The 55,670-nt window shown below is 60.9% G+C and carries 59 protein-coding genes (2 of these 59 only partly in view); 39 read left to right on the top strand and 20 right to left on the bottom strand.

Annotated features, from left to right (window positions below; translation table 11 throughout):
* A protein-coding gene (locus tag AB6803_RS20920; protein WP_371110689.1) for a monovalent cation:proton antiporter-2 (CPA2) family protein crosses the window boundary here: on the bottom strand, window positions 1-380 show its 5' portion. 1,441 nt of this gene lie to the left of the window's left edge; 380 of the gene's 1,821 nt are visible here — the first part of the coding sequence; its start codon is at window positions 378-380; its stop codon lies beyond the left edge, outside the window.
* 149 nt (window positions 381-529) lie between these two features.
* On the opposite strand from AB6803_RS20920, the gene AB6803_RS20915 reads away from it, so the two are divergent.
* From AB6803_RS20915 to lpxK, 6 genes are all read left to right on the top strand, one after another.
* Window positions 530-1,879 carry a TldD/PmbA family protein gene (locus AB6803_RS20915; RefSeq protein ID WP_371110688.1) on the top strand — a complete coding sequence of 450 codons (1,350 nt, stop codon included), beginning with the start codon at window positions 530-532 and terminating at the stop codon, window positions 1,877-1,879.
* 80 nt (window positions 1,880-1,959) lie between these two features.
* The gene (locus tag AB6803_RS20910) at window positions 1,960-2,760 is read left to right on the top strand and encodes a 3'(2'),5'-bisphosphate nucleotidase CysQ (protein WP_371110687.1); all 801 of its coding nucleotides are present in this window, start codon (window positions 1,960-1,962) and stop codon (window positions 2,758-2,760) included.
* Window positions 2,761-2,830: 70 nt separating this feature from the next.
* On the top strand, window positions 2,831-3,070 hold the full coding sequence (locus AB6803_RS20905; RefSeq protein WP_007699772.1) for a DUF4170 domain-containing protein: 240 nt from the start codon (window positions 2,831-2,833) through the stop codon (window positions 3,068-3,070).
* Window positions 3,071-3,249: 179 nt separating this feature from the next.
* Window positions 3,250-4,569: a lipid IV(A) 3-deoxy-D-manno-octulosonic acid transferase gene (gene waaA, locus AB6803_RS20900; protein WP_371110686.1), complete on the top strand. Its 1,320-nt coding sequence runs from the start codon at window positions 3,250-3,252 to the stop codon at window positions 4,567-4,569.
* Window positions 4,570-4,583: 14 nt separating this feature from the next.
* Window positions 4,584-5,312 carry an HAD family hydrolase gene (locus AB6803_RS20895; RefSeq protein ID WP_371110685.1) on the top strand — a complete coding sequence of 243 codons (729 nt, stop codon included), beginning with the start codon at window positions 4,584-4,586 and terminating at the stop codon, window positions 5,310-5,312.
* 95 nt (window positions 5,313-5,407) lie between these two features.
* Window positions 5,408-6,475 carry a tetraacyldisaccharide 4'-kinase gene (gene lpxK / locus AB6803_RS20890; protein ID WP_371110684.1) on the top strand — a complete coding sequence of 356 codons (1,068 nt, stop codon included), beginning with the start codon at window positions 5,408-5,410 and terminating at the stop codon, window positions 6,473-6,475.
* Between the two features lie 4 nt (window positions 6,476-6,479).
* Here the strand turns inward: lpxK and AB6803_RS20885 are convergent, their stop codons facing one another.
* Together AB6803_RS20885 and mutL are read right to left on the bottom strand one after the other, a co-directional pair.
* Window positions 6,480-6,710 (bottom strand): DUF2093 domain-containing protein, encoded by a 231-nt coding sequence (locus AB6803_RS20885; protein ID WP_047463639.1) that lies wholly within the window; start codon window positions 6,708-6,710, stop codon window positions 6,480-6,482.
* Between the two features lie 83 nt (window positions 6,711-6,793).
* Window positions 6,794-8,614: a DNA mismatch repair endonuclease MutL gene (gene mutL / locus AB6803_RS20880; protein ID WP_371110683.1), complete on the bottom strand. Its 1,821-nt coding sequence runs from the start codon at window positions 8,612-8,614 to the stop codon at window positions 6,794-6,796.
* Between the two features lie 343 nt (window positions 8,615-8,957).
* Here mutL and AB6803_RS20875 point away from each other — a divergent pair, with 343 nt between their 5' ends.
* The gene (locus tag AB6803_RS20875; protein ID WP_371110682.1) at window positions 8,958-10,700 is read left to right on the top strand and encodes a response regulator; all 1,743 of its coding nucleotides are present in this window, start codon (window positions 8,958-8,960) and stop codon (window positions 10,698-10,700) included.
* Between the two features lie 113 nt (window positions 10,701-10,813).
* Complete coding sequence (locus AB6803_RS20870; protein WP_371110847.1) at window positions 10,814-12,142, top strand: putative bifunctional diguanylate cyclase/phosphodiesterase; 1,329 nt, start codon at window positions 10,814-10,816, stop codon at window positions 12,140-12,142.
* Window positions 12,143-12,183: 41 nt separating this feature from the next.
* On the opposite strand, the gene AB6803_RS20865 is transcribed toward AB6803_RS20870, so the two are convergent.
* Window positions 12,184-12,651 carry an Lrp/AsnC family transcriptional regulator gene (locus AB6803_RS20865; RefSeq protein ID WP_371110681.1) on the bottom strand — a complete coding sequence of 156 codons (468 nt, stop codon included), beginning with the start codon at window positions 12,649-12,651 and terminating at the stop codon, window positions 12,184-12,186.
* A gap of 133 nt (window positions 12,652-12,784) precedes the next feature.
* Between AB6803_RS20865 and AB6803_RS20860 the strand changes: the two genes are divergently transcribed.
* The gene (locus AB6803_RS20860) at window positions 12,785-14,008 is read left to right on the top strand and encodes an argininosuccinate synthase (RefSeq protein WP_371110680.1); all 1,224 of its coding nucleotides are present in this window, start codon (window positions 12,785-12,787) and stop codon (window positions 14,006-14,008) included.
* 57 nt (window positions 14,009-14,065) lie between these two features.
* Here the strand turns inward: AB6803_RS20860 and AB6803_RS20855 are convergent, their stop codons facing one another.
* Entirely contained in the window at window positions 14,066-14,686 is a 621-nt protein-coding gene (locus AB6803_RS20855) for a PRC-barrel domain-containing protein (RefSeq protein ID WP_371110679.1), read from the bottom strand.
* Here AB6803_RS20855 and AB6803_RS20850 point away from each other — a divergent pair.
* Window positions 14,676-14,906 (top strand): hypothetical protein, encoded by a 231-nt coding sequence (locus AB6803_RS20850; RefSeq protein WP_371110678.1) that lies wholly within the window; start codon window positions 14,676-14,678, stop codon window positions 14,904-14,906. The genes AB6803_RS20855 and AB6803_RS20850 overlap by 11 nt on opposite strands.
* A gap of 132 nt (window positions 14,907-15,038) precedes the next feature.
* Here the strand turns inward: AB6803_RS20850 and AB6803_RS20845 are convergent, their stop codons facing one another.
* Genes AB6803_RS20845 through AB6803_RS20830 form a run of 4 tightly spaced genes read right to left on the bottom strand, consistent with a single transcriptional unit; the run spans window position 15,039 to window position 18,268 of the window.
* Window positions 15,039-15,926 carry an SMP-30/gluconolactonase/LRE family protein gene (locus AB6803_RS20845; RefSeq protein WP_371110677.1) on the bottom strand — a complete coding sequence of 296 codons (888 nt, stop codon included), beginning with the start codon at window positions 15,924-15,926 and terminating at the stop codon, window positions 15,039-15,041.
* Between the two features lie 4 nt (window positions 15,927-15,930).
* On the bottom strand, window positions 15,931-16,566 hold the full coding sequence (locus AB6803_RS20840; RefSeq protein WP_371110676.1) for a 2-dehydro-3-deoxy-6-phosphogalactonate aldolase: 636 nt from the start codon (window positions 16,564-16,566) through the stop codon (window positions 15,931-15,933).
* Window positions 16,566-17,498, bottom strand: a complete 933-nt coding sequence (locus AB6803_RS20835) for a 2-dehydro-3-deoxygalactonokinase (protein ID WP_371110675.1) — start codon at window positions 17,496-17,498, stop codon at window positions 16,566-16,568. Before AB6803_RS20835 ends, AB6803_RS20840 begins: the two co-directional genes overlap by 1 nt.
* Window positions 17,498-18,268: an SDR family NAD(P)-dependent oxidoreductase gene (locus AB6803_RS20830; protein ID WP_371110674.1), complete on the bottom strand. Its 771-nt coding sequence runs from the start codon at window positions 18,266-18,268 to the stop codon at window positions 17,498-17,500. Before AB6803_RS20830 ends, AB6803_RS20835 begins: the two co-directional genes overlap by 1 nt.
* Before the next feature lie 177 nt (window positions 18,269-18,445).
* Between AB6803_RS20830 and AB6803_RS20825 the strand changes: the two genes are divergently transcribed.
* The 13 genes from AB6803_RS20825 (at window position 18,446) to AB6803_RS20765 (ending at window position 31,427) form a co-directional block, all read left to right on the top strand.
* Window positions 18,446-19,231, top strand: coding sequence for an IclR family transcriptional regulator (locus AB6803_RS20825; protein ID WP_371110846.1), 786 nt, complete (start codon window positions 18,446-18,448; stop codon window positions 19,229-19,231).
* 318 nt (window positions 19,232-19,549) lie between these two features.
* Window positions 19,550-20,290 (top strand): autoinducer binding domain-containing protein, encoded by a 741-nt coding sequence (locus AB6803_RS20820; protein WP_371110673.1) that lies wholly within the window; start codon window positions 19,550-19,552, stop codon window positions 20,288-20,290.
* 617 nt (window positions 20,291-20,907) lie between these two features.
* Window positions 20,908-22,065, top strand: coding sequence for an Mrp/NBP35 family ATP-binding protein (locus tag AB6803_RS20815; protein ID WP_371110672.1), 1,158 nt, complete (start codon window positions 20,908-20,910; stop codon window positions 22,063-22,065).
* Window positions 22,066-22,475: 410 nt separating this feature from the next.
* Complete coding sequence (locus AB6803_RS20810) at window positions 22,476-23,453, top strand: magnesium transporter CorA family protein (RefSeq protein WP_371110671.1); 978 nt, start codon at window positions 22,476-22,478, stop codon at window positions 23,451-23,453.
* 53 nt (window positions 23,454-23,506) lie between these two features.
* Window positions 23,507-25,372, top strand: a complete 1,866-nt coding sequence (locus AB6803_RS20805) for a potassium transporter Kup (RefSeq protein WP_371110670.1) — start codon at window positions 23,507-23,509, stop codon at window positions 25,370-25,372.
* Window positions 25,373-25,508: 136 nt separating this feature from the next.
* On the top strand, window positions 25,509-26,240 hold the full coding sequence (locus tag AB6803_RS20800) for a hypothetical protein (RefSeq protein WP_371110669.1): 732 nt from the start codon (window positions 25,509-25,511) through the stop codon (window positions 26,238-26,240).
* Between the two features lie 144 nt (window positions 26,241-26,384).
* A complete protein-coding gene (locus tag AB6803_RS20795) occupies window positions 26,385-27,563 on the top strand; it encodes a cell wall hydrolase (RefSeq protein ID WP_371110668.1) in 1,179 nt (392 codons plus the stop codon).
* 311 nt (window positions 27,564-27,874) lie between these two features.
* Window positions 27,875-28,219 (top strand): AtpZ/AtpI family protein, encoded by a 345-nt coding sequence (locus AB6803_RS20790; RefSeq protein ID WP_371110667.1) that lies wholly within the window; start codon window positions 27,875-27,877, stop codon window positions 28,217-28,219.
* 79 nt (window positions 28,220-28,298) lie between these two features.
* A complete protein-coding gene (locus AB6803_RS20785; RefSeq protein ID WP_353619677.1) occupies window positions 28,299-29,051 on the top strand; it encodes a F0F1 ATP synthase subunit A in 753 nt (250 codons plus the stop codon).
* 68 nt (window positions 29,052-29,119) lie between these two features.
* Window positions 29,120-29,347, top strand: a complete 228-nt coding sequence (locus AB6803_RS20780) for a F0F1 ATP synthase subunit C (RefSeq protein WP_004109844.1) — start codon at window positions 29,120-29,122, stop codon at window positions 29,345-29,347.
* 79 nt (window positions 29,348-29,426) lie between these two features.
* A complete protein-coding gene (locus AB6803_RS20775; RefSeq protein ID WP_371110666.1) occupies window positions 29,427-30,020 on the top strand; it encodes a F0F1 ATP synthase subunit B in 594 nt (197 codons plus the stop codon).
* Between the two features lie 2 nt (window positions 30,021-30,022).
* The gene (locus AB6803_RS20770) at window positions 30,023-30,514 is read left to right on the top strand and encodes a F0F1 ATP synthase subunit B (RefSeq protein ID WP_371110665.1); all 492 of its coding nucleotides are present in this window, start codon (window positions 30,023-30,025) and stop codon (window positions 30,512-30,514) included.
* Window positions 30,515-30,644: 130 nt separating this feature from the next.
* Entirely contained in the window at window positions 30,645-31,427 is a 783-nt protein-coding gene (locus tag AB6803_RS20765) for a phosphotransferase (protein ID WP_371110664.1), read from the top strand.
* A gap of 6 nt (window positions 31,428-31,433) precedes the next feature.
* On the opposite strand, the gene AB6803_RS20760 is transcribed toward AB6803_RS20765, so the two are convergent.
* Window positions 31,434-32,093: a ribonuclease HII gene (locus AB6803_RS20760; RefSeq protein ID WP_371110845.1), complete on the bottom strand. Its 660-nt coding sequence runs from the start codon at window positions 32,091-32,093 to the stop codon at window positions 31,434-31,436.
* Between the two features lie 104 nt (window positions 32,094-32,197).
* Window positions 32,198-33,355 carry a PA0069 family radical SAM protein gene (locus AB6803_RS20755; RefSeq protein ID WP_371110663.1) on the bottom strand — a complete coding sequence of 386 codons (1,158 nt, stop codon included), beginning with the start codon at window positions 33,353-33,355 and terminating at the stop codon, window positions 32,198-32,200.
* Between the two features lie 230 nt (window positions 33,356-33,585).
* Between AB6803_RS20755 and AB6803_RS20750 the strand changes: the two genes are divergently transcribed.
* Window positions 33,586-34,104, top strand: coding sequence for a glycosyltransferase family 2 protein (locus tag AB6803_RS20750; protein ID WP_371110662.1), 519 nt, complete (start codon window positions 33,586-33,588; stop codon window positions 34,102-34,104).
* A gap of 182 nt (window positions 34,105-34,286) precedes the next feature.
* A complete protein-coding gene (locus AB6803_RS20745) occupies window positions 34,287-34,601 on the top strand; it encodes a hypothetical protein (RefSeq protein ID WP_371110661.1) in 315 nt (104 codons plus the stop codon).
* A gap of 43 nt (window positions 34,602-34,644) precedes the next feature.
* Here AB6803_RS20745 and moaB read toward each other — a convergent pair whose 3' ends face one another.
* The 4 genes from moaB to AB6803_RS20725 form a co-directional block, all read right to left on the bottom strand.
* Window positions 34,645-35,199, bottom strand: coding sequence for a molybdenum cofactor biosynthesis protein B (gene moaB / locus AB6803_RS20740; protein ID WP_371110660.1), 555 nt, complete (start codon window positions 35,197-35,199; stop codon window positions 34,645-34,647).
* Entirely contained in the window at window positions 35,199-36,113 is a 915-nt protein-coding gene (locus AB6803_RS20735) for a 4-(cytidine 5'-diphospho)-2-C-methyl-D-erythritol kinase (protein ID WP_371110659.1), read from the bottom strand. Before AB6803_RS20735 ends, moaB begins: the two co-directional genes overlap by 1 nt.
* A gap of 8 nt (window positions 36,114-36,121) precedes the next feature.
* On the bottom strand, window positions 36,122-37,978 hold the full coding sequence (locus AB6803_RS20730; RefSeq protein ID WP_371110658.1) for a tetratricopeptide repeat protein: 1,857 nt from the start codon (window positions 37,976-37,978) through the stop codon (window positions 36,122-36,124).
* A gap of 124 nt (window positions 37,979-38,102) precedes the next feature.
* Window positions 38,103-39,119 (bottom strand): polyprenyl synthetase family protein, encoded by a 1,017-nt coding sequence (locus tag AB6803_RS20725; RefSeq protein WP_371110657.1) that lies wholly within the window; start codon window positions 39,117-39,119, stop codon window positions 38,103-38,105.
* A gap of 108 nt (window positions 39,120-39,227) precedes the next feature.
* Here AB6803_RS20725 and AB6803_RS20720 point away from each other — a divergent pair, with 108 nt between their 5' ends.
* The 3 genes from AB6803_RS20720 (at window position 39,228) to AB6803_RS20710 (ending at window position 40,877) form a co-directional block, all read left to right on the top strand.
* Window positions 39,228-39,458, top strand: coding sequence for a DUF2007 domain-containing protein (locus tag AB6803_RS20720; RefSeq protein WP_007695186.1), 231 nt, complete (start codon window positions 39,228-39,230; stop codon window positions 39,456-39,458).
* Between the two features lie 10 nt (window positions 39,459-39,468).
* Window positions 39,469-40,245: a tRNA1(Val) (adenine(37)-N6)-methyltransferase gene (locus AB6803_RS20715; RefSeq protein ID WP_371110656.1), complete on the top strand. Its 777-nt coding sequence runs from the start codon at window positions 39,469-39,471 to the stop codon at window positions 40,243-40,245.
* 275 nt (window positions 40,246-40,520) lie between these two features.
* Window positions 40,521-40,877, top strand: coding sequence for a hypothetical protein (locus tag AB6803_RS20710; RefSeq protein WP_371110655.1), 357 nt, complete (start codon window positions 40,521-40,523; stop codon window positions 40,875-40,877).
* Between the two features lie 98 nt (window positions 40,878-40,975).
* Here the strand turns inward: AB6803_RS20710 and AB6803_RS20705 are convergent, their stop codons facing one another.
* Together AB6803_RS20705 and AB6803_RS20700 are read right to left on the bottom strand one after the other, a co-directional pair.
* Window positions 40,976-41,599 (bottom strand): helix-turn-helix domain-containing protein, encoded by a 624-nt coding sequence (locus tag AB6803_RS20705; protein WP_371110654.1) that lies wholly within the window; start codon window positions 41,597-41,599, stop codon window positions 40,976-40,978.
* Complete coding sequence (locus tag AB6803_RS20700) at window positions 41,589-41,768, bottom strand: hypothetical protein (RefSeq protein ID WP_371110653.1); 180 nt, start codon at window positions 41,766-41,768, stop codon at window positions 41,589-41,591. The genes AB6803_RS20705 and AB6803_RS20700 overlap by 11 nt, the downstream gene beginning before the upstream one ends.
* Before the next feature lie 260 nt (window positions 41,769-42,028).
* Between AB6803_RS20700 and AB6803_RS20695 the strand changes: the two genes are divergently transcribed.
* The 11 genes from AB6803_RS20695 to AB6803_RS20645 all read left to right on the top strand — a co-directional run bounded on the left by AB6803_RS20695 (window position 42,029) and on the right by AB6803_RS20645 (window position 52,290).
* Window positions 42,029-42,889 (top strand): S49 family peptidase, encoded by an 861-nt coding sequence (locus tag AB6803_RS20695; protein WP_371110652.1) that lies wholly within the window; start codon window positions 42,029-42,031, stop codon window positions 42,887-42,889.
* Between the two features lie 16 nt (window positions 42,890-42,905).
* Window positions 42,906-43,097 (top strand): NfeD family protein, encoded by a 192-nt coding sequence (locus AB6803_RS20690; RefSeq protein WP_007695172.1) that lies wholly within the window; start codon window positions 42,906-42,908, stop codon window positions 43,095-43,097.
* Between the two features lie 63 nt (window positions 43,098-43,160).
* Window positions 43,161-43,391: an AbrB/MazE/SpoVT family DNA-binding domain-containing protein gene (locus AB6803_RS20685; protein ID WP_371110651.1), complete on the top strand. Its 231-nt coding sequence runs from the start codon at window positions 43,161-43,163 to the stop codon at window positions 43,389-43,391.
* Entirely contained in the window at window positions 43,391-43,801 is a 411-nt protein-coding gene (locus tag AB6803_RS20680; protein ID WP_371110650.1) for a PIN domain-containing protein, read from the top strand. Before AB6803_RS20685 ends, AB6803_RS20680 begins: the two co-directional genes overlap by 1 nt.
* Window positions 43,802-43,941: 140 nt before the next feature.
* Window positions 43,942-44,901, top strand: a complete 960-nt coding sequence (locus AB6803_RS20675) for a glycine--tRNA ligase subunit alpha (protein ID WP_371110649.1) — start codon at window positions 43,942-43,944, stop codon at window positions 44,899-44,901.
* A gap of 87 nt (window positions 44,902-44,988) precedes the next feature.
* Window positions 44,989-45,540, top strand: coding sequence for a LemA family protein (locus tag AB6803_RS20670; RefSeq protein WP_371110648.1), 552 nt, complete (start codon window positions 44,989-44,991; stop codon window positions 45,538-45,540).
* Between the two features lie 87 nt (window positions 45,541-45,627).
* Window positions 45,628-46,884, top strand: coding sequence for a 3-phosphoshikimate 1-carboxyvinyltransferase (locus AB6803_RS20665; protein ID WP_371110844.1), 1,257 nt, complete (start codon window positions 45,628-45,630; stop codon window positions 46,882-46,884).
* Window positions 46,885-46,968: 84 nt separating this feature from the next.
* Complete coding sequence (locus AB6803_RS20660; RefSeq protein ID WP_371110647.1) at window positions 46,969-48,942, top strand: DUF2207 domain-containing protein; 1,974 nt, start codon at window positions 46,969-46,971, stop codon at window positions 48,940-48,942.
* Between the two features lie 279 nt (window positions 48,943-49,221).
* Complete coding sequence (locus AB6803_RS20655; protein ID WP_371110646.1) at window positions 49,222-49,578, top strand: endonuclease domain-containing protein; 357 nt, start codon at window positions 49,222-49,224, stop codon at window positions 49,576-49,578.
* 1 nt (window position 49,579) lies between these two features.
* On the top strand, window positions 49,580-51,781 hold the full coding sequence (gene glyS, locus AB6803_RS20650; protein WP_371110645.1) for a glycine--tRNA ligase subunit beta: 2,202 nt from the start codon (window positions 49,580-49,582) through the stop codon (window positions 51,779-51,781).
* A 14-nt stretch (window positions 51,782-51,795) separates the two neighbouring features.
* Window positions 51,796-52,290 carry a DUF523 domain-containing protein gene (locus AB6803_RS20645; protein ID WP_012651039.1) on the top strand — a complete coding sequence of 165 codons (495 nt, stop codon included), beginning with the start codon at window positions 51,796-51,798 and terminating at the stop codon, window positions 52,288-52,290.
* Window positions 52,291-52,363: 73 nt separating this feature from the next.
* Here AB6803_RS20645 and AB6803_RS20640 read toward each other — a convergent pair whose 3' ends face one another.
* From AB6803_RS20640 to purD, 3 genes are all read right to left on the bottom strand, one after another.
* Entirely contained in the window at window positions 52,364-54,178 is a 1,815-nt protein-coding gene (locus tag AB6803_RS20640) for a methyl-accepting chemotaxis protein (protein WP_371110644.1), read from the bottom strand.
* A gap of 390 nt (window positions 54,179-54,568) precedes the next feature.
* Window positions 54,569-54,997 carry a plant virulence effector HPE1-like domain-containing protein gene (locus AB6803_RS20635; RefSeq protein ID WP_007703769.1) on the bottom strand — a complete coding sequence of 143 codons (429 nt, stop codon included), beginning with the start codon at window positions 54,995-54,997 and terminating at the stop codon, window positions 54,569-54,571.
* 120 nt (window positions 54,998-55,117) lie between these two features.
* On the bottom strand, window positions 55,118-55,670 hold the end of the coding sequence (purD, locus tag AB6803_RS20630) for a phosphoribosylamine--glycine ligase (RefSeq protein WP_371110643.1). The gene runs 719 nt beyond the window's last position; 553 of the gene's 1,272 nt are visible here — the last part of the coding sequence; its start codon lies off the right edge, out of view; its stop codon occupies window positions 55,118-55,120.

The following is a 55,670-nucleotide window of genomic DNA, read 5'->3' as shown; positions in this document are numbered from 1 at the left end:
GACAGCGCCAGGCCGAAGCCGACGATGATACTGCCACGCCAGCCGGTGATATTGGCGAGATAGGCGGCGAGCGTTAGCGCCAGTCCGCTGATCACCACCTGCGCCGTGCCGAGCCCGAAAATGTCGCGCCGCATCTGCCATAGGCGCGACGGTTTCAATTCCAGGCCGATGATGAACAGCAGGAAGACGACGCCGAGCTCTGCCACCGCGAGCACGGCCTCACTGTCGCCGATGCCGTGCAGCACCGGGCCGATGACGACGCCGGCAGCGAGATAGCCGAGCACGGTGCCGAGCCCCAATTTCTTGAAGATCGGTGCCGTGACCACGGCGCCTCCGAGCAGCATCAGGGTTTCGGTGAAGAGGGCATTGGGCGCGGACATCGTCTGTTTCTCTCTGTGGGCAGGCGGTGTTGCAGCACATGATCGTCAGAAACAACCATGCGTGACGACATTCGGACAAGAATCGGCTTGGCCGCCCTTGTAGCTTTATGTAGTGCACAATAAATGGAACGCGAAGGAAAGGCCAAATCATGTCCTCAGAAATCGATTCCGCCACTCTGCTCTCCCGCGCCAGCCAGTTGATCGACCTCGCCCGGAAAGCCGGGGCGGATGCGGCCGATGCGGTGGTCGTGCGCTCGCGTTCGCAATCCGTCAGCGTTCGTCTCGGCAAGGTCGAGGGTACCGAATCCTCCGAAAGCGATGATTTTTCGCTGAGAGTGTTCGTCGGCAATCGTGTCGCCAGCGTTTCGGCCAATCCCGGCTTTGATCTGCAGGCGCTTGCCGAGCGCGCTGTCACCATGGCCAAGGTCTCGCCGGAAGATCCCTTCGCGTGCCTTGCCGACGAAGCCGATCTCGCCAAAAGCTACCCCGATCTCGACCTCTTCGATCCGACCGAGGTTTCGTCCGTGCAATTGCGGGAGACGGCGCTTGCGATGGAAGAAGCGGCGCTTGCCGTTCCCGGCGTCAGCAATTCGTCCGGTTCGGGCGCATCGGCCGGCATGGGCGGCATGGTGCTTGTCACCTCGCATGGTTTTGCCGGCCACTACATGGGCTCGCGCTTCAGCCGCTCTGTCAGCGTCATTGCCGGTGAAGGCACCGGCATGGAGCGGGATTATGATTTCGACAGCCGCCTCTATTTCACCGATCTGGATGCGTCCGAGGATATCGGCCGCCGCGCCGGCGAGCGGGTGATCAAGCGCATCAATCCCCGCCAGGTACCGACCGGCAAGGACGTGACCGTCGTTTTCGATCCGCGCGTGGCGCGTGGTTTCGTCGGCCATATCGCCGGCGCGATCAACGGCGCATCCGTCGCCCGCAAAAGCAGCTTCCTGCGCGACAAGATGGGCCAGCAGGTACTGAAAGCCGGCCTGTCGATCACCGACGATCCGCTGATCGTGCGCGGCTCCGCGTCGCGTCCCTTCGATGGCGAAGGTGTTACCGGCAAGCGGCTGGTGATGATCGAGGACGGCGTGCTGAAGCAATGGTTCCTGTCGACCTCGACGGCGCGCGAGATCGGTGGTCTCAAGACGAACGGCCGTGGCGCGCGTGGCGGCACCTCGGTGTCTCCGTCTTCCACCAATCTGGCGCTGGAACCCGGCGATATCTCGCCGGAAGAGCTGATCCGCAATGTCGGCAATGGTTTCTACGTCACCGAGCTGATCGGGCAGGGCGTCAACATGCTCACCGGCGAGTACAGCCGCGGCGCCACCGGTTTCTGGATCGAGAACGGTGAATTGACTTTCGCGGTTTCGGAGGTGACGATCGCCTCCAACCTCAAGGACATGTTCATGCGCGTGACGCAGGCCAACGATATCGACCGCGATTTCAGCGTTGCCGCTCCGACGCTCGCCATTGAGGGCATGACGCTGGCCGGACGTTGACGATGATCCCGAAAAGCGCGCAGCGGTTTTCGGACAGGATCATGGTCAGCATATAGCCAGCCGGAGATTGGAATCTGGGAATGAACGATAGCCGAAAGGGTGACGCTCTTGATGACCTGGACCTGATCGTCGAGGCGGCGCGTCAGGCTGGGGAAATCGCCCTTGGCTTCTTTCGACAGTCGCCCGAGGTCTGGTGGAAGAACGAGGGGCGGTCGCCCGTCAGCGCCGCCGATTTTGCCGCCAATGAGACACTGGCTTCCATCCTGCGCCCGGCACGGCCTGGCTACGGCTGGCTTTCCGAAGAGACCGACGACGATGCCGAACGGCTGTCGCATGAGACCGTTTTCGTCGTCGATCCGATCGACGGCACGCGCGGCTTCCTGTCGGGGCTCGATCTGTGGTGCGTCAGCGTCGCCGTGGTCACCAATGGACGACCGACCGCGGGCGTGCTCTACGCACCGGCACTGAACGAATTGTTCGTGGCAACCACGGACGGTCCGGCGCTGAAGAATGGCGAGCCGATCGCCGTTTCTGACCGGACGGGGGAGGCTGTCCATAGGCTGGCCACCACCGAAGACGCGCTTCACGGCGTAAGCCCGGATTTTCGCAAGACGATCGAGCGGGCGAAGCATGTGCCCTCACTTGCCTATCGCCTTGCCATGGTCGCCGACGGCCGGCTTGAAGGGACGATCGTCAAGCGCAACTCCCACGATTGGGATTTGGCCGCCGCCGATCTTATCCTGGAACGGGCGGGCGGCGCTCTGGTCGACCTCTCAGGGCTGCCGCTCAATTACAATCGCGCCGATGTCACCCACGGCGAACTCTGCGGCGCAGCGGCTATCCACTTGCCGGAGCTCCTGCGCCAGCTTGCCCACAGATGAGACGGTTGACGTTTGGGTCAAAATCCCGCAGAGGAAGTGCGGAGGGGGACGACAGCAGAAAGAGACGAAAATGACTGTTACCAGCGACAAAAAACAGCTCCTGCACCTCGTATTCGGCGGGGAATTGGAGAATCTCGAGGAAGTACAATTCCGCAATCTGAACGAGCTCGACATTGTCGGCATGTATCCCGACTATGCGACCGCGCTGACGGCCTGGAAGTCGAAGGCGCAGCAGACCGTCGACAACGCTCACATGCGTTATTTCATCGTCCATCTGCATCGTTTGCTTGATCCGGACAAGGCATCCTAAAGCCGCGTTTCGCTCCATTTATATTTGATATTGCCGTCCGGAGGGGCATTGTTGCTTTCAAGCCGGTTATCACACGGTATTTTTGACGCAATCAGAACCAAGAATCGGCCGAACTTTCGGCCGTTGAACAATTGGGATTTGGCATCGATGACGATCAGCTTGGATCGGAGGCAGTCGAGATGAGCAGCCTCAGGGCGCGCCTCGCTTTGGGTGCCTACCGCTTTGGCGGTATTGCGATCTATCCTCTGATCGGACCTTATCTCGCGTTCCGCGCCGCCAAGGGCAAGGAAGACAGCTCTCGCCGGCTGGAACGATCCGGCTATGCCAGCGCCAATCGCCCGCAGGGGCCGCTGGTCTGGTTCCATGCCGCAAGCGTCGGCGAGACCTCGGCTGTTGTTCCCTTGATCCGCGAAATCCGCCGCCGCGACATTCACGTCATTTTGACGACGGGAACGATGACGTCGGCCAAGGTGACGCAGGAGCGTCTCGGAGACGAGGTCATCCACCAATATGTGCCGCTGGATCTGAAGCCGGCCGTCAGCCGCTTCCTCGAATACTGGCAGCCCGATTGCGCCATCTTCGCCGAATCCGAAATCTGGCCGGCAACCGTGCTGGAACTCGAGCGTCGGCGCATTCCGCAGATCCTGGTCAATGCCCGCATGTCGGATCGCTCCTTCGCTCGCTGGAGCGGACATCCTTCGCTCTCCGAGGCGCTGTTCGAAAAGTTGGCGCTGGTCGTTGCCCAATCCGATCTCGACGCCGAACGCTTCCGCGATCTCGGTGCACTGCAGGTCATCAAGTCCGGCAATCTCAAGGTGGATACCGACGCGCCGCCCTATGATGCGTCGACGCTTGCCCGCTACATGAAGCAGATCGGCAGCCGCAAGACCTGGGCCGCCGTCTCGACCTTCGAGGGCGAGGAGAATGCCGCCGCCGTCGTCCACAAGACGCTGACGGAGCATGACGGCCAGCTCACCATCATCGTGCCGCGCCATCCCGAGCGCTGCGATGCGATCGAGGCGATGCTGGTCGAGCAAGGGCTGAAGGTCGCCCGCCGCACCCGCAACGATGTGCTATCGCCGGATGTCGATGTCTTCCTCGGCGACACGATCGGCGAGATGGGCCTCTATCTGCGCCTGACCGACGTTGCCTTCATGGGCAAGTCGCTCATGAATGAGGGCGGGCAGAACCCGCTGGAGCCGGCCATGCTCGGCTGCGCCATCCTGACGGGCGGCCATGTCCAGAATTTCCGCGACGCCTATCAATTGCTCGCCCGCCGTGGCAGCGCTCGCATGGTGCGCGACACCGAGATGCTGGCGCGGGGCGTGCACTATCTTTTGACCAACGACGCGGCGCGGCGCGGCATGATCGATGCCGGCTTCATCGCGGTGCATGAGATGCGCGGGGCGCTGGCCGCGACCATCAAGGGGCTGGAGCCCTACATCAATCCGCTGACCGTGAAGGCGCGGCTGATGCCGAAGACAATGGCGCAGGGGTAAGAGGGGAGCATTCCATGGGAGCGGTGAAGCTGGAGGCGATAGCGGGCATTCTGTTCGACAAGGACGGCACGCTGCTCGATTATGATGCGAGCTGGTTGCCGGTCAATCGCGAGCTTGCCAGCATCGCGGCTCAAGGCGACGCAGCACTGGCCGATCATCTGCTTTCAGCCTGCGGCATGGATCCGGTCACCGGCCATATCGTGCCCGACAGCCTGCTTGCCGCCGGCAATACCCGCCAGATTTCCGAGGGTCTCGTTGCAGCCGGGTCCAAGGTGGACGTGGCGGAGCTGACGGAAAAGCTCGATGCGCTCTTTTCCCATGCTGCCGATTTCTCCGCGCCGGTCACCGATCTCGCCGCGTTCTTCCGTCGGCTGCACGAGCGGGGCTACAAGCTCGGCGTCGCCTCCAGCGATAATGAGCGCTCGATCCGCCAGACAGCCCGCCGCTTCGGCTTCCTGGATTACGTCGATTATATCGCCGGCTACGATAGCGGTTTCGGCACCAAGCCGGAGCCGGGCATGGTGCTCGGTTTTGCTGAGGCGACCGGTCTTGCCCCCGCGCAGATCGCCGTCGTCGGCGATAACAATCATGATCTGCATATGGGATACAATGCCGGGGTGGGCCTGAAGGTTGGCGTGCTGACGGGCACCGGTTCGCGTGAATCGCTTGCCGCCGCCTCGGATTATTGCCTGAATGACATCACCGAGCTGGAAAGCTTGTTGCCGGCCGCCCAGCCCGCTTGATGTCCGCGAGGCTTGCTTTTTCGTCTGATCTGCCCTTTCTTGCCGCCTTGCTGAGAGCGTATGGGGCAACAGCCTGCGCGAGACGGGATTAGAGCATGGTATCGGAAGCACCGCCGTTCTGGTGGCGGAAGCCGGATTGGCGGGCCTGGGGGCTTTCGCCCTTTTCCTTCCTGTACGGCCGCGTGGCCGGCCATCGCATGGTGCATGGCCGCCGCGCCTCCGTCCCAGTGCCGGTTATCTGTGTCGGTAATTTCACGGTCGGAGGCGCCGGCAAGACGCCGACGGCGCTCGCGCTTGCCCGTGCCGCCAAGGCCAAGGGGCTGAAGCCCGGCTTCCTCAGCCGCGGCTATGGCGGCTCGCTCGATGTGACGACCGTAGTCGATCCCCATGATCATCACGCGACCGCCGTCGGCGACGAGCCGCTGCTGCTTGCCCGCGAGGCGCTGACGGTGATCGCGCGCCGCCGTGCCGATGGCGCGGAGCGGCTGGTGCGCGAAGGCGCCGATCTGATCATCATGGATGATGGTTTCCAGAGTGCGCAGCTCGCCATCGATTATGCCTTGGTCGTCATCGACGCCACGCGCGGTATCGGCAACGGGCATCTCGTTCCCGGTGGTCCGGTGCGCGCGCCGCTGCGGACGCAGTTGGGCTACACTTCGGGGCTGCTGAAAGTTGGTGGCGGCAACGCCGCCGACCGGATCGTGCGCCTGGCGGCAAGAGCCGGCAAGCCATTCTTCTCCGCCTCGATCAAAGTACTGGGGCAGGAGGATCTGCGCGGGCGCAAGGTGCTCGCCTTCGCCGGCATCGCCGATCCCACCAAATTCTTCCGCACGGTCGAGACGCTGGGCGCCAGTATCGTGGTGCGCCGCGCTTTCGGCGATCACGAGCATCTGGAAGAGGATGAGATCGCCGATATTCTCGATATTGCAGCCCGGGATGGTCTCGAGATCGTCACCACCTCCAAGGACTATGTCCGCCTGATCGGCCACCACGGTCGCGCCGACGAACTCCTGGCACGCTGCCGCGTCATCGAAATCGACATGGTCTTCGATGATCCGCACGCACCGGAGCTGATCATCGATCGGGCGATCGCCGCGGCACGGGAACGTCGCCTGCGGCAAGGTTGGACTGGGAAAACCCTTCTCCCCAGAGGGGAGAAGTAGAGACCTACCGCTTCTGGTTCGGAAGCACGCCGGCGCGTTTATCGGCCTCCAGCGACGACATGACATCGGCATAGGGCTCCTGCCGGGCGACGCTCCAATAGCGCAGCTCATCAAGCGCGATATGACGGCCGGTCATGGCGCAAACGACATAGGAGCCCGGCATCAGGATCTGGAAATCGCCGTCGAGATAGCGAACCTTCGCCTCGCGGTTTCCATGTCCCTCAAAAAGATTCATCTGCTGCCGTCCTCAATATTAGCCACTTGTTTGCCATAACGCGCCAGGCCGGACTTTTCCAGCTCTTTTGACGATATCGACGCTCAGCTTCGTCCGAACAGCCGTTCTATGTCCGAGAGTTTCAGCTCAATATAGGTGGGCCGGCCGTGATTGCACTGGCCCGAGCCCGGCGTCGCCTCCATCTGGCGCAGGAGCGCGTTCATCTCCTCCGGCCGCAGCCGCCGGCCGGAACGCACCGAGCCGTGGCAGGCCATGGTGGCGGCGACATATTCGAGCTTGGCGGCAAGACCCGAGGCGGTGTCCCACTCGGCGATCTCGTCGGCCAGCTGCCGGATCAGTCCTTGCGCATCCACTTCGCCGAGCATGGCCGGCGTCTCGCGCACCGCGATCGCGCCGGGGCCGAAGCGCTCGACGGCAAGGCCGAGCTCGCCGAGCTCATCGGCAAACACCATCAGCCGGTCGCAATCCTCTTCCGGCAGATCGACGATCTCGGGAATGAGCAGGACCTGCGAAGACAGGCGCTTGGAATGCAGCGCCTTGCGCATCTCCTCGAACACCAGCCGCTCATGCGCCGCGTGCTGATCGACGATGACGAGGCCGTCATCGGTCTGCGCGACGATGTAGTTCTCATGCAGCTGGGCACGGGCAGCACCGAGCGGAAAGCGGACCGGTTCCTCGGGATGCATAGGCTCGACGGATGGCGTGCTCTCGGCGCGGGCGGTCGGCATGGTCAGGCCGTCGAAGGCGGCTTGCGGCCGTTCCCTGAAACCATATCCATTGGTCGCCGCCGGCTGATAGGGCCGCGATGGCGAAGCCTCGGGCGTCCAGGGTGCGTTTGGAGCTGAGGGCCGCCATCCCGGCTGGAAACCGGAGGTGAAGGCACGCAGCATGCCGTCGGCGCCCGTCGTGGCGGCACGGTCGCCCTCGCGTGCCAAAGCCTCGCGAATGGCGCCGACGATCAGGCCGCGCACCAGGCCGGGATCGCGGAAGCGGACATCGGATTTCGCCGGATGCACGTTGACGTCGAGGAGGGCAGGGTCGAGCGTGATGGACAGAACGGCAATGGGATAGCGCCCGGACGGGATGGTCTCGGCATAGGCGCCGCGGATCGCCGACAGGATCAGCTTGTCCTGCACCGGCCGGCCATTGACGAAGGCATATTGATGCGCAGAGTTGCCGCGATTGAAGGTCGGCACGCCGGCAAAGCCGGTCAAGCGCACGTCCTCACGTTCGGCGTCGAGCTCGATCGCATTGTCCTTGAAGTCCTTGCCGAGCACCTGCGCCATGCGGGCGAGACGGTCGTCGCCGGTCGCGGGGAATTCCAGCGTCGAGCGGTCGCTGCCGGACAGCACGAAGCGTACCTGCGGAAAGGCGATCGCCATGCGCTTGACGACTTCGGTGATCGCCGCTGCCTCAGCCTTCTCGGTCTTCAGGAATTTCAGCCGTGCCGGGGTCGCGAAGAACAGGTCGCGCACCTCGACGATCGTGCCCGGATTGGCCGCGGCCGGGCGCAGATGCAGCACCTTGCCGCCGGCCACCGCGATCTCGGCGCCGCCGGCGCTGCCGACCCTGCGGCTGGCGATCGACAGCCGCGCCACCGAGCCGATGGAAGGCAGGGCCTCGCCGCGGAAACCGAGCGTACGGATATCGTCCAGAGTGTCGGAAATCTTCGAGGTGCAGTGCCGCTTGATGGCAAGCTCAAGATCCGCCTGCTCCATGCCGGAGCCGTTGTCGCTGACCCTCAGCAGCGCCTTGCCGCCACCAGCCGTCGCGATTTCAATGCGTGTCGCGCCGGCATCCAGAGCGTTTTCGATCAGTTCCTTGGCAGCGCTCGCCGGTCGCTCGATGACTTCGCCGGCGGCGATCTGGTTGATCAGGGTTTCCGAGAGTTGTTTGATGGTCATCTTTGCATTTTCGTGGATTCGCGACGAACTGGAAAGAGAAAACGCTCTCCGCCCTGCCTCATCCACCCGATTCAGCTCGAGGGGCTTTGTTCATCAATTTAATCAATGATTAAGGGAAAGATGACAGGTTGCCTCTGGAAAACTTGAAATGATTGCAGGTGGCGCGCTTTTTGCGCGCATACGGCTCTTGGCGGCAGGTTGGTGGCCGTCATCTCTTCATGAGCCGGCTTCCGCCTGTTTCAAGCACCCATGCCAGCATGATGTCTCCACAATTGATCTCGAGAGCTATCGCGGCTCTCAAGCTTTGGCGTGCCGTAATCGGATAGATGTAGGAAGCGGACGAATGACTGCCGATATTGGCAAGGCAGCTTTTGCAGTGATCACTGAAGATACGCCGTCGGACGGCAATCTGCAGGCGGCGCTGTTCGATGCCGTCTGCGATGGGCTTTCCAGTGCCGTCCTCGTCTATGACAAGAACGACCTGTTGCTGTTTGCCAGCCGCCAGGTCCTGAATTTTTTCCCGATCCCGCCGCAATTCCTGCAACCGTCGACACGGCTGCGGGATTATCTCGGTGCGGTTTTCGATACCGGCGTATGGCATCCGGACGGCCAGGCGAAATCGACGGTGACGCGTGACGATTGGATCTCACAGCGTATTGCCTCCCATTGGCGCGAGCGGTTCGAGACGACGGAGCGCCTCGGCACGGATCGTTGGGTCCGCTTCGTCAAGCGCCGGTTGCCATCGGGATTCGGCGTCTGCATTCTCTCCGATATTTCCGAGGTGAAAAAACGCGAGGAGCAATGGCGCATCGATATGGAGCGCGTGCAGCTCACCGAGGATATTCTTGATAACCTGCCGTTTCCGCTCTTCGTCAAGGACTGCAACATGGTCTATGTCGCGGTCAACAAGGCGTTCAGCGACAAATACCAGACCACGCCGGAGGAGGTACTAGGCCGCAAGGGCGCCGATCTCTTCTCTACCGACCTCGCCAATCGTTTCGAAGAAAGCGACCGGCATGTCATCGAGACCGGCGAAATGTCGATCACGCACCAGCGGCAGATCTCACGCGATGGCATCGAGCGCGACGTGGTCACCAGAAAGCAGCGCATCGGCAAGCCCGGCCGCTATTTCCTCATTGCCACCATGCAGGATCTGCCGAAGGACGGAGCCGATTTCGACGAATTCGCGCTTGCCAGGGAGATCAAGGAGAACAGCGACCGATCCTACCGGCGCGCCTATGTGCCGATGGCCGCATTGCAGACCCTTTCGCGCCGGCCTCCAGCCATGGAGACCTTCGTTCCCGCGAATTTCTCCGGCCGCAAGATCCTGGTGGTGACCAGTGATCTCGCCGCCGAAACGGCGGCGCTGAAGATGCTCGCCAAATACGGCTTCGACACCTGCTCGGTCCACAATGAAAACGAGGAGGCGGCATTCCTGGATGTCGCGAGTTCCCTCGGCGTCAAGATCGATCTGGTGATCGTCGACAACCAGCTCGGCAATCGCGGCGTCGAACTGGCGGAGCGGCAGAGTATCCCGGCGCTGTCGCTGGACGGCTCGCAGCTCGCCTCCGAACTCACCTTCCTGATTGCGCGGCACTTCAACCGCAATATCCGCCGTAAGCCGGGCGAGAGTGCCGAAGGCGGGGTGGAGGACTGGCAGATCGCGGCCGGCGGCGAAGAGCACGGCTTGCAGATCCTGGTCGCGGAGGACAACGACATCAACCAGATCGTCTTCTCGCAGATCCTGGAGGGGCTCGGTTACCGCTATATGATCGCGCCAAATGGTGACGAGGCCGTGCGGCTCTGGAACGAGCATCGCCCGGAGCTGATCCTGATGGATATTTCCCTGCCGGGTCTCAATGGTTTTGAGGCCGCGCGGCTGATCCGCCACAGCGAAAAGGACGATGGATCGCACATACCGATCATCGGTGTGCTGACCCAGGCTTTTGAGCGTGACCGCAAGGAATGCGCCGATGCCGGTATGGACGATGTCATCCTGAAACCCGTCAGCCCGGATATTCTTGAGACCGTGTTTCAGAAATACATGCGTGGCAGCCGCAATGCTCAGGCCAGGCAGGTCTCGTAACCGTATAACTCCCATGAACAGATATTGCCCGTATGGAATGACTGGAGCCCCGCCATTCTTTCTTAAGACTTCGCCGTCATGCTCTTTTGCGGGTGGAGAAAATGTCGGGACTGATCATGAAATCGGCTGAAATACCGCTCGCGCCAGTCAGCCAGAACGAGCTGCAGGCGATGGCATATACCGACCCATTGACGGGTTTGGGTAATCGCCACCGCATGCGCGATCGGGCGCGGCTGCTTTCGGTCGAGCGCGCCAGCGATCCCGCGCCCTTCACCATCGGCATCGTCAATCTCGATTCTTTCAAGCCCATCAACGATCTCTTCGGCGTCGAGGCCGGCGATGAAATCCTGTGTCAGGTCGCCCACCGCCTCAAGGCCTGCATTCCCGACGGCGCCACCGTGACGCGTCATGATGGCGACGAATTCGCCTTCGTGCTGCCGCTGGTCTTCGAGCGTGTCGGTGCGGAGAAGTTCGGGCAGATGATCCGCGAAGTGCTGTCGGCGCCCTATGATCTCGGCGATCGCAACGTTCGTCTTTCCGCCTCTTTCGGCTTTGCCATCTATCCCTTCGCCGGCGAGGAATTCGACGATCTTCTGAAGAACACCGAGACCGCGCTTTATCGCTCCAAGCGCCGCGGCCGTGGTCAGATCACCGTCTATTCCAAGGAAATCGCCCAGGAGATGAAGCGCGCGACGCAGCTCGAACAGGCGCTGCGCAATGCCATCATTTCCGATGCCATCGACGTGCATTTCCAGCCGATCGTCTCGCTTGCCAACGGTGCGGTTCTCGGTTTCGAGGCCCTGGCGCGCTGGAATGACGCCGATCTCGGCTTCGTCTCGCCCGCCGTCTTCGTGCCGCTCGCTGAGGAGCGTGGCTTCATCGATGCCCTCTCCGAGACCTTGCTGCGCAAGGCGGCCGAGGCGGCGCTCTCCTGGCCGCGCGAGCTGTTTCTCTCCTTCAACCTGTCCTCGGCACAATTGATGGATCCTGGCACGAGCAGCAGCATCCTTGCCATTCTTGGCCGCGTCGGGCTGGATCCGCATCGCCTGGAGCTGGAAATCACCGAAACCGCCGTGATGAGCTCGGCCGAAACGGCAAACCGCATCATTGCCGACCTCAGGGCCGCCGGCGTCCGCATTTCGCTGGACGATTTCGGCACCGGTCAATCCAGCCTCGGCCGCCTGCGCGAATTCATCTTCGACAAGGTGAAGATCGACCGAGCCTTCGTTTCGCGCATCAATTCGGATCGCGCCTCGGAACACATCGTCAAGGCGGTCCTTGCCATGTGCGAGGGGCTCGACCTTGAAGTCGTCGCGGAAGGCATCGAGGACCAGGCCGAGGCGGCAAAGCTCAAATCGCTCGGCTGCGCCATGGGGCAGGGCTACTATTACGGCAAGCCCGCAGACAGCACCGCCACCCTGCGCTATCTCCACGGAAATTGATCACAAGCCGGGCGGTGCCGCGCCTCGGCGTGTCCTGAAGCCTATGGCAATGGCAGTTCGTGGCCCTGCTTGATTGTTTCCATTGGGACGTCGGTCTTGACGCTCTGGACGCTGGGTATGCGTGTCAGATGATCGGCCTGGAAGCGCCAATAGCTGTGGAGATCGGCGGTCACGATCCGCATGATGGCGTCGCACTCACCGGTCGTCAGGTAGCATTCGACGACCTCGGGGAATTTTCTGACCGTCTCCGCAAACTGATGGGTAATCTCGGCGTCCTGCGTTTTGAACCAAACGCGCGCGAACACCGTGAGGCCCATGCCGACTTTTGCCGGATCGAGCACCGCAACATAGCGATCGATGACGCCGGATTCTTCCAGCAGCCGTACCCTGCGCAGGCAGGGCGAGGGCGAAAGTCCCACTTCCTTGGCCAGCTCCACATTCGGAATCCGCCCATTGCGCTGGAGCGCCCGAAGTATGCGCCGGTCGATGGCGTCTAGCGCTACTGGCATCATCTGCTCCTATATTCGATATAGACGCTATAATATGCCAATATTATGCAAGCTTGCGGCTGTCTTCGCAAGCCAATTGCGCAACCTTTGGCCTATCGTTCCAAGACACTAACATTGGGAATGAAAATCACTCATGGTCAAAGATATCAAGAAGATCGTGCTCTCCTATTCGGGCGGCCTGGACACCTCGATCATCCTCAAATGGTTGCAGGAGACCTATAAATGCGAGGTGGTGACCTTCACCGCCGATCTGGGGCAGGGCGAGGAGCTTGAACCGGCGCGAGCGAAAGCTGAAATGCTCGGGATCAAGGACATCCGGATCGTTGATGTACGCGAGGAATTCGTGCGCGACTTCGTGTTCCCGATGTTCCGCGCCAACACGGTGTACGAAGGCCAATACCTTCTCGGCTCCTCCATCGCCCGTCCGCTGATCGCAAAGCATCTCGTCAGGATCGCTCAGGAAGTGGGTGCAGATGCCATTTCCCATGGCGCCACCGGCAAGGGCAACGATCAGGTCCGGTTCGAATTGACCGTCAACGCGCTCGACCCATCCATCAAGGTCATCGCGCCGTGGCGCGAGTGGGACATTCAGTCCCGCACTCAGCTCATCGAATATGCCGAACGGAACCAGATCCCGGTCCCCAAGGACAAGCGCGGCGAGGCACCATTCTCGATTGACGCGAATTTGCTGCACACCTCGTCCGAGGGCAAGGTCCTGGAAGACCCGGCCGATATCGCCCCGGATTATATCTATCAGCGCACGGTCGATCCGGTGGATGCGCCGAACGTGCCGGAGATCATCACCATCGGATTCGAGAAGGGCGACGCGGTTTCTCTCAACGGCGTGAAGCTGTCGCCGGCGACGCTGCTGACCAGGCTCAACGAGCTGGGTGGCAAGCATGGGGTGGGTCGGATCGATCTGGTCGAGAACCGGTTTGTTGGCATGAAATCACGCGGGGTCTACGAGACGCCGGGTGGCACGATACTGCTCGCAGCGCATCGTGGGATCGAGTCGATCACGCTCGACCGTGGTGCGGCTCACCTGAAGGACGAGATCATGCCGCGCTATGCCGAGCTGATTTATAACGGCTTCTGGTATGCGCCGGAGCGGGAAATGCTGCAGGCGCTGATCGATCGGAGCCAGACCCATGTTGCCGGTGAGGTGACGGTAAAGCTCCACAAGGGCTCGGCCAGCGTCATCGCACGTAACTCCTCCAATTCGCTCTACTCAATGGATCTCGTAACGTTCGAGGAGGGCTCGGGCAGCTATGATCATCACGATGCGGAGGGCTTCATCAAGCTCAACGGGCTGCGACTGAAGACTTTGGCAGCGCGCAATGAGAGATTGGGATATTAAAGACCAAACGGCGGCCCATGAGGGCCGCCGTTTTTCACTGTTGCGCGAGAACCTTCGTTACTTATTGGTCGTCGACGAGGTCGTCGTGCTGTCGGTTCCGGGCACCGTCGTGGCTCGTGTCTGGGCGGCCTTGTCGGAGGCCTGCGCAGCCAGCGTCTTGAACTCGGGCGCTGCCTTCAGCGCATCGGCCGTTTCGGTGGTCGTCAGCTTGACACTGCCGTCCTCGACATTCTGCGTCGCTGTGATCTTGTCGAAGGGAACGGCGACGTTCTTCTGGCCCATGCCAAGGAAACCGCCGACGCCGACGACTGCGGCGACAACGCCGCCCTGCTTCAACAGGACCAGGTCGTTGATGCTGCCGATGCTTTCATTCTGACCATTATAGACTGACTGGCCGATATAGGTCTTGGCGCTGATCTGATCGGCCGATTGCTCGGTCAGATAGCCACCGGCCCGCGCCGTCGTTGTCGTCGGTGCCGTGGCGGGTGCCTGGGCGTCGCTCTGCGGCATCTTGGTTGCCGGCTTGGTGGTGTCGGGCGTTGCCGGAGCAGTCTGCGTCAGCGGCGCGTTGTTGCCGGTCGACGGTTGCTGTGCCTGGGCGAAGGCCATGGGTGAGAGGACAGATGCTGTGGCAAAGACCGCGCCAACAGCGACGGAGGTAAATAGTTTGCCGGTCATCGTGAACCTACCTTTCATTCAGATGGGCATGCTCCCCGGCTCGGGCGGCGCCACTTTTTTGGCTGACCATCATCGTGCCGGTTCGGTAGGGGAACTGGTCGAGGAGAGGTTTGGTTCCGGAAAAAGTTGCAAAAAACAGCGCCGCATCGCCTTGGGGGTGATAAAATATAATGAGAAATCAATATCTTATAAAAATATGGATGCAACCAAGGGAAGTTGATCCGATGGGCTGGTTGCGGCGGGAATGCCTTGGCTCCCGGCGCAGGGCGGCTCTATCCGAGCGCCCTGGCCTGTGTTTTCCAGTGTGCCGTCCTAGCGGTGATCGCAACCGGTGGAGAGACGGCAAACTCGATCAGATTTTGTAGGGCGGATCGAAAACGCCTTTGACCACCGGGCCAAGCTCAAGAAGCGCTCCGGCCTGGGGCTGTGTCGAGCGGGCGTCTTCATCGAGACCTTCCCAGGCCGTCGTCACCGCCAGGCGATCGGCATCCTTTCCGACAAAGGCAGGGCAGGAGGGTTGCGCGGCCGGCACGCGATAGCGCTCGATGCGCAAGCCGTCCGGGCTGTAGCGATCGACGAAGCCTGAACCCCAGCGGGCGTTCCAGATATAGCCGTCGGCATCGCAGACCGAGCCGTCGATGCCGCCTGGATCTTCCATGCTGTCGACCAGAACGATGGGTTCGCCCGTCGGAAGCCCGGTCAGAGGGTCGACCATCACCCGCATCAACTGGCTGATGCGCGTATCGGTGAAGTAGCCCATGGTGCCGTCGGGCGAAAAGCAGATCGAGTTTGGAATGCTGATCTGATCGAAAATCTTCGTCACCTTGCCGCCGGCGACGTGATAGATGGCGCCCGCCTGCATTTCGGCGCGCTTGCCCATGGTGCCGATCCACAGCGAACCGGAGATATGCGTGCGCCCGTCATTGGAGCGATTTTCCGGTTTGTCCGCCTCGATGGCGGCATAAAAAGTCAGCTCGCCAGTTGCGACGTCGCGCAAAAATAGACCCTCTTCGGTGGCGATCAACTGCCGTCCGGCGTCGATGCGGGCCAGCACGCTTGCCATCATCGGCAGCTCGTGTACTTGCTTCTTGCCGGTCGCAAGATGCAGCTCGTGCAATTCCTTGCCGAGAATGTTGAACCACCAGACCGTATCGGTATCCGGATCATAGGTCGGCCCTTCGCCCAGCACCGAAGCGGTGTCGGAAAGAATGGTGCCCTGGAAATCGTGAATCGCGGTCATATGCTCAAGCTCCTATGGCGGCGTCATAGGCGTAAATGGTCACCTTGGCGCGTTCGGCAACCTCTGCCGTCGTCATTCCCGGTTTGTAGAGGCTGGTGCCGAGACCGAAAGCGAGGATGCCGGCCTTGGTGTAATCGGCGAAATTCTTGTCCGAAACGCCGCCAACTGCGGCGATCACGAGCTCGGGCGGCAGCACGGCGCGGATGGCGGTGATGCCGGAGGCGCCGAGCACGCCCGCGGGGAAAAATTTGAGACCGGTCGCGCCGGCGCGTGCAGCGGAAAGCGCTTCCGTCGCGGTAAAGACGCCGGGCATCGTCACCATGCCCTTGTCGCGACCGCGGCTGATGACGGCCGGTTCGACATTCGGCGTCACCAGCAGCTTGCCGCCGGCAGCATCCAGCCTATCGACATCTTCGACGGTCAGCACCGTTCCGGCGCCGATCAGGCAATCGGCGGGCGCCAGCTTGGCGGCGATCTCGATCGAGCGGAAAGGCTCCGGCGAGTTCAGCGGGATCTCGATGGCCGTCAGGCCAGCCTCGATCAGCGCTCCGACGATATCAGCGGTCTCCTCCGGCTTGATGCCGCGAAGGATGGCAATGAGAGGGCGCTTCATGGAAGGGAAGGGGACTCGGGTCGTCATCAGCGTGTTCTTTCGTTATTCGGCCAGATTGCCTTCGCGGCGGCGGAAAGCCCACGGCGGACGGCGGCATCGGCATCGACAGTGTTGTAGGTGAGGGACAGGGTGCGGAAGGCATCCTCATAGAGCGCCTGCAGGCGTCCGGACGCAACAAGGGTAATGGCAGCCCCTTGGCCTGAGGATGACAGCGCACCGGCGATTTCGGCGCCAATCAACGTGCCCGAAATCAGCGCCTGCGCACCGGCCGCTGTCAGGCCATGCAGAAGCTGGCCGGCACGGGCGGTGAAGAGCAGGTTGGTAGCGAGCGCCGGCTTCTCGAAGGCAACCTTGATCGCGGTTTCGAAGGTAGCACTATCGGCCGGCATGTCGGCGGCGCCGGCAACCGCGTGGGAGAGGATGCTGTGCTTGGTAATGACGTCGAATAGCTCGCCCGTCATGAAGGTCGAAAAGCCGGTGACCTGGCCGTCGACCACGCGCACCCATTTCGAATGCGTGCCCGGCATGCAGACGATCTGCTCGCCCTTGGCATCGGCCGGTATCGCGCCGAGCAATTGCGTCTCCTCGCCGCGCATGACATCCGGCACATCCTTGGCGCGCTGCGCAAGGCCTGGCAGAATACGGACATCCCGCGCTTGGCCGGGCACGGAGACGGCGCCGGTGAGAATGGCGGCAAGCGATGTCGGCGTATCGATATAGCCGGCTTCCACCCAGCCCTGACGCGCGCCGGCCATGCCGCAGACGACAACGGGAAGGTTGTCGGGAGCAGAGAGGGCGGTCAGATGCGATTGCAGCACTTCGGCAAAGCCTGTCTGCGCCGCAGATGTCATGCCTTCGCCGCTGCGGCGCTCGCCGAGAACGCTATCGTCCTCGCCGATCAGCCACAGCCGGAAACTGCTGGTGCCCCAGTCTACCGCTACATATGCGGGCCTTGTCATTAGAAAATGCCTCCGTCGACAATGATGGACTGCGCGGTGATGCTGCCCGAGCAGTTGGATGCGAGAAAGAGAGTAGGGCCGACCAGATCGGCGGCCTTCAAAACATGCTTGAGGCATTGGCGCTCGATCGTCTTGGCGATGCCGTCCTCGGTCAGCCAGAGTTCCATCTGCCGTTCGGTGACGACCATGCCGGGCAGGATGGCGTTGACGCGGATGTTTTCCGGGCCAAGACGGCCCGCGAGGCTCTTGGTCAGGCCGATGATGCCAGCCTTAGCGGTTGCATAGGAAGAAAGCTGCGGCTGGTTCATCTTGATGACGATCGACGAGAAATTGATGATCGCCCCGCCGCCGGATGCCCGCATGCCGGGCGCTGCCGCCTGGGAAACGAAAAAGACCTGCTTGAGGTTGATCGCCTGGCTGTTGTCCCAGTATTCCTCGGTCGTCGTATCGAAGTCGTGGCGATCGTCCCAGGCGGCATTGTTGACGAGAACGCCGATCGCGCCGAGATCGGATTCGACGGCGGCAACCGTGCTCTTGATATTGCCGACATCGCGCAGGTCGGCATGGTAGAAGGCGACGGGATGCGCCGATTGTGCCGACAGCCGGGCGGCAAGCGCCTTGCTCGGCTCCTCGGCAATGTCGATGAAGGCGACCTTGGCGCCCTGTTGCGCGAAAGCCTCGACAAGTGCCGCGCCGATGCCGGAGCCGCCGCCGGTGATCAGGACGGTGCGATCCTTCAGATCGGGAAACTGTGCCTGTGCCTCGGTCAAATTCCTCTCCCTCCCTGGATCGGTAATAGATTCCGGTGTTTCTTTGCTGATAGTTCCATTATTCGGAACCAAATTTGACTATGTGGAATTATCGGATTACCCTTCCGCCATGTCAAGGACGTGACGGAGCGCCGCCGACACAATGAGGCGATCGTGAATGTGAAGCAGGAAGACACTATGGGCAATGCCCGCCGCGTCCGGGAAACCGGCACGCTCGGCAAGCTCATGGCGCTGCTCGATCTCGTTGCGCTTTCTGATTATCCCATGCGCTTCACCGACATCCTGTCGCTGTCCGACCAGCCGCGCGGCACGCTTCATCGGCAATTGTCGCACCTTGTCGAGGAGGGGTTGCTGGAGATCGATCGCGACGGGCGCTATCTGCCCGGCATCAGGCTCTTGAGCCTGGCCTCGCGCAGTTGGGCACGCAATGAATTCCGCGCCATCGCCGAGCCGCATCTGCGGCTTTTGCAGGAGCGGACCGGCGAGACCGTGCATCTTGGTGTGTTGCGCGGCATCGAGGTCATCTATCTCGACAAGGTCGAGGGCCGGCAGTCCGTGCGAATGTATTCACAGATCGGCAACGCATCGCCGGCCTATTGCACTGGTGTCGGCAAGGCGGCGCTGTCCGTGCTGGATGATGCCAGCATCGAGGCCAGCCACGCCGGTCTTCAGTTTCACGCCTATACCGAACATACCCATCGCGGCGTGGCGGATCTTCTTGCGGATATCGCCGCCATCAGGGCGCACGGCTACGCCTTCGACCGCGAGGAACATGAGAGCGGCATATGTTGCGTCGCCGCGCCGATTCGCTCGGACGACGGCAATATGCTGGCCGGCGTCTCGGTGACCGGACCTGCTTATCGTGTCACACCGGAAAAATTGGAGGAATGGGCACCCCTGGTCAGGGTCGCTGCGGCTTCCATCATGCAGGATATGCAAAGCCGGTTGGGTCCGAAGCGCTAGTTTTGCCGAATTTTCTCGACAGTCATGCGAAATGCGTTGATTTAACGTTTACGTGCACTGGACCTTGGCCGGGTTACACGTTTATTCTGCATTACTTGTAGAGATATGCGGATGATCTGCATATCTCTACAAGTGCCTAGTGCCATCCTCGGGGGAGTTTGGTGAAATGCTTTACCGGGCGCCGCCTTAACTAGTGCCGCAGCGGGCGAGATCTTATTCATTTCGTCGAACGCCGGCTTGCCGACGTTCGTGCGGTGATCCGGGCCAGGAGGCGGTGATTTCGAATTCCCCGTCCTCTCTTTTATATGAAGAAGACTGATGATGGCAGCATTGGTGCAGGTGGGACAGTCCCCTCGCGGGGAAGATTACATTGACGAAATTGCCGGTCTGAAAACCCAATTCGACGTTTTTCGTTTCATGAAGCGTGTGACCGAAGCCTATCGTTGCCGGGCGTTCATGATCGTGAACCTGCCGTCACCTACGTCGTTCGAGCTGCAGAGCAATTCGGTGATCAACAATTGGCCGGCCGAATTGCTGACGCTCTATGACCAGGAAGGGCTGTTGCGCAACAGTACCGTGTCGCGGCGCCTGCGCGTTTCGACATTACCCTTTGTCTACGACACTGCGGCAAACACCGATCGCGATGACAGCAAGATTCAGCTCAGGATTTCTTTGTTCGAACGTTTTCGGATGGCGCGGAGCATCTGTTTGCCGACCCACGATGCCTCCGGCATTCGCGGCGCTGTCATACTCTCAGGCGATCGTGAGCCCTTCACACCCGAAGAGACCAAGGATCTCTACTATGTCGCGATCCATGTCTTCGACAGGCTCGCCGAGATCCGCAACCTCGATGTCCGTATCATCGACACGCTCACCGACCGCGAGATCGATTGCCTGAACTGGACGGCCGCCGGCAAGACCAGCGCCGAAATTGCCGAAATCCTCACGCTCTCGGAACATACGGTCAATCACTACCTGAACCGCGCCACCAAGAAGCTGGATACCGTCAACCGCACCCAGGCGGTCGCCAAGGCGCTGCGTGTCGGGTTGATAAAATAGATCGCATGCGAACCGGGGCAGGAGCGAACGGAATTCGGGCAGCTTTCTGCGCGAATTTTGTGCGTTGCCTATAAAATTTGCCGACGCCATTTGCAGCGCTGCGCGGATCGAAATGGGCGATGGCAGGTCAATCCTCTGAAGATAAACGGTTTTTCTGAGTTATCGAAACTGGCACGCTTTCTGCATTGCAATATGCAGAGGTCCAGAGGGGACTTTGATAACAGCGCCGATTAATGCGCGCGGATCAGGCGGCCGTCGTCGATACCAGTGTCGTTGCTCTCCCGGCGACAGGTCTCGGCGGCGGCTGTTGCTTATTTGGCACGCCCTTGAGATCAACGGCCATCGGGAAGCGGTTTTTCGCTGACTTGCCCTATTCCTTTCCAGGCTTTGCTTTATTCCGGCCCCCGCAAAGATTTTGCGTCTCCAAGCGAGCGTTGCGGCTGGTAGGGTTATAAAACCCGGCGGACCTGCCGGTCGCAACGAACTGCGCCACTTTTGTCGATAGCTCCCCTGAATTTCGTTTGGCGAAGCCCCGTCACTCCACTATCTAAGCCAGAGAGATCCAGAACGTTTGCCCAAGGCAGCGCTTTGGATGGAAATCGCGCAGTGAGGATGGAATGGCTGGCATCACCAAGGAACAGGTTCTGGATACGCTGAAGACCGTTCGCGGACCGGACCTGGAGCACAATATCGTTGAGCTCGGCATGGTGTCGGATGTCTTCATTTCCGACGGCAAGGTGTATTTCTCGATCACCGTTCCGGCCGAGCGCGCCAAGGATCTGGAGCCGATGCGCTTGGCCGCTGAGCGTATCATCAAGGAAATGCCCGGGGTCAAGGGCGCCATGGTCGCGCTGACCGCGGACAAGAAGGCCGGCGCCGCACCGACGGCGCGTCCCACTCCGCCGCAACCACAGCCACACGCCCATTCACATTCTCACGCGCCTGCTCAGCAACAGCCGCCCCGCGCCGGCAAGATCGGTGTTCCCGGCGTTGGCGCCATCATCGCGGTCGCTTCCGGCAAGGGCGGTGTCGGCAAGTCGACCACGGCGGTCAATTTGGCCCTCGGATTGCTCGCCAACGGTCTGCGCGTCGGCCTTCTCGATGCCGATATCTATGGCCCGTCCATACCGCGTCTCCTGAAGATCTCCGGCAAGCCGAAGCAGATCGATGGCCGCATCATCGTCCCCATGGAGAATTACGGTCTCAAGGTCATGTCGATGGGCTTCCTCGTGGAGGAGGAAACGGCGATGATCTGGCGCGGGCCGATGGTGCAGTCGGCACTGCTGCAGATGCTGCGCGAAGTGGCCTGGGGCGAACTCGACGTTCTCGTGGTCGACATGCCGCCGGGCACCGGCGATGTGCAACTGACCATGGCGCAGCAGGTGCCGCTCGCCGGCGCCGTCATTGTCTCGACGCCGCAGGATCTGGCACTGATCGACGCCCGCAAGGGTCTCAACATGTTCCGCAAGGTGGAAGTTCCCGTCCTCGGCATCGTGGAAAACATGAGCTATTTCATCGCTCCGGATACCGGCGCCCGCTACGATATCTTCGGCCATGGCGGCGCGCGCAAGGAGGCCGAACGCATCGGCGTGCCCTTCCTCGGCGAAGTGCCGCTGACCATGGGTATCCGCGAGACATCCGATGCCGGCACGCCGCTGGTTGCCTCCGATCCCGATGGTGTCGTCGCCGGCATCTATCGCGAGATCGCCGCCAAGGTCTGGGCGCAGGTCGGCAATATGCCCCTGCGCGCCGCGCCATCCATCGTCTTTGAATAATTCGTGAAGGTTGGTGCCGGCAGCGATCGGTGCGATTGCCTTGCCCGCACCATGTGCTATGACTTCGCAAATCGGAAAGTTGCGGTGAAAACGCGCATTGAAGGGGTTGTGGCTTGATTCTTTGCGCGCTTTGCTGCATATGCGCCGCCGGCGTGAATTTGGTCGGGCATATTGGATGACGACCGCCCGCCGCATGGTGACTTCGTCTCGCCCGAGCGATCGGCGTTGTTTATGACGAGCGAAGAATTGGTACAGCAGCGCAATCAGCATGGACACGGATTCCCAGCCGGCTTGGCGGGACACGCCCGGAGTTTTATGAGTTTTCTTCATTGGCCATTGGTAGGATCGCAGCCGGAGCGCATAAAGCGCCTTCGCTATAGCTTTGCCTGCGCCGTGCCGGGAGCGATGCGTTGATCACGGCCTACTGTTCCGACTGCACGTCGCTCGAACTGGCAAACCTTTCGACGCTTGCCCAATTGCCGGACAATGCGGTCTGGATCGACATGGTCGAACCGTCTCGCGAAGAGGAAACCAATATCGAGCGCCTGTTGGGCCTCGAGGTTCCGACCCGCGAGGATATGAAGGATATCGAGCCATCGGCCCGGCTCTATGTCGAGAATGACGCGGTCTTCCTGACGGCGTCGTTGCTGTGGAAGGCCGATACCAATCTGCCGATGCTGACCGACGTCGCCTTCATCCTGACGGGACATCGCCTGGTCACGATCCGCTATGCCCGGCCGAAATCCTTTGCACTGTTTATCGCCGCCCTGCAGCGGATTCCGCATGAGCGGCTCACGGGCGTCTCACTGCTGGCGAAACTTCTCGAAACAATTGTCGATCGCACGGCCGAGGTCCTTGAACAAACGGTCTCCGGCATCGATATATTGTCGGCGCATGTATTCGGCGACCGCGTGAAGAAAATCCGTCGTCCGGCGAACTATCTGGAAGAGAAGCTGAAGGACATAGCAGGCTACCATCGCACGATCAGCAAGGTGCGTGATAGCCTGAGTTCGGTGTCGCGGCTTCTGGTCTTCCTCAATACCATCCCCGCCATGCAGCAGGACCATGAGGCCAAGGAATTGTGCCGCAACGTCTCACGGGATGTGCAGTCACTATCCGAGCATGCCTCTTTCGTGGCGGGCAACATTACCTTCCTGTTGGATGCATCGCTTGGCCTGATCAATATCGAGCAGAACGCCATCATCAAGATTTTCTCGATCGCCTCCGTGGTTTTCCTGCCCCCGACGCTCGTGGCATCGGTCTACGGTATGAACTTCGAGTTCATGCCTGAACTGCATTTTACCTACGGCTACCCGGCATCGTTGCTGTTGATGGTGGTGTCTGCCGTCGTTCCGTTTTTCTTTTTTCGCTGGAAAGGCTGGCTCTGAGAGTCTAGTGATCCTGAATGTCTGACGAAACCCATCATTCTCCCGACGGGAAAATGAGCATACGCAAACTGTCCTACCTCGCCATCGGGTCTGTCGGCGTGGTGTATGGCGATATCGGTACGAGCCCTCTTTACGCCTTTCGCGAGGCGCTGAAGCCGGTGGCCGCCGATGGCCTGACGCGTGGTGAGGTCATCAGCCTTGTTTCGCTGATGTTCTGGGCGCTGACGATCATCGTCACCATGAAATATGTCCTTTTTCTGCTGCGCGCCGACAATGACGGCGAAGGCGGCACGCTGTCGCTTCTCGCGCTGCTGATGAAAACGGCGAACGGTCATACCGCCATTCTGATGCTGCTGGGGCTTCTGGGTGCGGCACTCTTTCTCGGCGATGCGATGATCACGCCGGCCCTGTCGGTTCTCTCGGCCGTCGAGGGCCTGAAGCTGGTCACGCCGACGCTGTCGGATTATATCGTGCCGATCTCGGTCGCGATCCTGGCGCTGCTCTTTGCCATCCAGTCGCATGGAACCGGTGCGGTGGCGCGCTTCTTCGGCCCGATCACGGCGATTTGGTTCATCGTCATGGGCGTTGCCGGCATCATGCACATCGCCGATGACTACGGCATCCTCGCCGCGCTCAATCCCTGGTATGCGGTCAACTTCCTGATGAACGAGGGCTTTCTCGGCGTCGTCGTGCTCGGCGCGGTCTTCCTGACGGTGACCGGCGCCGAAGCCTTGTACGCCGACCTCGGCCATTTCGGCCGGCGGCCGATCCAGTGGGCCTGGTTCGCCTTGGTATTTCCGTCGCTGACGCTGAACTATCTCGGCCAGGGTGCGCTGGTGCTGCGCGAGCCGCTAGCCATGTCCGATCCGTTCTTCCTGATGTATCCGCATTGGGCGCTGCTGCCGGTGGTCATTCTCGCCACCATGGCAACGATCATCGCCAGCCAGGCGGTCATCACCGGCGCCTTCTCGTTGACGCGCCAGGCCATTCATCTCGGCTTCCTGCCGCGCATGGAAATCCTCATTACCTCAGAAACCAATACTGGTCAGATCTTCCTGCCGGCGGTGAACGCCGTGCTGTTCTTCGGCGTCATCTTCCTGGTGCTGAGCTTCAAGACATCGGATGCGCTGGCAACGGCCTATGGCATCTCGGTGACCGGCGCGATGGTCGTCACCTCGATCATGGCCTTCGAATTCGTCCGCGTCCGCTGGAACTGGACGCTGCCGATGGCGATTGCCGTGCTGACGCCGCTGCTGCTTCTCGAATTCGTCTTCCTCGGGGCCAACCTGCTGAAGATTCACGATGGCGGCTATGTTCCGGTACTGATCGCAACCGCCTTCACGGTTATCATGTGGACCTGGCGTCGTGGCACGGCGATCCTGATGGAAAAGACGCGGCATACGGATATTCCGCTATCGTCCTTCGTCAGCTCGATCGAGCGCAAGAGCGATCATTCGCCGGCGCATGTGCCGGGCACGGCGATCTTCCTCACCAGCGATCCGGAATCGGCCCCGGCGGCCCTTCTTCACAATCTGAAGCACAATCACGTCCTACACGACAAGAATGTCATCCTGACGATCCGCACCACCAACAAGCCGCGTGTCCCCCAGGAGGACCGCTACTCGGTGGAGAAGGTCTCCGACCGCTTCTCGCGCGTCGAGCTGCGTTTCGGCTTCATGGAATCGCAGAATGTCTCGCAAGCGCTTGCGACCCTGCGCAAGACCGGCCTGAAGTTCGACATCATGTCGACGTCCTTCTATCTCGGCCGCCGTAAGCTGGTGCCGGACGCCAAGTCCGGCATGCCGCACTGGCAGGACCGGCTCTACATCGCGCTTGCCAACGCGGCGACCGACCCCTCCGACTATTTCCGCCTGCCGGCCAATCGTGTGGTGGAACTGGGCTCGCACGTCATTATCTGAGGTCGACACAACCGCTATTTACCCGAAGGCCCGGTGGATATCCGCCGGGCCTTTTGACTTTTCTATTGTGCAAGTAGTATTTGCTGATGTTCAATTTAAAAGGGAATTGGCGCTTTTTCGGGAGGGATGAGAGCGGATGCTTAAACAGACCTTGTTTATCGTGCGTAACAATCTGGCGTTTTACGCGATGGTCATTGGATGTTGTGTTGGCGGAGCGATTTTTGACCAATATTTCGATAAGTCCGCCTCGACCGGCGTGGGTTTCTTTTTATTGTGCTTATTATCGATGAACGTGCAGAATTCCGTCCTACGCAATCTGAATTTCACAGCAGCGGCAAAAATCGGAAAGCCTCCAGTTCGCGGGTATATGTTCAGGAGTCTGGCACTGAGTTTAGTCGTGCTTTTCCTGGCGGCCCCTCCTCTCGTATTTCTTGTTGATGCGACCGGCGTTAGCAAGGGAGCTTTCATCCTATGGGCGATGCTGGCTTTCCTGCTGGCGTTCGTCATCGTCTTTTCTCTCCTCGGCACATGGTTGCCCGCGAGTATCTACGGCGCGAATACCGGTATAGGCGATGCGCTGCGAAGAGGCGTCGCGCGATTTCCTTCAACGACCGCCCTAGTATTTTTTGGCCTAATCTTTCCTCTCGCTGCAGGGATTATTGCGGTGATCCTTGCGGGTGCCTTTGGTGGTTCGAGCCTGCTGGTGAAAGGGCACTTGAACGTCGCCTTTGTTATGGCCTCGCTGATATCCAACGGCTCGCTGGCGATCGGCTGGACTTACATTTCAGTGGTGTCGGTGCGGCGATATATGGATGCTGAACACATTGGGCCTCCGGTCGGGGCAGAATTGCTTACGGTTTTTGGGTAGCGCCATGCTCCAGACTACGTGACCGCGGAGCAGGTCAACCGTCGCCTTCATTCATGAACGGCTCCTTGCCCGAATTAACCATCCATCAAGGTTAATGGGAGATTATTCCGGCTCCTAGTCCCGAGTGCCGTTTGGAGTCCGGTATTGCCTCGTCCGCGTCGTGTTTTCCCTGCATTTGGCTTGTTGCCGAAAAACTGGACGTCTCCTGCCGTCTTCGGGCTCTGCGCATGGATGATCTTTCCCTCGACCGCGGCCTATGCCGATCTCGCCGGCCTTTTGGCAGGCATCGACAGGGGCGGCAGCAACTGGCGCATGGTAATCACCAACTCCCCGGCCGGCTCCACCCATCAGGCTGAGCTTGCGTTCGGCGATGCATCGACCGCGGCCGCTATCGGCGACGGTGGTCTCGTCCTGCCCGATGGACGCCGTGTTGCCTTCCTGTCGGAGCAGAAGGGCAGCGATCCCAAGCCGGACGAAGAGCGCATCAATCGCGAGGACAAGAAAAGCCGGGTGGTCGCCGTCACGCCGATGCAGCCGCCGAAGGATTTTTCCGCCGGTTCCGTGCTGCAGCGTCAGAGTATGCTGCTCCGTCCGGAGCTGGATACAAACGACAAGACCGCTTTCCTGAAACCCAGGATCGGCGGCAAGGAAATTCAGATCGCCACGGCCTTCTATAAGAAGCAGCCGCCGAAGCCGGATGACAGCGTGCCGTCCTATCTGGCGAGCTTGGTGACCAGCCAGGATGCCGACGTTCTCGCCGCCGCCTATGCGTCGCCGGCGCCGGACTATGCCCGTGTCTCGCCCTTCGATTCCATTCTCGCCAAGGATCAAGATAATGACGGCCGCTTCGTGCCGCAGATCGGGCCACAGGATCATGCCTGGGCCGCGAGCGTCCTGCCGCCCTCGGTCTTTTCCTCGGATGAACAGCAATGCCTCGCCACCGGCATCTATTTCGAGGCGCGTGGGGAATCGGTGAAAGGGCAGGCGGCCGTCGCCCAGGTCATCCTCAACCGCGTCCGCAATCCGGCCTATCCGAAAACCATCTGCGGCGTCGTCTATCAGAATGACGACTGGCACAATGCCTGTCAGTTCTCCTTTGCATGCGACAACGTCAAGGAGCGGGTCAATTCGCCGGAACACTGGAAGATTGCCCGCCAGGTCGCGATGGCCGTGACTGCCGGCAAGATCTGGCTGCCGGAAGTCGGCTCCGCCACGCACTACCACGCCGTCTATGTCCGGCCGAAATGGGCAGCCGAAATGGTGAAGGTCGGCCGCATCGGCATGCACATCTTCTATCGCACCTATGGCGGCGGCTGGAGCTGAGGTGCTTGCCGAGTGGCTTCTCCGCCATGGCAGGCGACGGACGGATGGCAAAAAAGCGGTGGTAATGCACGGCCTGAAGAGGATTCTTCGGCTCAGATTTCGCCTGATAGGCGATATTCGCCCTAAGATTATGATTTAATTCGGCTAATTTATGGCTGGACAGATGACGTCTACGCCTTGACTATGCTTTTTCCTAAAACTATGTTGCGCGCGACTTCAAAACGGGCTGAAAGGTGGCGAAACCTCCTGTTCGTTTACGCGTTGACCGGGGAAATGGGACTGCGCGCGACGAAAAGGGGGAGGATATCACCGTGACGGATGACCGCGACGAAAGTCTGGAAGAGCGACGGGAGCACTTGGGAGCCGAGCTGGCGAGCAAGCGCGCCGAGATGAGAGATGATGACCGCGCGGAGGTTCGCGCCGAGGTGAGCCGTAAAGGCTATGCCCAGGCGATGAAGCTTTCCAGTGAATTCATCGCCGCAATCATCGTTGGTGCTGTTTTGGGCTATGTCTTCGACCGTTTTGTTGGTACGGCGCCGTGGGGCATGATTATTTTGCTGCTTCTCGGATTCTGTGCCGGCGTGCTGAATGTTCTGCGCTCCGCGGGCAAGGTGGCGACACCCATGCTCGAGAAGCACGGGCTTGATAAAAAATGAGGCGGAAGCAGCGCTGAGGCGTGGTTTCCTGGTGAGAGGCATCCGCTCTATCGAGCGGGAAAATGAAAGAGAACAAGCGGTGGCAAACGGTCCTACCCATCAGTTCCTGATCTTCAAGATTATCCCGATCGATATCGGCGGAATTGATTTTTCGTTCACCAATGCTTCGCTGTTCATGGTTGCTTCGGCAGTGCTGTCCGCCGGCTTCCTGTATTTCGCGACCTCGGCGCGCAGCGTCATTCCGGGCCGCTCCCAGTCCGTGGCCGAAATGGCCTACGAGTTCATCGCCTCGATGCTGAAAGAAGGGGCGGGAACCAAGGGGATGAAGTTCTTCCCGCTGGTCTTCTCGCTCTTCATGTTCGTGTTGACGGCCAATCTGCTCGGCATGGTTCCTTATTTCTATACCGTCACCAGCCAGATCATCGTCACCTTCGCGCTAGCGCTCGTCGTCATCCTGACGGTCATTCTCTACGGTTTCTTCAAGCACGGTTTCGGCTTCCTCAAGCTTTTCGTGCCGCATGGCGTTCCCGGTGTTCTGCTGCCGCTGGTGGTGATCATTGAAGTCATCTCCTTCCTGTCGCGGCCGATTTCGCTCTCCGTTCGTCTTTTCGCCAACATGCTGGCTGGCCATATCACGCTCAAGGTGTTCGCAGGCTTCGTTGCCTCGCTCGGAGCCCTTGGCGCGCTTGGTATCGGTGGCGCCATTCTTCCCCTGATTATGACCGTCGCCCTGACCGGTCTCGAGTTCCTCGTCGCCTTCCTCCAGGCTTACGTCTTTGCGGTGCTGACTTGCATGTACCTCAACGACGCAATCCATCCGGGTGGCCACTAAGGATTAAGACATTGGCGTCTGCAGGGCGTCAGTCATTCACCGCAACAACCATTTCAAAGGAGTTCAACATGGACGCGGAAGCAGCAAAGTTCATCGGCGCAGGTTTGGCTTGCTTTGGTATGGCCGGCACGGCTCTCGGCCTCGGCAATATCTTCGGCAGCTACCTGTCCGGCGCACTGCGCAATCCGTCTGCCGCTGACAGCCAGTTCGGCCGTCTGGTATTCGGTTTCGCCGTTACGGAAGCTCTGGGCATCTTCTCGCTGCTCATCGCTCTCCTCCTGCTCTTCGCCGTCTGATATCAGCGGCGTCATAGATCACGGTTCGCGAGACAGCGAGCCGTGATTCTTTGTATTTGCAGACCACCTGGAGGTGAGCATGTTTGTGACCCCGGCATATGCTGACGAAGCACCGCCGGCCGCCGGCGAGGTGCACACGGAAACGGGTGCGCCCGAGCAGGGCCATCACGCCGGCGTATTCCCGCCGTTCGACCATACGACCTATCCGTCACAGCTGCTTTGGCTGGTGATCACCTTCGTCATCTTCTACGTGGCCATGCAGAAGATCGTCATTCCGCGCGTCGGCGGTATTCTGGAAAGCCGGCATGACCGTATCGCCCAGGATATCGAAGAGGCTTCGCGCCTGAAGGCCGAGGCCGATGCGGCTGTCGCGACCTATGAAAGCGAATTGGCCGCAGCGCGCGCCAAGGCGAATTCGATCGGCGCAACCGCTCGCGATGCCGCCAAGGCAAAGGCCGAGGAAGATCGCAAGGCGATCGAAGCCAGCCTTTCGCAGAAGCTGAAGACCGCTGAAGCGCGCATCGGTGAAATCAAGACCAAAGCCTTCGCCGATGTCGGCGCGATTGCGGAAGAAACGGCTTCCGCCGTTGTCGAGCAGCTCGTCGGCAACGTCGCCGGCAAGGCTGATGTCGCTTCGGCCGTTGCCGAAGCATCCGCCAAGCGGGAGGGTTGATCATGTCATTTGCTCTTGACGAAACTTTCTTTGCTTTCGTTGCGCTGCTGCTGTTCATCGGTCTCGTCGTCTACCTGAAGGTTCCGGGCATGATGGCGAAGTCGCTGGACGACCGCGCCGATCAGATCCGCAACGAACTGGCCGAAGCCAAGCGCCTGCGCGAAGAGGCCCAGCATCTGCTGGCCGAATACCAGCGCAAGCGCAAGGAAGCCGAAGCGGATGCGGCAAATATCGTCGCTGCTGCCGAGCGTGAAGCCGAAATGCTGACGACGGAAGCCCGCAAGAAGACGGAGGAATTCGTCGCCAACCGCACGGCGCTCTCCGAGCAAAAGATCAAGCAGGCGGAAGCCGATGCGATGAAGGCGGTTCGTTCCGCCGCCGTCGACCTGGCGATCGCTGCTGCTGAATCCGTGCTCGCCAAGAAAGCCGGCGGCAAAGTCCAGACCGAGCTGTTCAGCACCGCTGTCAGCGAAGTGAAGACCCGGCTGAACTAAGCGCGCAGGCGATCAATATTTCAAGAGCCCCGCTTCGGCGGGGCTTTTTGTTTTTGAGGTCCTGTCTCGCCGCATTTGACGGCGCCAGCCGATCGAAACTAGATTGCCGCACGGTGGGGAGACGGTGGCAATGCTGACAGTGGATGGTGGCGAGGAGAATGGCATCGAGGGACCGTTCCGCCGGGGCGAATTCATCCATCGGCACACCCGGCCATGGACGGCGAGCGTTCATGCGCTGCTTGTGGGCTTGCGATCCCATGGCTTTACGAATGCGCCCCTGTCCGCGGGGTATGACGCGGTGTGGGAGAAGGTAAGTTTTCTGCCCGGCACAACTGGCGATCTCGATGAGTGCGAGGATATGCGATCCGAGACGGCCTTGCGGTCGGCAGCGTCTCTGTTGCGGCGCTATCATGATTGTACGGCGCTGTTTCTGTCGGAGATGGCAGCGTGGCAGGAATGGCAGATGTCGTCGCGCAGGCCGATCGAAGTCATCTGCCACGGTGATTTCGCGCCCTACAATGTTGTCCTGAACGAAGGCGCCGTGACGGGCATCATCGACTTTGAAACGGCCCATCCCGGTCCGCGCGGTTGGGATCTTGCCTATGCTCTCTATCGCTGGGCGCCTCTGTCCACCGGTATTGCGGCGGAGAGCCTCGGCGGGCTGGACACGCAGACCCGTCGTGCCCGCATTTTCCTCGACGCCTATGGCTTGGAGGCGGCGCGACGTCCGGCATTGCCGGACATGATCATCGAACGGCTGGATGCGCTGGTTGGTTTCATGGAAGGCGAAGCGGCGCGTGGCGTCGAGAAATACCGCGGCGATCTTCTGGACGGCCATGACCGCGTTTACCGAAACGATATTGGCTATATCAGCGAGAACCGGGAGAAGATCATCGCTGGCCTTGTCGGATAATAGCCGTCAGGCCTCGTCCCTTCGCAGCGGCCGAAAGCTCATGCGATGCAGCGAGCAGGGGCCGTGCTTCTCGATGCCGGCGCGGTGTTGAGCCGTGCCGTAGCCGGCATGGGCGGCAAAGCCATAGGCAGGGAAGACGTCGCCGGCCCGTGCCATCATCCGGTCGCGCGTCACCTTGGCGACGATCGAGGCGGCTGCGATGGAAAAGGACCGTGCGTCGCCCTTGACCACGGCCTTTCCCGGGCAGGCGAGCCCTGCCGGCACATCAAGCCCATCCGTCAAAACGTAGCTCGCGGGTATGGCGAGGCTGCATATGGCGCGGCGCATGGCATCGAGGCTCGCCTTGCGGATATCCGTGACGTCGATGCGGGTGGCGCTCGATGAGGCGATGGAGACCGTCGCCGTTGCCAGGATTTCGATGAACAGCGCTTCGCGTCGGGCAGCTGTAAGCTGCTTGGAATCGTTCAATCCCTCCGGGATACGCTCGGGATCGAGAATGACCGCCGCGGCGACGACCGGCCCGGCCAGGGGGCCGCGCCCCGCCTCGTCGGCACCGGCGACCGGCCAATGTCCGGCACGGCGGGCAATCAGTTCCAGTTCGAAGGTCGGAACGATCGGGCCTTCGTCGAAAAGCATGGGAGAATCGGGTGATGTGCGGCGTGGCATGCGGCGAAGCTCGCACACCACCCGATCTCCTGCAAGCCCCCGGTGGATCATGGCGGCGAACCGGGGGGCTCTTCCAGCGGGCAGGGAAACCCGCGAGGAAAGGGTCAGAGCAATGAGAGCTGCACGCCGCTGCCATCCGGCGGCACGAACAGGTCGTCGCGCAACGCGATATTGCGGCGCGTCAGTTCCAGCCGCCTGGTCGCCATTTCGAAGCGGCGGCTGATCTGCCAGGCATAAGGGCCGGCGCCCTTCATGCGCTTGCTGAAATCGGCGTCGTAATCCTTGCCGCCGCGCATCGAACGGATCAGCGACATGACGTGGCGATAGCGATCCGGATAATTCTGCAACAGCCAGTCGCGAAAAAGCGGGCTGACCTCCAGCGGCAGGCGCAGGATGACATAGCTCGCCTCCATGGCGCCGGCGGCCTTGCCGGCATCGAGGATACGCTCGATCTCATGGTCGTTGAGGGCGGGGATGATCGGCGCCACCATGATCGCGGTCTGGATGCCAGCCTTGCTGAGTGCCCGGATCGCCTCCAGTCGCCGCTGTGGCGTCGCGGCGCGCGGTTCCATCGTGCGGGCCAGCTTGCGGTCGAGTGTCGTCACGGAGAGGCCGACGCGCACCAGATTCTTGGCGGCCATTTCCTTCAGGATATCGATATCGCGCATGACCAGCGCCGACTTGGTGACGATCGCGACGGGATGGTTCGCCTTGTTCAGCACTTCGAGGATCTGGCGCATGATCCGCCATTCCTTCTCGATCGGCTGATAGGGATCGGTATTGGTGCCGATGGCGATGACGCGCGGCTTGTAGCCGGGCTTTGCCAGCTCGCGTTCCAGCAGTTTCGCCGCATCCGGTTTGGCAAACAGCTTCGCTTCGAAATCGAGTCCCGCCGACAGGCCCATATAGGCATGCGTCGGCCGCGCGAAACAATAGATGCAGCCATGTTCGCAGCCACGATAGGGATTGATGGAGCGGTCGAAGGGGATATCGGGGGATTCGTTGCGGGTGATCGCGGTGCGCGGCTTTTCAATTTGTACTTCGGTCTTGAAGGGCGGCAGCTCTTCAAGGGTCTGCCAGCCGTCATCGAATGTCTCGCGCTGAAGCGGCTCGAACCGGCCGCTCGGGTTGAGCCCGGCGCCACGTCCACGCCGGCGGTCGATCTCGACCCTGAGACCAGTGTCGGCGATCAAAGCATTGGCAATATCTGCCGTATTGGCAGGCGCAAACGCGGCCTGCCCTGCAAGGGACTGCTCGTTCATCGGTAACTCCGGGGGCGGTTTATGACGTTGCATGCCGCGTCTAGGCTGATTAAATTCCTATCCGACAAATGAGAACATTGCAAGAACAAAATGCGGAAAATCACCCCTCATTCAGGGATGAGTGGAGGCTGGAATGCCACTTCTCGAGTTGCATATGATTCTTTTCTTAAACGCTCTGGTTTTCAGCTTGGCCGCTGGCAATAAATTGTGCGGCGCTCTATAAATGGGCAATGTTGACGGTCATTATAGAATGCCAGGACCAGGAACCTGAGCTGGCACAAACATTGGCGGCATTGGTGGTGGGCGCGATCGAGGGGCTCGTCTCCGATGTCGTTGTGCTTGATCACGGCTCGCGCGACGGCACCTCGCGGGTTGCCGACGCCGCCGGCTGCCGTTTTTATTCGCAGTGGGATATCAAGGACATATTGCGCTCGGCGCGGGGCGAGTGGCTGCTTCTGGTCGAGCCCGGCGCGCGGCCGCAGGCGGGCTGGATCGATGAGATCGCCGAATATGTCTCGCTGAACAAGGTGCCGGCCCGCTTCACCGCGTCGCGCGGCTATCGCCGGCCGTTATTGCAGCGCATCAGACGCGGCTCGCCGCCGCTGGAACTCGGACTGCTTCTCTCCAAGCGCCAAGCCATTGCAGTCGCAAAGTCCGGCATGCGGCTTGCCGAATTCGCCAAAGGGCTGAAGGGTCGCCGCTTGTCGAGTGAACTCATCCCCTCCTGGGTCGTGAGGGCGGCCCGGTAGGCCTGGCCTTGCCGCCAATCCAGATTCCATTTGTAAATACCGGAATAGCTGTCATAATTTTCTCGTGGCGGCACCTTTCGCGTGTCGCGTCGGGCGGTCGACCATGAAGATGCCGGTATGCGGCAGAACAGGTCAGCGGAACTCTCCTCTTCTGCCGGATTTCCGGCGAAAGGAGGTGCGTCATGGAACGCACGATGTTCAACCGCCTTATCGGAACGGCCGTCTTGGCAACGGCAATCCTTCTCCCTAACCAAGCCGCCGCGCAGGCGACACTCGCTTGCGCCAAGCGCGCCGAAATCGCCACTTTTCTTGATGGGCACTATTCCGAGAAACCCTCGGCTATCGGTCAGCTCGATTCAAAGACGATCGTCGAAATCTTCGCCGCTGAAAGCGGCAGCTGGACAATGATGATCACCGATGTCTCCGGCCGCAGCTGCGTCATTCTCACCGGTCAGAATTGGGATTCTATTCCTGTTCTTCCCGGGCCGAAGGCATAGCAACCCAGAAGGCCGGCCGCGTTATCTCAGCGAAACGCCAATCTCAGTTGGTGCCGGAGCCACGTTTCAGGTGCTCGTCAAGGCGCGGCATGATCTCGACGAAATTGCAGGGCATGTGGCGATAGTCGAGCTGCGCCTTCAAGATCCCATCCCAGGCATCCTTGCAGGCGCCGGGCGAGCCGGGCAGCACGAAGATGAAGGTGGCGTTGGCGACGCCGCCGGTTGCCCGCGATTGGATGGTTGCCGTGCCGATCTTGTCGTAGGAAATGCGATGGAACACTTCGGAAAAGCCGTCCATCCGCTTTTCGAACAGGGGCTCCAGCGCCTCGGGCGTCACGTCGCGGCCGGTAAAGCCGGTGCCGCCGGTCGTGATGACGACGTCGATGGTCTTGTCGCGCGTCCAGGCTTCCACCTGGCCGCGGATACGCTCTTTGTCGTCGGGGACGATGGCGCGGGCCGCCAGCCTGTGGCCGGCCTCCGCGATGCGGGCGACTAGCGTGTCGCCGGATTTGTCGTCGGCCAGCGTGCGCGTATCGGAAACGGTCAGCACGGCGATGCCGACGGGAATGAAGGGTCTTGCTTCGCTTGGGCCAGCCATCATGCATCTCCCTTGATTGTCTCTGTCGCCTGGAAATACCAGTCGGGCCGCAGCCTGTGAAGCGATGTGGCCGCCGCTGTTGCCTGCTCAAGATCATGAAACAGGCCAAAACAGGTGGCGCCGGAGCCAGACATACGGGTCACAAGCGCCCCTTCATCGGCGATCATCTGCGACAGCGTGGCGATTTCGCCGCAGAGCGACCGTGCCGGTGGCTCGAGATCGTTGCGTAATCCCCCGATCGCCGCGATCCATCGCGCGCGGTCGTTCGACGTTTGCAGGGCGAGTGCGAGCGGCGGATTATCCTTGCGGACCAGCCGACGAAACACCTCCGGCGTCGAAACGCCGACCAGGGGATTGCCGAGGACCATGGCGAAGGACGGGAAATTCGGCAGCAATTCGATCGCCTCGCCGATGCCGCGCGCAATCAGCGGCCGGCTGACAAGGCACATCGGCACGTCGGCGCCGAGCTTCAGCGTGAGCGCCGTCATTGTGTCCAGGGGCAGGGCAAGGTTCCAGAGCTTTGCCAATCCGCGCAGGGTCGCCGCCGCGTCCGCCGAGCCGCCGCCAATGCCTGAGGCGACTGGCAGGTTCTTTTCCAGATGGATATGCACCGGTGGCGCTTCCAGCCCGGCATCACGGGCAGCCCGCCGCAGCAGGTCGCGCGCCTTCAGAACCAGATTGCCGCCGGCATCCGCGTCAGCGGCAAGAAGAGGGGAGAAGCGTCCGGAAAGGCTGAATTCGTCGTGCTCGCTGGCACGAAAACCAAGCCGGTCGCCGTGCTGCGTGAAGGTCACCAGCATGTCGAGCAGATGATATCCGTCGGCCCGCTGGCCGGTGACATGCAGCGTCAGATTGATCTTGGCGGGCGCTTCCTCCGTGAGGTCGAAATCGCCCACCGCTAAGATCATGGTCATCGGTGGTCTTAGGACTTCTTATCGACAGGTGGAGTATTCGTATTAGGGTCGGTTGCCGGCGGCGGAGTCGGGTCCGGCTGTTTGCTCTTGTCGACCGTCTTAGGGTCGGTGTCGAGCGCCGGTAGGCCCTTTTCGACCTTCTCCTTGATCTTCGGAATATCCGCTTCCTCCGGCTTGGAGGCCAGCGCACGGTTCCACTGATAGACCGCTTCCAGCTTGCGGTTGACGCGCCAATAGGCGTCGCCCAGATGGTCGTTGATCGTGGGGTCGCCGGCCTTCAGCTGCGCGGCACGCTCCAGCTCGGTCACAGCATCGTCGAAGCGGTTGAGGCGGAAATAGGCCCAGCCAAGCGAATCGACGATGTAGCCGTCGTCCGGCTTCAGATCGACAGCCTTGCGGATCATGTCGAGGCCCTGGTCGAGATTGGTGTTCATGTCGACCCAGGAATAGCCGAGATAGTTCAGCACCTGCGGCTGGTCGGGGTTCAGCTCCAGCGCCTTCTTGAAGTTCGGCTCGGCCTGCGGCCACTTCTTCAGCCGCTCATAGGCGATGCCGCGTTGGAAGAACACGGCCCAGTCGCTGCGCTTCGGCACGGGGCCGATAATCTCAATGGCCTTGTCGTAATTGTCGGCCATGCCCTGGAAGTCCTTGGCGTCGGAGAGAACGCTGCCATAGGCCAGGTAGCTGCGGACATCCTTCGGGTCGGAATCGATCAGCGCCTTCAGGTGCTTGCGCGCATCGTCGACCTTGCCGGCCTGGGCCAGCGCAAGCCCGAGCTGCAGCTCGGAGATGCGGGCCATCGGCGAATTGTCGGGCACCTTCTTGTAGAAGGAAATGGCGCGGTCGACCTGCTCCTGTTTTTCGGCAAGCCCGCCGAGGAGAACCAGTGTATCAGCGCTCTTGGGATCGAGCGTGTTGGCGATTTGCAGGTAGAGCGAGACGACATCTTCGGCGCCATCGCGGTTCAGCGCAGCGCCGATGGTAAAGAGCACCGAGGCGGCACCCTGGCTGGCGTCGGTGACCTGCTGGTCCGGCTTTTCGCCCTTGTTGATGCTGTCGCGCAGCGCGTTCAGCGGCGCGTAGTTGCTGATCAGGTTGTCGCCGACCGAAACCGTGTCCAGCGCCTTCTGCTTGTCGCCGGCCTTGGCTTCGAGGCGTGCCAGCGCCATCACGGCGCGCATGAAGGTATCGGGAGCGGTCGCGCCGCCAGCCTTGTCGAGAATGGCGTCGTTCAGGTGCGAGCGGGCAGATTTCACGTCACCGATGGTGATGGCAATGGCACCGGCATGATAGTTCTTGAAGATGTTGAACCAGTCCGGTCCCTTCATCTTGTCGATCATGGCGATGGCTTCCTTGCCACGACCGGCGCCAACGCGCGCCCAGGCAAGCAGCAGATTGTTCATCATCCGGTCGAGATCGTTCGGACCGTTATATTTGAGAATGTCCTGCGCGGCCTTGTAGTCGTGCCGGCGGATGGCATCCATGCCGCGTACGATCGTGGTGACGCGCTCCACGGAAGGGTCGCTCTTCAATTCGTTGGCGTATTTCACGCCCTCTTCGAGATTGCCGTTGAGCAGCAGCGAGATCATCAGTCGCTGCCGGATTTCCGGATTGCCCGGCTCAAGCATCAGAGCCTTTTTGTAAAGCGCGATTGCGGTATCGTAATCATGGTCGACATCGGCGGTACGGGCGGCAAGGAAGGCGCCGGCAAAGGTGTCGACGGCTTCCGCGTCGAAGACTACCTCGCTCTTGGTGTCCGGCGTTGCCGGGGCATCCTCCGCGCGCGCGCTATTCAGCGCCGACATCGAAAGGATCGCTGCCAAGGCTGCGCCCGAGAGGAAACGGATGGCAAGTCTCTGCCGCATTAGAAAGCCTTTCATCAAGGGATTACCAGCGAGGACGCCGGCAGCACAAAACATTCGTGTCAACTGATTCACAACAGGATGGCTTTTTTGAAGCGGCCGCGCAAGAAATTCGGGCCGCTGCCGATCAGTTCACGCGTTCGATGCAGAAATCGATCACTTCCATGAGTGCGGATTTCCATGGCGTTTCCGGAAGCGGCGCCAGCGCATCACGGGCGATAGTGCCGTAGTGAACGGCGCGGGCGATGGTGTCGGTGAGCGCACCATATTTCGTGATCAGACCCAGTGCCTTTTCCAGGTTCTCGTCGCTGTTGTTGCCGGTCTCGATGGCCTCGCGCCAGAAGGCGCGTTCCTTCTCGGTGCCGCGGCGATAGGCAAGAATGACGGGAAGGGTGATCTTGCCTTCGCGGAAATCGTCACCGACATTCTTGCCGAGATCGGCGGCCTTGCCGCCGTAATCCAATGCGTCGTCAACGAGCTGGAAGGCGAGGCCGAGATTGGTGCCGTAGGACTTCAGCGCATTGCGCTCGGCCTTGCCGGCATTGGCGACGATCGGGCCGACTTCGGCGGCAGCGGAGAAAAGTGCAGCCGTCTTGGCACGGATGACGGAGAGATAATCGTCTTCGGTGGTCTCCATGTTCTTGGAGACGGAGAGCTGCAGCACCTCACCCTCGGCGATGACGCAGGCGGCTGACGACAGCACGTCGAGCGCTTCCAGCGAGCCGACTTCGACCATCATGCGGAAGGCCTGGCCGAGCAGGAAGTCGCCGACGAGAACGCTGGCCTGGTTGCCCCAGATCATGCGGGCCGTGGACTTGCCGCGCCGCAGGTCGCTTTCGTCCACGACGTCATCATGCAGCAAGGTCGCTGTGTGCAGGAACTCGACCGAGGTCGCGAGCTTGATGTGATTGTCGCCCTGGTAGTTGTAGAGTGCTGCGGAGGCGATGGTCAGCATCGGCCGCAACCGCTTGCCGCCGGAGGAGATCAGGTGTTCCGCAACTTCCGGAATCATCTGCACGTCGGAACCGGCTTTCGACAGGATAAGCTGGTTCACGCGTTCCATATCCGCCTTGGTCAGGTCCACCAATGGCTTAATGGATGCCTGTTTATTCTTGCTTTCTTCAAGCGGTATCACGACGCCCAACTGTCCGGACTCCTGTTCATTTTTCACAAAGCACAATAAGAAGGGGCGCAAGGGGCGGCAAGAGGCGAATTGTCTCGTCGCGTAAATTTGACAGGAAACCCGAGGCTTATGCACGAACTCATCCGTACGAACGACCCGGTTCTCCTCTCCTTCGCCGAGAGCCTGATGAAGGATGCTGGGATTCATTGCTTTGTCGCGGATCAGGCCATGAGCATTCTCGAGGGTTCGCTCGGCATGCTGCCGCGCCGCTTTCTGGTGGAGACCGACCGCGCCGATCAGGCTCGGCGCATCCTCATCGATGCCGGCCTCGGCGACGAACTGCGCTCCGCGGGCGACTAAGGTTTTCATCATGGCCGTCCATTCGTCCGAAACGATCGATGCTTTCCATCGCGGCGCCTTCCATGTCGTCCAGCCAAAGGGTAGGGGACATCGCTCCGGCATGGACGCCATGCTGCTCGCAGCCCTGGTGGCCGATGAGCGCGGCATCAAGGTGGCCGATCTCGGCGCCGGTGCGGGGGCGGCCGGAATAGCGGTGGCCTCGCGGCTGGAGCAGGCCGAGGTGGTACTGTTCGAGCGTTCCGCGGAAATGGCCGAGTTTGCTCGAAAGAGCCTTACTCTTGCGGAAAATGCGCGGTTCGCGCGTCGCGTCTCGGTGATCGAAGCCGATGTGACCCTTATCGGCAAGGAACGCAACGCCGCTGGTCTCGTCGACGACAGTTTCCATCATGTCATCATGAATCCGCCCTTCAACGATGCCAGCGACCGGCTGACGCCGGACGCGCTGAAGGCTGAGGCGCATGCCATGACCGACGGCCTGTTCGAACGCTGGGTACGCACGGCGGGCGCAATCATGATCCCCGGCGGTCAGCTGTCGCTGATCGCCCGGCCGCAATCGATCGGCGAGATCATCGCCGCCTGCGGCCGCCGCTTCGGCGGCATCGAGATCACGCCGATCCATCCGCGCGACGGCGAAAACGCGGTTCGCATCCTGGTGACGGCAATCAAGGGCTCACGGGCGCGGCTGGCGTTGCGGGCGCCGCTGATCATGCATGGTGAAGGGACGCATAAATTCTCCGACTTCGTCGATGATCTCAACAATGGCCGCGCCGCCTACGAGCGGAAATAACCTGCCGCCCCTGGCCGGTTGATGAGCCTGCGATTCGTTTGCGGCAAGAATAACCATCTTCGGTTTTATTCATTTCGACCAAGGCGTCGGTATAGTCCGCGATAGCGGAGGAATATCCGCGATAACGAACGTTGTTCGACATCAAGCGGACGTGTTTCCATTCTGTTGGAGGAAAGATTATTGGAACGTTTTTTTACCTTGAACGTTATTTTTAGTCGTTCTACCTCAATTCTCATTGAGAGCCGAAATACGGCCGAGCACCGGAGATGACCCAGATGAACCCCGCGATGAACATGATGCCGATGATGAACCCGATGATGGGTGGTATGATGAACCCGATGATGAACGGCATGATGATGCCGATGATGAATCCCATGATGGGCGGGATGACGAACCCAATGATGATGGGTCAGATGCCGATGATGAACGGCATGATGCCCATGATGCAGATGATGATGAGCAAGATGACCTGCAAGATGACGCCGAAGGGCATGGTCTGCGAAATGATGCCGATGGAAGGCATGGACAAGGACATGTTCATGGAATGCTGCAAGCGCATGATGTCGTCCGGCATGCCGATGATGATGATGTGCGGCAACATGATGATGTGCTGCGTGATGGAAGCAGCCTAATTCCTAAGGGCATCCACCCCTCGGAATAACAAGCAGACCTCCATCTGCCTCAGGCCGTCCGCAAGGGCGGCCTTTTTGCTTTTCTGGGCAAAGGTACCTTAGCCGCGAACTTCCTCGACATAGGTCGAGACCAGATAGAGCACGGCTTCGCTGCTGGTCATGTTGCGGTAGCTGTGGGCGACGTCGGCATCGAAGATCACGGCGTCGCCTTCGCCGAGGATCTGCGGCGGATGCTTCCCCGCGACGATTTCGACCGTACCGCGCGAGACCACAAGGTTTTCGATCGTGCCGTGATGATGGGCCTCGGCGATCTCCGTGTGATAGGGCGCGATGCGCAGCTCGTAGAATTCGACCTTGCGCTCGCTTTCATAGGGAAAGAGCGCCCGCGTCTGGAACTTGCCTTCGGAGGCGGACAGCACCTTCGCCTTGGCATGGGTCAGCACCTGCAACGAGGTGTCGTGCGGTTGGGCGATCAGCGAGCCGCAGGGGACATCGAGCGCCGCGGCAATCTTCCAGAGGATGCTGATTGTCGGGCTGCTCTTGCCGGTTTCGACCTGTCCGAGCATGGCGCGGCTGACGCCGGAGATTTTTGCCAGCCGATCCAGCGAATAGCCGCGGCGCGTGCGCAGCCGGCGAAGGTTCTGGCCCGTCAACGCCGAAATTTCATCGACCGACTCGGCTCTTGGGAGCAGATGCAGAGGCTCGATGGATTCAAGCGCCATAGTTCGGGTTGCCAAGCGGCATCACCGGGACGAAACCCATGAAAGGGACCCACATCAGGAAAGGCTGTGAAGGCCAAGCGGAAACGGGAGCCTGCTCTACCGGCGTGCTCTTGGCGCGGGCGTCACGATAGGCCTGGAAATCGATGATGTTGGCAGCCTGGCTGGACATGCGATGCTCCTGCGGTTCGATGCCATAAATCTATTTTTTTGATCGACGGATGTAGAGGGCGCAGCGCCCAATCTTGAGGGACACTGAGGAATGTTTTTGCGGACCTTTGCGCCGGCGGCGAAAGTGCGTCCTCTCCGGTGTCGTCGATGAAAAACATGGCCCCCGCAGCAATCCCGGCGCGAAAATGCAATGATCGATGTTGTGTTTGCCGTTTCCATGCATACATCACGGCAGCAAACATCATGATTCAGGGACGTCGAATGGCTGGTTTTTTCAGGCGCATGCTTCCGAAGCGGTTTCGCAAGGAAAGAGTAGTCATCCCGGTCGTGCGGCTGGGCGGTGTCATCGCGTCAGGCGGCGGGCCTCTCCGGCAGTCGCTCAACCTTGCTGGCGTGTCACAAGTACTGGAAAAGGCCTTCGAGATGAAGGCTGCGCCAGCGGTTGCGCTCGTCGTCAATTCGCCCGGCGGCTCGCCGGTGCAGTCGCGGATGATCTATAACCGCATCCGCGATCTAGCGCAGGAAAAGCAGAAGAAGGTGCTGGTCTTCGTCGAGGATGTCGCGGCCTCCGGCGGCTATATGATCGCGCTCGCCGGCGACGAGATCATCGCCGACGCCACCTCCATCGTTGGTTCCATCGGCGTCGTCTCCGGCGGTTTCGGCTTTCCAGAGCTGCTGAAGAAACTCGGTGTCGAGCGTCGTGTCTATACCGCCGGCGAGAACAAGGTGATCCTCGATCCATTCCAGCCGGAAAAGGAAAAGGACATCGAATATTTAAAGAGCCTGCAGCTGGAGATCCATAAGGTCTTCATCGACATGGTGCGCGAGCGCCGGGCGGGTAAGCTCACTGACGACGACACCGTGTTTTCCGGTCTTTTCTGGACCGGCGGACGCGGTCTGGAGCTTGGCCTGATCGACGGGCTCGGCGATATGCGCCAGGAGCTGCGGAAGCGCTTCGGCGACAAGATCAAACTCGAGCTGGTCAGCACGCCGCGCAGCCTCTTCGGCCGCCGCGCGCCCGGCGTTTCGCTTGCGGGCATGGACGGCATCGGCGCTGGTCTTGCCTCCGGACTTGCGCAAGCGGCGGAGGAAAAGGCATTGTGGGGACGGTACGGATTGTAATCGGGAGTGCTGCGTAATGCCGCAGATTATATTCTTCGCCGTCGTCATCGGCGGCATCTGGTGGCTTTATCGACGCTTCGTGCGCGACGCGCAAAAGCTCACCGAAAAGTCACGCAGGGCCGAAAACGAGCGGCGTACGGGTGCTGTCGGGACTTTGGTGAAGGATCCGAAGACGGGGGAATATCGGGTGAAGCGGGATGATGAGTAGGCGTCAATTGCTTCACATTTGAATAAATGATATACATCGCGAACGTATATCAAGGAGCGTCCCGTGCAAGTTTCAAAATGGGGAAATAGCTTGGCCATCCGTATTCCTTCAGCGGTCGCAGAAGCCCTGGATTTGAAGGAAGGTGATGATGTCGTCGTGCGTATCGGAGGAGATTGTACTTTCGAAATCGAACGGGATGACCGGCGGGAAAGAGCGTTAGAGAGAATGAGGGCGTTTCAGCTCAAGCTCCCGGCGGATTGGAAGTTTGATCGCGACGAAGCCAGTTCCCGCTAATGCCTGTTGTTCCTTCCTTTCTTGATACGAATGTTCTGCTCTACGCATTCGCGGAAGACCCACGAGCATCAAGGGCACAATCACTCCTGGCTGACCCGTTTGTAACAAGCGTGCAGGCATTGAACGAATTTGCCAACGTTGGACGCAAGAAGCTCCGGTTACCATGGACACGCATTTATGATGTTGTCCAAACGATAGTCGATTTGTCCGTTTCAATTCTCCCGATTGATGAGAAGACGACCCTCTCGGCGCTTAAGCTGGCAGAGCGTTATAATTTTTCTTACTACGACGCGGCAATGATCGCAGCGGCTCTGAAAGGCAAATGCGAGAGATGCTATTCGGAGGATTTGCACGACGGCTTGGTTGTCGAAAAGCAGCTGACGATTATCAATCCATTTCGTGAGTCCTGAGCCCATCATCTCACTATCGTAACTTGCGCTGCCGGAGTGCATATAAAGCACGCATCCGTCGATGCAAAAACCTTGACCCTTGTCTTCCATCGTGGCACCTGTCGCGCCAACGTACATCAAGCAGATAGTAGTCGATTTCCATGACCGCCACCGTGCCCGACCATATGAATCCGAAGCGCTCGTTCCAGGCGTTGATCCTGACCCTGCATAATTACTGGGCCGACAAGGGTTGCGCGGTTCTTCAGCCCTACGATATGGAAGTCGGCGCCGGCACGTTTCATCCGGCAACCACGCTGCGCGCGCTAGGGCCGAAGCCTTGGAAGGCCGCTTACGTGCAGCCGTCGCGCCGCCCGTCCGACGGTCGCTACGGCGAAAACCCGAACCGCATGCAGCATTACTACCAGTATCAGGTGATCCTGAAGCCCAATCCGCCGAACCTGCAGGAACTCTATCTCGGTTCGCTGGCGGCAATCGGTCTTGATCCGCTCGTGCATGACATCCGCTTCGTTGAGGACGACTGGGAGAGCCCGACGCTCGGCGCCTGGGGTCTCGGCTGGGAGTGCTGGTGCGACGGCATGGAAGTGTCGCAGTTCACCTATTTCCAGCAGATCTGCGGCATCGAGTGCGCGCCGGTCGCCGGCGAGCTGACCTATGGCCTGGAGCGTCTTGCGACCTACGTCCAGGGCGTCGACAACGTCTATGACCTGAATTTCAATGGCCTCGAGGGCGACGAGAAGATCACCTACGGCGATGTCTTCCTGCAGGCCGAGCAGGAATACTCCCGGCATAATTTCGAATATGCCAATACCGAGATGCTGCATCGTCACTTCATCGATGCCGAAAAGGAATGCCTGGCGCTTCTGGCTGCCGGCGCCCCCGGCGACAGCGACCATCAGCGTCTGCACAAATGCGTCTTCCCGGCCTATGACCAGTGCATCAAGGCAAGCCACGTCTTCAACCTGCTCGACGCGCGCGGTGTGATCTCCGTCACCGAGCGCCAGAGCTACATCCTGCGCGTGCGTACGCTCGCCAAGGCATGCGGCGAGGCTTTCCTGCTGACGGATGCCGGCGGTATCAACTGGGGCAAGCAGGCCGCCTAAGATACTGCCCGGACAGCGAAAGCGGGTGACAATATCCGCGAAGCCGCATAGTGTCCCCTTGATTGTAATCGCAACGGGGGGTTCGCGATGTATATTATCCTGGCGATCATCGTCCTTGCCGCGCTGTATGCCGTTTTCGTCTATAACGGCCTCGTCCGCGCCCGGCAGGTGGCCGAGGAGGCATGGTCCGGTATCGACGTGCAGTTGAAGCGCCGTGCCGATCTGATCCCCAACCTGATCGAAACCGTGAAGGGCTATGCCTCTCATGAGCGCCAGACGCTGGAAGAGGTCGTCGAGCTGCGCAACAAGGCGCAAGCCGTGCCGGCAGGCGATGTCGCAGGCCGTGGCGTGGCCGAAGGCCTTCTCGGGCAGGCGCTCGGCCGCGTGATCGCCCTTGCCGAAGCCTATCCTGATCTCAAGGCCAACACGAACTTCCTCGAATTGCAGCGTTCGCTGGAAGGTATCGAAGGCGAGATCCAGATGTCTCGGCGCTATTACAACGGCGCTGCCCGCGATCTCAACGTCAAGGTCGAGAGCTTCCCCTCCAATCTCATCGCCGGCCAGTTCGGTTTCGCCAAGCGCGCCTATTTCGAGATTACCAACGAAGCCGACCGCGCCGTTCCGACCGTCAAGTTCTGAGATTCCCGCTATCGGTTTTGCATGTGAGGCGGTAAAGGAAGCCGACCGCTGGCCATCGGCCGCTTTCCTGACTGACCAAAGAGAATGATGATGGGTAGAGCCAAACTCACGATTATCCCGCCGGGCAAGCCGTTGACCGGCCGTGCCATGCCGCCGGGATCGAAGTCGATCACCAACCGGGCGCTGCTGCTCGCCGGCCTTGCCAAGGGCACAAGCCGGCTGACCGGCGCGCTGAAGAGTGATGACACGCGCTATATGGCCGAAGCGCTGCGCGCCATGGGCGTGACCATCGACGAGCCCGACGACACCACCTTCATCGTCACCGGCAGTGGCAAGCTTCAGCCACCGGCGGAACCGCTTTTCCTCGGCAATGCCGGCACCGCGACGCGCTTCCTGACGGCCGCCGCCGCCCTGGTCGACGGCAAGGTTGTGGTGGATGGCGATGCCCATATGCGCAAGCGGCCGATCGGCCCGCTGGTCGAGGCGCTGCGCTCGCTCGGCATCGATGCATCGACTGAGACCGGCTGCCCGCCGGTCACCATCAACGGCACGGGTCGCTTCGAGGCGAGCCGCGTGCAGATCGACGGTGGTCTCTCCAGCCAATATGTCTCCGCCCTCCTGATGATGGCCGCCGGTGGCGATCGCGCTGTTGATGTCGAATTGCTCGGCGAGCATATCGGCGCCCTCGGCTATATCGATCTGACGGTTGCTGCCATGCGCGCTTTCGGCGCCAAGGTCGAGCGCACCAGCCCAGTCACATGGCGTGTCGAGCCAACCGGCTACCACGCGGCGGATTTCCTCATCGAGCCGGATGCCTCGGCCGCGACCTATCTCTGGGCGGCGGAAGCGCTGACCGGCGGCAAGATCGATCTTGGCACGCCGGCAACCGAATTCTCGCAGCCGGACGCCCGCGCCTACGATCTGATCTCGCAATTCCCGCATCTGCCGGCTGTCATCGACGGATCGCAGATGCAGGATGCGATCCCGACGCTTGCTGTCCTAGCCGCCTTCAACGAGACGCCGGTGCGCTTCGTCGGCATCGCTAACCTCCGCGTCAAGGAATGTGACCGCATCCGGGCGCTGTCGAGCGGCCTGTCGCGCATCGTCCCGGGCCTCGGCACGGAAGAGGGGGATGATCTGATCGTCGCTTCCGACCCGAGCTTTGCGGGTAAGGTACTGCCCGCCGAAATCGACAGCTTCGCCGATCACCGTATCGCCATGAGCTTTGCGCTCGCCGGCCTGAAGATCGGCGGCATCACCATTCTCGATCCCGATTGCGTCGCCAAGACCTTCCCGGCCTATTGGCAGGTACTGGCTTCGCTGGGTGTCGCCTACGACGACTAATGCCCCGCTCCCTGGGAGCGCGGATTTACGTTCATGCTATGCAGCGCCCTCAACAGGGCGCTGCGGAGATCACATGGGGGTGTGATGATGCGCTGGCTTTCCAGGCTTTTCCTGGCCTTGACCCTGCTGTTTTTCGCAACGGCAGTCTCGGCGGCCGAAGTCATCACAAACTTTGCCCAGGCGATTGCCGTCAATCGCGACGGCTCGATGAACGTCACCGAGACCATTGCCGTGAATGCCGAAGGCCGCGCCATTCGTCGCGGCATCTTCCGGGATTTCCCTCTGACCTTCATTGATCCGGCTGGCCGCCAGGCGCAGGTGGATTTCGATGTGGTCTCTGTCGAACGTGATGGGCAGCCCGAGGAGTGGCGCAGGGAGCGTATCGAGGGCGGCGCGCGCATCTATATCGGTCGGGCGGATCAAGGCTCGACGCAATTCCTTCTCAGCCCCGGCCCGCACACCTTCCGCATCACTTACAACACCGATCGGCAAATTCGCTATTTCGACGATCACGACGAACTCTATTGGAACGTCACCGGCAATGGCTGGCTCTTCCCGATCCTGCGCGCGTCGGCCAACGTCACTCTGCCGGATGGGGTGATGGCGCAGCAGCTTGCCTATTACACCGGCCCGATTGGCGGCAAAGGCCAGGATGCAAGCGCCAGCCAGCAAGCCGGCAGAGTTACATTCGCCACGACGCGGCCCTTGGCGCAAGGTGAGGGGCTAACGATCGCCATCAAGCTGCCGAAGGGGGTGATCCTGCCGCCGAGCAGTGGCCAGCAATGGCGCTGGTTCATCGCTGATCATCTCGACGCCATCATTGCTATCGGCGGTCTGATCCTGCTGTTTGCCTATTATCTCAGGAGTTGGCTCGCCGTCGGGCGTGATCCCCCGCGGGGCGTCATGGTGCCGCGCTGGGATCCGCCGGATGGCGTCTCGCCGGCGTTGGTCAACTATATCGACAATAGGGGCTTTTCCGGCGCCGGATGGACGGCGCTGTCGGCGACGGCGATCGATCTTGCCGTGCGTGGTTACGTCACCCTAGACGATCTGAAGGATAAGGTGATCCTCAAGGCGACCGGCAAGACGGCCGGCCGCGATCTGGGCAGCGGCGAGAAAGTGTTGTTCGGCGCAATCGGCCCGTTCACGCCGCTGGTGATCGACGCGGCGAACGGCGCGGCCGTCCAAAAGCTCGGCCAGCAATTCCGCAGCGCCATCGAGCGCGACCATCGCGACGAATACTACAAGGCCAACCGGCTCTATATCGTCATCGGCATTGCATTGTCGGTGCTGATCCTGGCGGCCATCGTCATCTTCGGCCGCTTGCATGAGAATGCGCTGCCGCTCATCGTGGTGCCCGGCTTCCTGTCGATCGTCGTCACCGTCTTTGCCGGCGCCATAGGCCGGATGTTCCTTCGCCATGATGCCGGTCTTGGCCGCCGAATTTTTTCAGTACTGGTCTTCGCCTTCATCGGCTTCGTCATCGTGTCTGTCGTCACCAGTATTTTCGCGGCTGTCGTCGTGCCGCTAATGGAAGCGGGCGAGTTGCCGCTACTGGTCGGGATCGTGGGCATTTTCGCCCTCAATGTCGTGTTCTTCTTCCTGATGGGCGCGCCGACGCCGATCGGGCGGAAGATGATGGATGGCATTGCCGGGCTGCGGCAATATCTGACGCTTGCCGAACGCGACCGCATGAACATGCAGGGCGCACCGCAGATGTCGCCGCAGCATTTCGAAAAGCTGTTGCCCTACGCCGTGGCGCTCGGCGTCGAAAAACCCTGGTCAAGCGCCTTCGATGCCTGGCTGGCAACGGCCGCGGGTGCCGCGGTCGCCGCAAGCTACGCTCCCGGCTGGTATGTCGGGAATGTCTACGGTGGCAACCTTGGCGGCCGGATCGGAGAATTCTCCTCCTCCATGGCCTCGACCATCGCCTCCACCATCCCCGCGCCAGTCTCCAGCTCCTCCTCCGGTTTTGGTAGCGGCAGCGGCGGCGGTTTCTCAGGCGGGGGTGGCTTCTCCGGTGGCGGAGGTGGCGGTGGTGGCGGAGGCGGGTGGTGATTGAACACCTCCCCCTTGAGGGGGGAGGTCGCCGCAAAGCGGCGGGTGGGGGTGACAATTGGCTGGCCGCAGAGGCTGCCGCGATCACCCCACCCCGGACCTTTGGTCCGACCATCCCCTTCAAGGGGAGGGTGCTTGTGGCCGCATAGAGATTTTCTATTTCAATAGGTTAGAGATCGCCTATGCCAAGAAACCCTCCAAACTTGATCGCTTCAAAATCGCGAACAGTCGCCGCCTGCGCGCTGGTTCAACCGATGCCGAGACGAAGCTTGGAAGCATTTGTGGCGCATCCCCATCGAAGGCACGCATTTTCGACGCCAAGTTCCGATTGGGCGCTATTTCGCTGATTTCGCCTGCCACCAGATAGGTTTGATTATCGAACTCGACGGCAGCCAGCACGCGGAAGATGCGGCAAGGCGTTATGATGCCGAGCGCACGGCATTTCTCGAAAATCAGAGTTATCACGTTGTCCGGTTTTGGAAGGCCGAGGTAACGGATGAGATTGAGGCTGTTCTGGATACGATATTTGCCATTGTGCAGCAGCGGCAAATTTTGCTAGCAGAGGCCGACTATTTTCACCACACTCCGGCACACCGTGCCGACCCTCTCTCTCAAGGGGAGGGTGAGGAACATTGACATGCCCGATCTCCTTCTCGAACTCCGCTCCGAGGAAATTCCCGCCCGTATGCAGCGCAAGGCTGCCGGCGATCTGAAGAAGCTCGTCACCGACGCGCTGGTCGAGGCTGGTCTGTCCTATGAGGGCGCGCGCGAATATTGGACGCCGCGACGTCTGACGCTGGATATTCGCGGCGTGACGGCGCGCTCCGCCGATGTGCGCGAGGAGCGCAAGGGGCCGCGCACCGACGCCAACGAAAAGGCGATCGAAGGCTTTTTGCGCGGCGCTGGTCTGTCGTCCGTTTCCGAAGCACAGGTGCAGAGCGATCCGAAGAAGGGCGATTTCTACGTTGCCGTCATCTCCAAGCCCGGCCGTGCCGCCGAGGAGATCGTTGCCGACGTCATGCCCGGGATCGTCCGCGATTTCCCTTGGCCGAAGTCGATGCGCTGGGGCAAGGCGTCGGCCAAGCCCGGCTCGCTGCGCTGGGTGCGCCCGCTTCAGTCGATCGTCTGCACGTTCGGCACAGAGCATGAAGAAACGGTGGTCATCCCCTTCGAAATCGACGGCATCGTCGCCTCGAACGTGACCTACGGCCACCGCTTCCATGCGCCGGGCCCGATCACCGTCAAGCGTTTCGACGATTACGTGTCCAGCCTGGACAAGGCCAAGGTCATTCTTGATGCCGAGCGCCGCAAGGATATCATCCTGCATGACGCTCGCGGCATCGCCTTTGCCAACGGTTTGGAACTGGTCGAGGACGAGGGCCTGCTGGAAGAGGTGTCCGGCCTGGTGGAATGGCCGCAGGTGTTGATGGGGTCCTTCGAAGAGGATTACCTGTCGATCCCCTCGGAAATCATCCGCCTGACCATCAAAACCAACCAGAAGTGTTTCGTCACCCGCCGGCAGAATGAAGATTTAGCTGCGGCGGAACAGTATTATTCGAAGATCCCAGAATTCGGAGCATTTGGCGGAAAGGTGGAATTGGGAGAGCCGAAAGAGCAAAGACTCTCCAACCGTTTCATCCTCGTCTCCAATATCCAGGCGACGGATGGTGGCAAGGAGATCATCCACGGCAACGGCAAGGTCGTGCGCGCCCGTCTTTCCGACGCGCTGCATTTCTGGAAGCGCGACCAGGGCGATCTACCGGACCTCGAAATGCTGGAAGCCTCCGCTGCGAAATTCGGCCTCGATCTGAAGAAGCCGCTCGACCAACGCATGGCCAAGCTCGACACGCTGAACGTCACCTTCCATGCCAAGCTCGGCAGCCAGGGCGAGCGCGTTTCCCGCATCCGTACGCTCGCGGCCGAACTCGCCAAGATCACCGGCGCCGATCCGGTCAAGGTCGATCGCGCAGCGGTATTAGCCAAGGCCGACCTGCGCACCGAAGCGGTCGGCGAATTCCCGGAGCTTCAGGGCCTCATGGGCCGCAAATATGCCGGGCTGCAAGGCGAGGACACCTCCGTGGCCGCTGCTATCGAGGATCACTACAAGCCGCAAGGCCCTTCCGACCGCGTGCCGGACGACAAGGTGGCGATCACGGTCGCGCTCGCCGACAAGCTGGACACGCTGATCGGCTTCTGGGCGATCGACGAGAAGCCCACCGGTTCGAAGGACCCCTATGCGCTGCGCCGCGCGGCTCTCGGTGTTGTCCGGATTTTGCTGGAACGTAAGGTGCGCTTGCCGCTGCTGGCGGTAATGAAGGATGCGGATCTTCTCGCCTTCTTCCACGACCGCCTGAAAGTCTATCTGCGCGATCAGGGCGCCCGTTACGACCTCATCGATTCCGTGCTGACGTCGGAAGCTGATGATCTCCTGATGGTTGCCCGCCGCGTCGAAGCATTGACGGCCTTCATTACCTCGGAAGACGGCAAGAACCTGCTCGCCGGCACCAAGCGCGCCACGCAGCTCCTCGCCGCCGAGGAAAAGAAGGGCACCGTCGTTGCCGATGGTGTTTCCGAAAGCCTGTTGACGCTCGATGCCGAAAAAGACCTTTTCGCCGCCGTCACCAAGGCTTCGGCCGAAGCCGCCAAGGCGATAGCCGGTGAAGACTTCCGCTCCGCTATGGCGGCACTTTCGACGCTGCGCGCTCCGGTCGACCGCTTCTTCGGGGATGTCCTCGTCAACGACGAAGACGCCGCCATCCGCGCCAACCGTCTGGCGCTGCTGCGCCTGATCCGCGAGGCAACGGGGACGGTTGCCGACTTCTCGAAGATTGCGGGGTAAGAAAGGGAGGCGCGATGACCGGAAAAATCCTCGTCAGCGCCTGCCTCATGGGCCACGCCGTCCGCTATGACGGTCGCGCCAAGCCACTTGTTCATCCGGCCATCGACCGATGGCGCGAAGAAGGGCGTCTCGTGACCATCTGTCCGGAGATGTCGGCCGGAATGGTCGTGCCCCGGCCTCCGGCTGAAATTGTTGTGGGAGCAACGGGCGAGGATGTGCTTGCAGGCACGGCGCGCGTGATGGAAATCAGCGGCGGCGATGTCACCGAAGGGTTTCGGCAAGCTGCCGAGAACGCCTTGACGCTCGCCAAGGAAACCGGCTGCCGCTATGCTCTGCTCATCGATGGCAGCCCGTCTTGTGGTTCGGGCTTCATCTACGACGGCACCTTTTCCGGCGGCCGGCATCCGGGCGATGGCGTCACGGCAGCCTTGCTGAAGCGGGCCGGCATCGAGGTCTATTCCGATCATGAAATCGACCGGCTGGTCGAGCGGATTGCCGCCGCCGAGTAATCCTCTTCGATATCTGGACAAAGAAAAACCGCCGGGTGTGCCCGGCGGTTTGTCATGCCCGTTGCGGCGTAGCCTATGCGGCGCGGCGAGTCTGTGCAACGGGGCGGCTGTCGCTGACGTGGAAGCCGCGGATCAGGCCGAGCAGGTCCTCGGTGTCGGCGGCGAGCGTTTCGGCCGATGCCGTCGTCTCCTCCGCCATGGCGGCGTTCTGCTGCGTGGCGGCGTCGAGTTGGTTCATCGACGACGAGATTGAGCGCAGCGTCGTATCCTGCTCGGAGGCGCTGTGAGCGATCTTCGAGACGATCTCGTTGGCCGCTTTGATCTGGTCGGAGATGCGCTTCAGCGCTTCGCCGGCCTCGCCGACAAGGCGGACACCCTGGTCAACCTGGCCGGAGGAGCGGGCGATCTGGTCCTTGATCTCCTTGGCGGCTGCCGCGGACCGTTGGGCCAGTTCGCGCACTTCCTGGGCGACGACGGCAAAGCCCTTGCCGGATTCGCCGGCGCGAGCCGCCTCGACCCCGGCGTTGAGCGCCAGAAGGTTGGTCTGGAAGGCGATTTCGTCGATGACGCCGATGATCTTGCTGATCTCCGTGGACGACTTTTCGATACCGCTCATCGCCTCGATCGCCTGGGCAACCACGGCGTCGCTGCGTGACGCCTCGGTGCTGACGGCGTGAACGCGCTTGCTGGCCTCATGCGCGCCTTCCGCCGTCTGGCGGACAGCGACGGTAAGCTCGTCGAGTGCCGCCGAGGTTTCTTCCAGGCTGGCGGCCTGGCGCTCGGTGCGCTGCGACAGTTCGTTGGAGGCATGGCGGATCTCTTCCTTGCTGACGCCGATGTCGTTGCCCTTGGCATTGACCCGACCCATGGCGGCCTCGAGATGGGAGAGCGCCTCGTTGAAGTTGTTGCGCAGGCCGGCATAGCTGATGCCGATATCGTCGCAGCGCACGGTCAGGTCGCCCCGTGCGAGTTGCTCCAGCGCCTTGCCGATGGTCGAGACGACGCGGGCCTGTTCCTCGGCCTCGTCCTGCTGTTGACGCAGGTTCTGTTGGCGCTCGGCGTTGATTTCCTCGTCCTGCGCGACCTGGCGTTCGGTTAATGCATGACGCTCGCGGATCTTCTCCTGCAGCGCCAGAGTGGCCTTGGCCATCAAGCCGATCTCGTTGCGCATGCCGGCATGCGGTATGGTGATTTTCACGTCCTCGTCGGCAACGGCCTTGAGCGCAGCGTGAACCTCGGTGAGCGGCTTGGTGATGCCGCGGATCACGACAAAAGCAGCACCGAGCACTACGATGAAGAGCGCGAGGGTCGACCACAAGGTTGTCCAGATCTTCGCCTCGACCTGCGCGCCTAGGTCGTCCATGTAGACGCCGGTAACGACAACGACCTTCCAGGGCTCAAAGGCGCGGGCATAGGCGGTTTTGGGGAACGTGGCGTCTGCCGGCTGGCCGGGTTTGTTGGCGTAGAAGTCGGAGAGGCCGCCGCCTTGCTGGCCGAGTTTGACCAGTTCCTCACGATAATAGTGGCCCTTCGGGTCGGGTTGTCCCTTCAGGCTCAGGCCGATTTTCGACTTGTCATAATGGAAGACCATGTTGACGTCGTAGTCATAGCCGAAGAGATAGCCGTCTGGCGTATATTTCATGCTGTTGACGACGGCATAGGCCTGGGCCTTGGCTTGTTCTTCGGTCAGCTTGCCGGCCAGCTCCTGAGCATAATAGAAATTCAGCACGGAAATGCCGGATTCCACCTGCGTACGCAGCATTTCGTAACGCTCGCTATAGATCGCGTCGGCCGATGAGCGGATTTGCAGATAGGTTGCCACGGCGAAAACGGCCATAAGCACGCCCAGAAGGGCAAAGAGCTGATGTGCGATCTTGAGATTCTTCATAGTGCCTCGCAACAGGGTAAGGTGATACCGGCGCGGTTTCCTACCGCCTGTGCGATCGTCTGAGAGAGTCCCAATACGCTTGCCGCTGCTCGAAAAGACATGCTGCTGTCCGGTTCAAGTAAACTCGCGTTTTATGTCTAATAAAGATTTAATCAAAACAGCAGGGTCGGCAATTAAGTGGCCCTGAGCATGAGATATGTTGCGCCGCGATAAATAATATTGAACCAATTTCAATATTGTCTTGAGCCGCAAGCGAAGCTTCCGCGCTTTGTCCATGAAAAACGAATGCGCCCCTGCTTCTCTTCAGGGGCGCATTGGTCCGCCTTGCGGCGGACCCCGTCGACCGAAACTTTGGCCGGGCGGGGCAGGGAACTGGATCGGACGGCTATTTTACTGGCGAAGCTGGAAGCCGGAGAGGTCGAGCGGCGCAGGCTCCTGCGTCCGGGCGTGCTTGGGCAGGGCCGCGGTCTTTGCGGTCATGTCGATGCCGTCGGGCGCTGTGTTTGCGGCCGCCAGCGCCTCGGGCGTCGGCTTGGAGATGAAGACGACCGGCGAGCCGCCCATCCAGGCCTCGGTACGCACCACCTTCTTCTGGCCGTCGACGTCGCGGATGACGATGGATTGCGTGCCCGGCGTCAGTTCCGGCACCACATAGTCCTTCTTGACGATTTGCGGCTTGATGGCCGGGCAATCGGTGCAGACCTTGTCGAGGATGCTGCCGCCGCCTGTCTGCGTCTTGCTGTCGATGGGTTGGATCGATGACGCCATGGCCGAGCCGGCGGCCAGCACGCATGCCAAGGTCAGGAAGAAGGGACGCATAACTACCACTCCGTCTTATCGTGACCGAGAGATTAGCGCGTCTTTGTTTCCATCCCGTCAGGAGATTAGGTAAAAGTTTAGTGGAGACGAGAATTCGGGACAGGCTTTGCGTTTACGTTTTCAGGGCTTTTCCCGCGCGATGGCCTGCCAGCCGATATCGCTGCGGCTGAAGCCGTTTTCCCACTCTACCTTGCCGGCCAGGGCATAGGCGCGCTTCTGCGCCTCGCTGACGGTCCTGCCGGTGGCGGTGACGTTCAGCACCCGGCCACCGGTCGCAACCAGCGTGCCATCCTTCAGCGCCGTGCCGGCATGAAACACCTTGGCGCCCTCGCTGTCGGCGGGCAGCGCCGCGATCGGCGTGTTCTTGGCATAGGAACCGGGATAGCCCTTCGAGGCCATGACCACAGACAGCGCCACGTCGTCGCTCCATTCCGCGCTGACCTGATCCAGCGTGCCGTTGACGCAGGCCAAAAGCAGCGGCAGCAGATCGCTCTTCAGCCGCATCATCAGCACTTGGCATTCCGGATCGCCGAAGCGGACATTGTATTCGATCAGTTCCGGCCCCTTGGCGGTGATCATCAGCCCGGCGAAGAAGACGCCGGAGAAGGGATAGCCGCTTTCCGCCATGCCGCGCATCGTCGGCTCGATGATCTCCTTCATGGTCCGCTCGACC

The organism is Rhizobium sp. RCC_161_2, assembly GCF_041355235.1.
Classification (GTDB): domain Bacteria; phylum Pseudomonadota; class Alphaproteobacteria; order Rhizobiales; family Rhizobiaceae; genus Rhizobium.
Note: the sequence above shows the minus strand (reverse complement) of the source record. Positions and strands in the feature narration are given on the sequence as shown.

Coding starts and splice junctions, on each gene's coding strand:
- AB6803_RS20695 (WP_371110652.1), top strand. CDS start 42,029: ATGGCTGGTTTTTTCAGGCGCATGCTTCCGAAGCGGTTTCGCAAGGAA.
- waaA (WP_371110686.1), top strand. CDS start 3,250: ATGAGCAGCCTCAGGGCGCGCCTCGCTTTGGGTGCCTACCGCTTTGGC.
- AB6803_RS20780 (WP_004109844.1), top strand. CDS start 29,120: ATGGACGCGGAAGCAGCAAAGTTCATCGGCGCAGGTTTGGCTTGCTTT.
- glyS (WP_371110645.1), top strand. CDS start 49,580: ATGCCCGATCTCCTTCTCGAACTCCGCTCCGAGGAAATTCCCGCCCGT.
- AB6803_RS20760 (WP_371110845.1), bottom strand. CDS start 32,093: ATGCCACGCCGCACATCACCCGATTCTCCCATGCTTTTCGACGAAGGC.
- AB6803_RS20915 (WP_371110688.1), top strand. CDS start 530: ATGTCCTCAGAAATCGATTCCGCCACTCTGCTCTCCCGCGCCAGCCAG.
- lpxK (WP_371110684.1), top strand. CDS start 5,408: ATGGTATCGGAAGCACCGCCGTTCTGGTGGCGGAAGCCGGATTGGCGG.
- AB6803_RS20665 (WP_371110844.1), top strand. CDS start 45,628: ATGATGGGTAGAGCCAAACTCACGATTATCCCGCCGGGCAAGCCGTTG.
- AB6803_RS20825 (WP_371110846.1), top strand. CDS start 18,446: ATGGGCAATGCCCGCCGCGTCCGGGAAACCGGCACGCTCGGCAAGCTC.
- AB6803_RS20750 (WP_371110662.1), top strand. CDS start 33,586: ATGTTGACGGTCATTATAGAATGCCAGGACCAGGAACCTGAGCTGGCA.
- AB6803_RS20820 (WP_371110673.1), top strand. CDS start 19,550: ATGATGGCAGCATTGGTGCAGGTGGGACAGTCCCCTCGCGGGGAAGAT.
- AB6803_RS20805 (WP_371110670.1), top strand. CDS start 23,507: ATGAGCATACGCAAACTGTCCTACCTCGCCATCGGGTCTGTCGGCGTG.
- AB6803_RS20730 (WP_371110658.1), bottom strand. CDS start 37,978: ATGCGGCAGAGACTTGCCATCCGTTTCCTCTCGGGCGCAGCCTTGGCA.
- AB6803_RS20645 (WP_012651039.1), top strand. CDS start 51,796: ATGACCGGAAAAATCCTCGTCAGCGCCTGCCTCATGGGCCACGCCGTC.
- AB6803_RS20660 (WP_371110647.1), top strand. CDS start 46,969: ATGATGCGCTGGCTTTCCAGGCTTTTCCTGGCCTTGACCCTGCTGTTT.
- AB6803_RS20690 (WP_007695172.1), top strand. CDS start 42,906: ATGCCGCAGATTATATTCTTCGCCGTCGTCATCGGCGGCATCTGGTGG.
- AB6803_RS20755 (WP_371110663.1), bottom strand. CDS start 33,355: ATGAACGAGCAGTCCCTTGCAGGGCAGGCCGCGTTTGCGCCTGCCAAT.
- AB6803_RS20715 (WP_371110656.1), top strand. CDS start 39,469: ATGGCCGTCCATTCGTCCGAAACGATCGATGCTTTCCATCGCGGCGCC.
- AB6803_RS20895 (WP_371110685.1), top strand. CDS start 4,584: ATGGGAGCGGTGAAGCTGGAGGCGATAGCGGGCATTCTGTTCGACAAG.
- AB6803_RS20705 (WP_371110654.1), bottom strand. CDS start 41,599: ATGGCGCTTGAATCCATCGAGCCTCTGCATCTGCTCCCAAGAGCCGAG.
- AB6803_RS20835 (WP_371110675.1), bottom strand. CDS start 17,498: ATGACAAGGCCCGCATATGTAGCGGTAGACTGGGGCACCAGCAGTTTC.
- AB6803_RS20720 (WP_007695186.1), top strand. CDS start 39,228: ATGCACGAACTCATCCGTACGAACGACCCGGTTCTCCTCTCCTTCGCC.
- AB6803_RS20775 (WP_371110666.1), top strand. CDS start 29,427: ATGTTTGTGACCCCGGCATATGCTGACGAAGCACCGCCGGCCGCCGGC.
- AB6803_RS20800 (WP_371110669.1), top strand. CDS start 25,509: ATGCTTAAACAGACCTTGTTTATCGTGCGTAACAATCTGGCGTTTTAC.
- AB6803_RS20875 (WP_371110682.1), top strand. CDS start 8,958: ATGACTGCCGATATTGGCAAGGCAGCTTTTGCAGTGATCACTGAAGAT.
- AB6803_RS20635 (WP_007703769.1), bottom strand. CDS start 54,997: ATGCGTCCCTTCTTCCTGACCTTGGCATGCGTGCTGGCCGCCGGCTCG.
- AB6803_RS20710 (WP_371110655.1), top strand. CDS start 40,521: ATGAACCCCGCGATGAACATGATGCCGATGATGAACCCGATGATGGGT.
- mutL (WP_371110683.1), bottom strand. CDS start 8,614: ATGACCATCAAACAACTCTCGGAAACCCTGATCAACCAGATCGCCGCC.
- AB6803_RS20640 (WP_371110644.1), bottom strand. CDS start 54,178: ATGAAGAATCTCAAGATCGCACATCAGCTCTTTGCCCTTCTGGGCGTG.
- AB6803_RS20910 (WP_371110687.1), top strand. CDS start 1,960: ATGAACGATAGCCGAAAGGGTGACGCTCTTGATGACCTGGACCTGATC.
- AB6803_RS20905 (WP_007699772.1), top strand. CDS start 2,831: ATGACTGTTACCAGCGACAAAAAACAGCTCCTGCACCTCGTATTCGGC.
- AB6803_RS20845 (WP_371110677.1), bottom strand. CDS start 15,926: ATGACCGCGATTCACGATTTCCAGGGCACCATTCTTTCCGACACCGCT.
- AB6803_RS20765 (WP_371110664.1), top strand. CDS start 30,645: ATGCTGACAGTGGATGGTGGCGAGGAGAATGGCATCGAGGGACCGTTC.
- AB6803_RS20700 (WP_371110653.1), bottom strand. CDS start 41,768: ATGTCCAGCCAGGCTGCCAACATCATCGATTTCCAGGCCTATCGTGAC.
- AB6803_RS20840 (WP_371110676.1), bottom strand. CDS start 16,566: ATGACGACCCGAGTCCCCTTCCCTTCCATGAAGCGCCCTCTCATTGCC.
- AB6803_RS20745 (WP_371110661.1), top strand. CDS start 34,287: ATGGAACGCACGATGTTCAACCGCCTTATCGGAACGGCCGTCTTGGCA.
- AB6803_RS20675 (WP_371110649.1), top strand. CDS start 43,942: ATGACCGCCACCGTGCCCGACCATATGAATCCGAAGCGCTCGTTCCAG.
- AB6803_RS20770 (WP_371110665.1), top strand. CDS start 30,023: ATGTCATTTGCTCTTGACGAAACTTTCTTTGCTTTCGTTGCGCTGCTG.
- AB6803_RS20680 (WP_371110650.1), top strand. CDS start 43,391: ATGCCTGTTGTTCCTTCCTTTCTTGATACGAATGTTCTGCTCTACGCA.
- AB6803_RS20860 (WP_371110680.1), top strand. CDS start 12,785: ATGGTCAAAGATATCAAGAAGATCGTGCTCTCCTATTCGGGCGGCCTG.
- AB6803_RS20865 (WP_371110681.1), bottom strand. CDS start 12,651: ATGCCAGTAGCGCTAGACGCCATCGACCGGCGCATACTTCGGGCGCTC.
- AB6803_RS20855 (WP_371110679.1), bottom strand. CDS start 14,686: ATGACCGGCAAACTATTTACCTCCGTCGCTGTTGGCGCGGTCTTTGCC.
- AB6803_RS20670 (WP_371110648.1), top strand. CDS start 44,989: ATGTATATTATCCTGGCGATCATCGTCCTTGCCGCGCTGTATGCCGTT.
- AB6803_RS20885 (WP_047463639.1), bottom strand. CDS start 6,710: ATGAATCTTTTTGAGGGACATGGAAACCGCGAGGCGAAGGTTCGCTAT.
- AB6803_RS20815 (WP_371110672.1), top strand. CDS start 20,908: ATGGCTGGCATCACCAAGGAACAGGTTCTGGATACGCTGAAGACCGTT.
- AB6803_RS20735 (WP_371110659.1), bottom strand. CDS start 36,113: ATGACCATGATCTTAGCGGTGGGCGATTTCGACCTCACGGAGGAAGCG.
- moaB (WP_371110660.1), bottom strand. CDS start 35,199: ATGGCTGGCCCAAGCGAAGCAAGACCCTTCATTCCCGTCGGCATCGCC.